Source organism: Paraburkholderia sp. DHOC27 (assembly GCF_003429005.1).
Taxonomy (GTDB): Bacteria; Pseudomonadota; Gammaproteobacteria; order Burkholderiales; family Burkholderiaceae; genus Paraburkholderia.
Genome location: NZ_QVQV01000010.1, coordinates 115,343 through 172,394 on the forward strand (window position 1 = coordinate 115,343; position 57,052 = coordinate 172,394).

A 57,052-nucleotide genomic window follows, 5' to 3' on the forward strand; every position below is an offset into this window, starting at 1 on the left:
GACTGTTTTCCTATCGATTTCCTTCTCTATGGGCGCCTGGAGCGCGGCAGCTCGCAGCTCCTTGACTTTCATATTTTCCCGCGCGGGTCTCTGGTTCCGGGAGCGTATGCGGTCATTCACCGCTACGGTCACTCTCATTTCGAGGCCTACCGGCATCCGGATCTGTCTTTCCTGCTGGATCTGACCGCAAGCATCCCCCTGGAAGGGTTGGACAGGATGACAAAATCTGGTGACCGTTCGTGACGCGGCGACCGCACCCACCCAACGATTTACCTTCGGCAAGGCATAACCTGCAAGGACAGTGTGTGGAACAAGGTCCAGCAAATCCTCACGCCATCCCCCGCAAGCCGGACGCGCGTGCAACACCAGAGACAACGGCCCGGAGAGTCCTCAAACTCGAGCGTGCGCGACAGCGTATCGCGATCGCTCGTATGAGAGCGGCAACGAATGAATTGATCGCCGCAAAGGCGATGCTGGTTGAACTGCTCTCGGACCCGGGTTTCGTGGCCCTGCTACGAACCCAGGGTTTCACTGCGATGCCGGAACTCGTTCGTCGATTCCTGATGGAGGGACGCTGATGACTCACCCCCGACCGGCAAGGTTCATCCGTCGTTCAAACGGTTCAGAAGCAGAACGCCAGAGACCGGCCGGAATCTGCGAGGAGGCATTCGCACTCGTTGCGGGGCAGAAACTTCCGAAGAGAACTGTCGAGGCGCTCAGAAGAATGGTCCCACAACGTCAGGTCATCGCAGTCAGAGAGATGGTTGAACTGGATAACCTCAGTGGCGACTTCGCCCGTGCACTGCTGGCAGCGATGCCCGCTGCCGGGAGGAGCGACGACGCGCGCGGAAGACAGGCGCACGCGGACTGTGCAGGCCGGCTGGCGAAGATGGAACGGTGCCTCGTCCAGATGCAGAGCGATGCCAGACAACTGAGGCAGAAGCACGAGGCTGATCTGGTTTATCTCACGTTGGTATCCAGTTTCGTACGTACCTGGATATCCAGTGAGGTAGTCAATGCATGGCTTTGCTCTCATCACCCCAGGTTCGCCGTCCATCTGAAAGCCCTGGTGAAAGACGCCGATTTTGCGATATTACCGGCTCGCCCGATGAAGCTTCCGTATCTTCCGGACGCAAGCCCTGTCAAGTCTAGGAACGAAACTCAGCGTACCCGTCGTCGGTCTGCGCAACAGTCATTCAAACCAGCGGGTGCGAACCAGCGAATTTAAGCAATACTGGTAGACCGCTCTCGCTGACTCCGAACGGAAATCGACGCGCAGATTTTCACAAAACAGCGTGGCGAGCCGTTCCGGAGAGAATATCGGCAGTCTCGCTGATTCCACCTCTTTGGCTATCGTCAGCGCACGACTTGAGAGCATGACCCGCTGCATTACACCAGCCCCCGCGCCGTTGGCGTTCAGCCATATGGTTGTGGACTCAACAACATGCGTGGGAGACAGCCAGTCGCCCGTCAGTTGCCTGGCCATCAGGTGTGACGACACGAGGTAGGTCAGCAATTCCGCACGAGCCCTGAGGTCCATGTTGAGCGGGTGGTTCACGCAATGACTCGAACAGAAAATTCTGGGCTGGTGACACAAGAATTCTACGCCCATACAGGCAGTTCCCCCCACCTAAATTGGACCGGCCATCTTTGTTGGAGAAACAGAAATAGCAACGTGCATTGCACTCGATGACAAGCACAAGCTGGATTAATGCGGCGCGCATTTGAAAACTTGTTTTATCGCACTATTCTTTAACCAGCGTTACTTGATAGTACGGATCATTCAACTCTAAAAGAAGCAGGCGACTATGGAACCAGCATTGGGTCTTGCAATAATGCGTGAGTTTGCATCCGACAATGAAACGGATGCGCTTAAGGCCATGATCAAGCTGGCGTGCGTTCTGTCGGACCTGCACAGGAAGATTCCTCTAGAAGACTCGGAGGCAATAGTGGAAGCAGGCGCTGCGCTCTGGAATGCCGCGATGGGTGATTATGATGCCGAGCAACTGACAGTGGATGCATTGCAGCGTGCCCGCAGGGCATAGCGTCTATGCACGACTGATCGTGAAAATAAGCCTCCAACTTCGCTTCAGAGTGGTTTCGATCCGGTCGGCGATGAGCAAACCAGCGCGCAAACTGTCGCGCCGCATGGATCCATACAGCAACGTCAAGTCTGTCCACGATCTTCCTGTCGGTTGCCATTTGTGTCGTTCAATGATCAAACCAGTCAACGCAACCGGCGAGCGCGGGCCCGCCGGTCGCGTCAATCAGACTTCGGTTTGCTCGGCCATCTCGAGCGCATCATCGACTTCGATCCCGAGATACCGCACGGTACTTTCCAGCTTGGTATGACCCAGAAGTAACTGAACCGCACGCAGATTGTTGGTTCTGCGATAAATGAGCGAAACCTTGGTCCGACGCATCGTGTGAGTGCCGTAGGCCGCGTCATCGAGTCCAATCGATGCAACCCAACGATGAACGATGCGAGCGTACTGACGTGTCGACACATGGGGTGAGGCATGCAGCCGGCTTGGAAAGAGATAGTCGGCAGGTTTAAGTCCCCGAAGGCAAATCCAGGCCGAGACACTCTGTCTGGTCTGCTCCGTAATTTCGAACTGCACCGGTCGGTGGGTCTTCTGCTGCATGAACGTTGCCCGAGAGACGACATGGCCTCCGATGCAGATGTCCTGCACCTGAAGCCGCGTCAGATCACAGGCTCGAAGTTTACTGTCGATCGCCATGTTGAACAGCGCAAGTTCACGGACATTGGACGACAACTCGAGTCGCGTTCGAATGGCCCAGATTTCCCGAAGCTTCAAGGGAGGCTTTTGGCCCGTCAGCTTGCCCTTGTTCCACGGCGTCCGCCCGGTGCTGGAAGAAATATGCGTTTCCATTTCAATCTCCTCGTTTAACGAAGGAAGACCAATTTTGCGCCTTTTGGAAATCGCTCTTTCTTAGCAAAGGGCCTTCGATGTCCGCGAGGCGGACGCTTGTTCAGCACTCAACGAGCAACATCACGTTGAAGCGTCAATCCGCAGCGATGGTGCCCGGTTCCGAAATCTTCGCCCGTTGCGTCGTTGCCAGTCGCCAGGTACCCCACTGCACGAACATCGCCAGGACTGAGGCCTCGGCGAAGGCCAGGAGTGGGCGCTGATAAGGCAGAGAGAATGAAAGGAGCAGACAAAATGCCGCAAACGAGAACCTGCCAAGCACCATGCCCCGAAGCAGTGAAATCACGAAGCTGGGTCCATGTGCGCGGTGTGACGAAACCGACAGAACGATTCCGAGCAGGGGGAATACCGCAAGCAGGCCGCTCCATGCCGCGCCAACCCAGCCGGACACGTAAGTGACCGATAGCGTCAGGACTGCGCCGGCAATCATTCTGCCGATAAGCTCGGAACGCGTGAGCGGTGCGCCTGCTCCGCTCGTCGAACTGCGTGGCAAGAACGACTGGCCAAAGCACACAGCAGCGAAAGCGACCGTCGCGGCCCAGAGCGGTGAAGTGGGCAGCATTGACAGGCCGCATGCGGCGATGAACCAGGTGACAAGCGCTATAGCTAGCGCTACCGACCACGCGTGGGAGCGGCAGGTCCATGCATATGCGAAGTTGAATGCCTCCGACGCGAGGATAGCGGAGAGGGACAGTGTGGCAGCTCGCGCGCCGAAGCCCGGACCATGCGTGAGGACGAGAATGAACAGGATCGGACCGGCAACCACCGGCAGACCAGCCAGCCACCCAGCAACTGACGGCCCCCACCATTTACCCGACATCGATACGACAAGCAGGAACAGCGGAACAAGCGTTAGTTTGAGCGCGAGCATGCCGGAATCGAGCATCATACCTTCGTCCGCCATCGCGGCGTATGGCGTCGTCAAATGGTTGCCATGCAGACACCCGGACCGCAACACCTCGCTGCTCAAACAGTCTTATCGCTGGCAGATGATAGCTGGATCAATCTCGTTGTGTGTCAGACCAAATGTCGCCATGCGGGCGCGGTGCTCTGGTGAGCCAAGATAAAAGCGTAGTTGCCGGTTTACTGCCGCGAGCAGATCGCTGTTTCGCTTACTGAACGAGAATGCCCCGAGAGGAATGTTTTGCTGTTTGTGGCTGCTTTCGCTCTCGTGCTGGACGGCTTCAAAAACCGAGATACCACCACGATTCGCAAGCATGCGATTTCCTAGGGCGGTACTTGCGTATGCGTCGATCTCTCCCGAGCGTAACGCCGCGATCGCGTCGTGCTGATGCTCAAAAACTACTATCTGGTCGTCACTGACGCCCGACACTTTCGCCGCATCGTGCTGTACCTGACCAAGGATGATGCCGAGGCGAGCATCCTGGCGTTCCGCAAATGATGCATAGCTCATCAGCCCTTTCGGATTGCCAGCCCGAACGAGGAAGCCGTCTCCGATCGCCCAGACGGGCACACTGAACGCGACCCGGGCCGAGCGTTCCGGCGTGACGAATAGCGGAACGGTCATGTCCCATCGACCACTTTCGACACCTGAAAGCAGTTCACCGAATGTTGTGAGGTGATGCTCTGGTTTGCTCACACCGAGCGCACGAAGCACCGTGTCGGCCAGTTCGATGTCAGCGCCAGTTGCAGCACCATCGACTTCCGTCCAACCGAATGGTGGTTCGTCGATGTACGCAATCGTTACCTTCATCACTGTGCCTCGCGAAATGCGGATGAACGCTACCGGTTAGAGACAATTCCCTACGATTTTACCTGGATGCACGAAGGTTGCCTTTTGGACGCAGGCGACTGACAGCGCGCGACCCATAGCCGTGACCCGTGTAGTAATCCTATCGACGTCGTAACGGATCGTAATATCTTCCCGTCGTTTGCATTACTTTTGCTGTCAAGGACGTTGCGTCGGAAGCCGTTATAAAAGCAAGCATTTAAAAACCATTCACCCCGGGGAAAAGCAGGATGAAAACGACACTGAAACTCACTCTCGCGGCGCTCGCGGGCGCGGCAATGATGTCAGGGTGCGCGACCAACGACCAGGGCGTGCTCGTCATCGACCAGGGCAAGGTAACCGCGGTCATCGCCGCGCTCAACCCGCCGCCGCCCCCGCCGTCGCCGGTGGTTGTGGTCGAAGAGGGCTATCAGCCGGTGCCGACCGACGTCTACGTCGCGACCGTGGTCGACTCCGATGTCGTGATGTACCACGGGGACACGTACATCTGGGTCGTCAAGGATGGCGTGCGGCACCGCCAGTTCTACGCCCACGGCGATCATCGCGAAGACGTGTTCCACCGCCGGGACGAATTGCATCATGTGATGGAAGCGCACGGTGGCCGCTTGCCGGATCACGCGATCATGGCGCAGCATGGCCCCGAGCACCCTGGTGCCGGAATGCCCGGTCACCCTGGCCCGGCTGGCGCTCCGATTGCCCACGCAGCTGTTCCTCCCCGTCCGGCACCGGCTCCTGCTGCAAAGCCAGTGGCGGCCAAGGAAACGAAAAAGTCGTAATACCGCTTTCGCTGCACGTTGCTCGGCGCGCCCAACTCACCGGTTGGGCGCGCCGTTTTCGTTTTTGCGTCGGTAGCCAAAATACTTTAGACCATAGATGTTCTCAGGCAGCCGCAGTTAAATCGCGAACGTCCGTCGTGGCTAATGAAGATGCGAGCCAGACCAAGTGCACCCGATAACTGGCGGCAACGCCAACATACGCAGTTCTCCCGTGTCGATATTGTTGTAAGCGACTGTTCCCCACTGTGTCTCGGCATCCGTTGCCTTGCCAAAAGTCGCGACCGCTATCTGTCGACGATCCATAGGCCGCTGTCGATCGTCCGCAACTGACCGAACCCGCACCCACATCCACGCGCGGAGCTCAAGGACTGCGCATCGGCAGTGGCCGGACCCGTTGAAGACATTCCCTCGCGGCCCCGATTGCAAGTTGTCCAGCAGGCATGCAACGTTCACTAACGAACCTCCTCTGGGCATCCGCGTTCGTCGCCCAGACCGGAGAAGCCGGATAGCCGATCCGAAGTGTCCCGTCTATGCGACCCCGTTCGTATTTCTCCCCTTCCAATCGGCGGACGAAGCGTACGTGCTCAATGACTCTGTCTCGCCGCTCTAGACGTGTCAGCTGTCTGTAGCCCATGGCGTCGGAGGACAATAGAAACCACAAACCACAACTGGTTATTTACCTGCTGCGATAGAGTTGCCACGTAGTTCGTCGTACTGCTATTTCGCATCGCAATTCCCCATCTTTGCATGACGGGATCTTGCATTATCGTTATCAGGTGTCTGAGTTCATCATCCAAGAAACTCGCGTCTTCTATAAAGTGTCTTGTTAGCAGAGCCTGCTCTCCATATCCTGGCTTTATTTCGTTTGAGATAACGTCATTGACGTCAGCGCGGACAGACGTCCACGTGTCTTCCGAAACCCCGGGATTGAACTTTGTTGACGCATCAATCAGATAACCAGCCGTAGTCTTTTCCAAAGTGGCAGGATCTCCGTGTTCGGTCAACGCAACTACTCGATCGATCAAGGCTTCGGTCGCCGCATTAGTTTGTACGGATGCGTCTACGGATCCGCTGAGGAAGACGAGGAGTAGCGAAGCCATAGCTCCCCGCGCTTGCAGAGACATAAAATGATTTTTCATCAAATTCCGACAACACATCCGCCCCGTTCCGGACTGCCTGACTTCGAGTGATCAGTTCGCCAACTTAAACTGGATGACCGGACGTTGGGCGATGTCCCCGATTTTCCATTCATATGCCTTGTTGAAGATACCAGGGGTGCTCGTTGCATTTTGGGAGATCACTTGAGCGCCCGAGGGCAGTGTGATGTCCACGGTGCCGTCAACCCTGATGTCCAACTGGCGCAATTGCTCAATGTCTTTGGCGCCAAGCGGAGCTGAAGTCATGGTGATGACGCCATTCGGCGCTCGGGACGTACGAAAGAGATCCAATGTGTTGCTGGAGGTCATGCCAATTTTCATTTTTTGGCGTATGTCCACGTTGTAGCGGCCGTCGCCGGCATACGTGTACGTCTCACCCGGCTTCGTAGCCTTCACCGCCTCCTCTTTAAGGCTTGCATCATCCCGTGCCGAGAGTGGGCCTTTCTGTTTGATTTGCATCGCTGCTAGCGCAAAGACTGCAGTTCCTTTGTAAGTATAGTTGTATGTCCCGTCGCTCTGAATATCGGCAGTCGCTGAGAACTTCTCAGGAATCAAGCAGGCTGCCAACAGGCAGCACATCGTCGCACCGATACCGGCTTTAATTCTTCCGTTCATGTGTGCCCCGTAGTCGTCTTGGTTTTTTAAGTATTTGAGCGAGCACCCGAAGGGTCATCGCAACTGGCTTTTTCGAATGTCTGACGCAATGCTTCGTCGCCGACGGCTTATCGAGTCGATAGTGATCTCGACCAGAACATACGTTCTCGGTTTTTTGCGCCGACTGTTTGTTATCAGACTTCGAGTTCGAAACTACTACCTTGGCGCGCACTGGTCTTTCTCGTCGTCAAGGTAAAAGTGTCGCTTCGTTTATCGGCGCCGGCCATGTTTTCTTGAGGGTGGCATCTTCACAGTAACGCCACATTCGACTGACTGACAGTCACGTACCGACCCGTATGTGACGTTCAACTTTCTACGAAGCGGACGTTTAGGAACCGAGCATGAGCCGTCAGCACAGTTACTGCGAAATGGCAGGAAGACCTCAATCCTTAAAGAGGCGTAGGACGAATCGCTTCAGAATCATATCGATGAACCTGTCCAAATAACTCGATTTCATTGCCGTCAATGATGATCCCCGAACCGTCGCGACACGCGTAGAGATTTGGGATGGTAGAAGACAATTTCGACTGATCTCGGGTAACGCTTTCAGGCATGAAGTGCGGCCAAAAGTGGAAATCAACGAGGCCGAGTCCTACGTCATCCATCGACTGTTCGTCCCGAACATCGCCGCACAGCAATGCTGAATTCACGCTTGGTGTCATCAAGATAGCGCCCGCGCTTACACCGATCAGCACTCCTCCTTCGGATACGTACCGTGTCAGGAGCGGCAGGACGTTACGTCGCTGAAGCCACGACAGGAATGAGAATGTATTCCCGCCAGAGAGATGAATCGCATCGCACGACAGCAGGGTCGACCATTCTGCTTCTGATGTGTCTTGACTTGGGTCCACGTACACTAACAAATTCGCGCCAATCGCGGCGTAGTAGTCCGCTTTACGCCGGAAGTAAATGCGCTCTGGGTCGCCTGCCGCAGGGATATATCCAATCTTCGGCTGCGGTCGTCCGATCAGCCGTAGAAGACGCGCATCCATTTCTTCATTGGCTGGAAAGTCTTGATCACTATATAACGCTAGTTTTCGATGAGCGGACATGCGACTCTCAAATTCATTTTGAGCTGGTTAGATCTACCGGACACGCGGCGCGCTTACGAGACTGGGAATTGTCGCCCAATCCGACGTCTCAGTCGAACGTCGCTTGATGGCCGGACAGCGTCAGATGGCTGCCCGGCGTTTCCGCTTCACACGTCGGTTTGTTCCGCCATTTCAAGTGCATCGTCGACCTTGATGCCGAGATACCGTACCGTGCTTTCCAGCTTCGTGTGCCCGACACGGAACACGCCGAGCGCGGCCAACATTTATCGCTTCCATGACTGTTCTCCTTTCAACGGAAGGAGAACCAGTCTGTGCCAATCGCCGGCGGGCGATGCTCGACCCACAAGGGGCAATCGCACCGCCCCAAGCCGATTGCGAATTGATCGCTCGCGGTGTGGCGATGCCATATGAGCGGGGCGGCGGTGATAACGGCTGAGTCCGAGGTAGGTTTGCTCAAAGAGGCATCCAGATGTCATGCGCTTGAATCCGGATTCCACTCCCTTGCGAACGCTATCAGCGCGCGCAAGCTGCTCGACCTGTTTCGGCGGTTCGCAAAGTACAGGCTGGGCCTGTTGTAGACAGGCACCCACTTCTCAAGCAATTTCTGCAGTGATTCGTTGGCGATGTCTGCGGCAACGTGCCAGTCATTGACGAACGCAATGCCAATGCCACTGAGAACCGCATCCCGCGCCATATTTCCTGAGTTCACTGTCAAGCGACCCTTTGGTTCGATGCGGATCTTTTTGTTCCGGAATGCGAAGTCCCATGTGTCAATTGTGCCGTCGGTCAGCCTGCAGCGAATGCATTCGTGATGAAGCAGGTCGTCAGGCGTTTTCGGGGCGGAGTGTCGCAGAAGGTATTCGGGCGTTGCTACGACGGCACCCCGTTGAGGGCGCCCAAACGGAACCGCAATCATGTCCTTTGGGACGCTCGCGGGATATCTGATACCCACATCGAAGCCTTCCGACACAATGTCTACGATACGGTCCTCAGCCTTTAGCTCTAGCTCAATGTCGGGATAACGCGCCATAAACGAGAGAAACATCGGCATGGACTGGCGCGCAAACCCGGTGCTCGCACTCACGCGAATTCGCCCGGAAGGCGAATCTCCCTGCGATCCCGCACGCTCGGTCGCGTCTCGAATGACCGAGACCGCTGGTGCGATGGCTTCCACGAACTGCCGCCCGGCGTCGGTCAGAGAGACGCTTCTGGTAGTGCGGTGAAACAGTTGTACTCCGATGCGCGACTCTGATGCGGCGATCATCTGGCTTAACGCCGATGTCGAAATTTCAAGTTCGGCCGCCGAAGACCGAAAGCTACGGTATCGGGCGACCATTAATATCGCCTCCAGATCCGTCAATCCGCTCTTTCTCATCATCCTGTTTTACTTAATGATTCGTCCGCAATTATCCACCTAGTTGAATCCTCGCCGTCACTTTATTCTTCGACTCTTGTCCCGACTGAGGAGGAGCGGTGATTAAACAAGGCGACCGGCCACGCATGGAAGCTCGACGTTCGTCCGGAATCGGTGAGATCGTGACGAAGCATCGGGCGCCCCCTTCTGAAAGCGGTGGCTCTACTGGATCAGCATATCAAGCCGCGTCAAGCAAGATGCTCGCCGCAATCTCACTTGGCTGGCGTCCGTTTCGGATGATAGAGCGCACGGCGAGCATCAATGAAACTTGGGCTTCCCATGAAGACCCCGGTAATACCGAAGCATCTTGGACACAACTTGGCCAATCGCAGAGGATGGGCGCCGATCTGGAAGGACAGCGCATTGTGTGGCGGCTGACGTTTCTATCTCGACCTCGATGGCTGAGTAGATGTGAGCGCAGTGCCGGAGTGGGTTTTCGGAAGCTAGCCGCCCTATTTTTTGTCATCGGTGTTGCGGCAGGATCCTTACTGACGCATCTTGCCGAAAAGCAGCCGGGCAAGCCATCTATAGTCGTCGTGCATGAACCGCTCACCGCTACACCGCAGAAGCGCGGGCTACAGGTTTTGCCACGCTCCGCCGACTCGTATCCGAATATGTGACCGCATTGCCGGGCACCGTAACATGCACATGGCGAGTCCGGGATGTTGATGTGGATACATGCGGATTGCTAACCGTTGCGGCTTGAAGTTGAGGTCTGTTCCTGGCCCACGGTTGCCGGACACTGTGGACCATTACCGAGCTAGGATCGACGTTTGAATGTCTGAGATATCTTGCGCTCGAATGGCAGCTTCTGGCCGATTAGACGCGTTCGTTGCCCGCCCCGGTTCCGCCGTGAACGGTCGGCCGATGACCGCTTCGCATCTGCTCATCTGATCGAGCGACGTGAGTGCTCGCCTTGCTATGGGCGACGGATATCGCAGGCGTCAGTCGCCGCGCGCCGTAGGCGCGTTCGTGGAACATAAGGCAGAGCGGGCAGCCGCGCTTACACCGATCGGTGACCGTGGAGGGAGCCGGCGTCGAAAGAGGAAGGACACGCGCATCTAGTAGCGGGCATCAACGAGCCGACGGAACCGCAGCGAGCTGTAAAGCAAGTGCAAATGACGTTAGAGAAATTGAATATCTGCCTTGCGGCCGGAGCTACCCTGCCGCTCGCCCGTCTTCAACGTCAGGTTCTCGAGACTCATGAACAGGCCACCCGGCTGCTGGGTCGAACCGGGACATTGGGTCCGTGCGGGTCGACCTTGTTATCGTGCTTCGGACTCCTAACTCACCTCGTTGAGCCCACTTGACGTTGTCGCTATGCAGATAGATCGGGCCGTTCGCAATTGATGCATGCCGCAGGTTATTGCGCACTATATTCCGTTCAGCGCCGCGGGCGAGACCATGTGTTGCGTGGTGTGGTGAGTCCCAATCTTAGAACGCAGTCTTTGCAGGCCAGATTGATCGGTTTGTTTGCGCTTGACGATCTCCGTTCAAACAGCTTTCGCTTTAGGGACGATTGCATGGGCGACGAACTGTCGCCCCGCCGGCCGCAGAGCCAGTCGAAGCGCGGCCGGCGAGGCGTCCTGCTGCGTGGACAGCGGACGCGTCATGAAGAACAGCGTGTCGGTGGACTGCGCGTGGAGCGAAAGCCTACGCAGAGAGTCAGCACGAATATGCTACTGCCAGACGATCCGCGCGCCGCACGAGTTGGCTTCTAGGACCTGCTCTGCTGACCAAATCACGTCGAACGAGTTTTCTGGCTCGATTCGCAAAACCTTGTCCGGCGAAATCAGAACGATGGTGCGTTTGCGACGACGAGCGAAACCAAGAGGCCGAATGAGGTATATCCACAGAACGCCTGTACCGCTGCAAAGGGGCCGCGCCTCTGGTGTGGGGAAGTAGTCTCCATATCCAACCGTCGTAAAGGTAATTACGCTGAAGTAGACAGAGGTCCAAAGGTCCCTTTTTGGATATACGCACGAATTAAGCGCGCTCTGTCACAGCCGAAGTTTGCTGTACACGACGGCGATGCAGGCGTTGATGACCGGCGCCACATACGCCAATTCGACCAGTTGCCTGTTCAGCGATCGTCTTCTGGCCGCCCAAATCCCCCACACAACGTAGGGGACGAGTAGAAAAGCAACGCAAGCCGTAAACAGGGAAGTGAGATACCACTCGCTGAACGCCCGAATGGCGGCCGGCAAGGGCGTTGGAGGGTACATCCAATCTCCAACAAGTCAAATATACGTACGCCCCACTCCGAATTACGTAGTGAACGATACGATTGTGGATTGACGGAGACGTGTGGGCGAAAACAAGCGCGCCTGACTGTTTGAGACGCATGCAAAACGCATCTGGACTTTAAATGCGTGAAACATTTCCTGCGGCAAGCACTTAAATGCTTGATTTCAATGCATTCACACTTGCCCCCAAAATCTTAGCAGATGTTTCACGACGATGACGTTTTGCCTGCTCTATCGCGGCTAATCCTATTCATTGACTCGGAACATACAGAAAACTTGGAGACCCATACAAAAACGCGAAGGGCAACCGTCTTCGAACCGCCACTATAGAAACGCAAAGTGGAGGGACCCGTGCAGAAACACATGTTGCTTAAACCGGAGACTGAGCGTTCGGTCGCAAGTGACTGTGCAAGTGACTCTTATTGCGGCAGTATCCTGGTATCGGCGATATCTTTGGCTCAGTCGCAGACCACCATCCTTGCGTAGCCCAAAGATCTAAGCGTTGATCTTCCCGGACTCGTCGAATGGACGAATATCTACAACTCGCACGAACCGCAGGAAGTGCAGTGAACCTCACGCGATGACCGAGGCGCGTGCATGATCAGCTTCAGCGCGGGCATGCACGTGTTGGCAGGTCTATGGCATGAGAAATACGTCGCTTTGGAAGCCAGGCACGACCCCGACCGCAGCCATTTATGCCGCAAAGCAGTACCTCGCCGGACACCGGAGTTCGCTGCCCACATTCACTCGGCTGCGAGCTGCGCTGGGGACAGTGGCGCCTAAAGATCAGCCGCCGTACTACGAGCCAATGCGATGAAGGCTTGGATGGTGTGATTCTCTGCGCCTGCCCCCCGCTCGGGTCTGCGACCGGACCTCGATGTGAGGTCTAACAGCAAGAATGAGGCCGCCTCTCCCCTTCCCTTTCCCGCTGGAAACCTCATCCAGGTTCTAGCTTTTCGCACCAAACCCCCACGCAGCAAGGATTACCCAGGGATAAGTTAACTTGCAGATCGGAAGTTAACCGTATACATTTCGACGGAATTCGCCATTCTACGGATTTCTGCGCGATAAATGGCGACTCCCTCAACGAATAACCAGACAGTCGAACAAGGGGTTCAGATGATTGTTGCCAAACCTATCTTGTCCATCGTCCACGAAGTAAAGCACACGCCCAATCGTGTTGCGCTGGACGACATCGAGCTAATCGCCCAGAACGCCAGTGAGATGCTAGTGAACGTGCGCGAAAGCATGCTTGCGCCGCACCCGGCCAAGCACTCCCCTGTTTTCACCACGTCGCAAATTGCGTCACTGTGCCGGATTGATCGCAAGAAGGTCAACTACTATTGGGAGAGGCCGGAGCTCGGTCTCCCTCAAGGTACTGTGTTGCCGCGCACGCGCGAGTTCACGCTGAGCGAAGCTCGGGAGTGGGTCAAGAAGGTTGGGCCGTTCAACAAGCGTCCGAAGGGGGCTAAAGGCAAGAAAATTGCCATCGGGAATTTCAAAGGTGGCGTGAGCAAAACGACCACGGCGATGACGTTGGCTCAGGGTCTGACATTACTTGGTCGCCGCGTTCTTCTGCTCGATCTTGATCCGCAGGCATCGCTCACTGCTCTGTGTGGAATCCTGGCTGACAGCGAGGTGACCGAAAACCAGACGATCCTGCCGTTGATCTACGGTGAAGAGACATCGCTCCAGTACGCTATTCAACCGTCCTACTGGGACGGGATCGATTTGATTCCCGGCAGCGCCGCGCTGTTCGGTGCTGAGTTCTTCTTGCCCTTCCAGCAGCAAAAGAGCCGCGGATTCCGCTTCTGGGAAGTGCTGAACAACGGCCTGGAACCGCTGCTTGATGATTACGACATGATCATCATTGACACGCCCCCTGCCCTGTCCTATGTGACGATTAACGCGTTTATGGCGGCTGATGGCCTGATCGTTCCGACTCCCCCGAACGCACTGGACTACGCATCGTCCACGCAGTTCTGGTCCCTTTTCACGGACTTCGCGCGGAGCATGAAACAGATTGTGCCGGATCTCGATAAGCACTTCGACTTCATTCACGTGCTGCTCACCAAAGTGGACAGCAGCCAGTCCGCAACGTTCGCAGTTCGCGAGTGGATCAACCGGACGTATGAACATCACGTGCTGCCAATCGAAATTCCGACAACTACCGTCACGTCCAGCGCCTCCGCTGAGTTCGGCACAGTGTACGACATCTCGAAGTATGACGGCAGCAACAAGACGTATTTGCGTGCACGTGAAGCCTACGACCGGTTTGCCGAAATGATCGACCAGGAAATTTATGCGCTCTGGACCTGGAGTGCTGAGGGAGGCGCAGCAGCATGAGCCTAAAAGAGAAAATGGCGGCCAAGACCGCCGCAATTGCGGGCCCGAGCGGCAACCGCCCACCAGCTAGCACAGCCCCTAAAACCGGTCCTGGCCAGTTCCTCGCTGCCATGCCAATTCTTGCAGAGAAGGAAGAGGAACTGGAGCGCGCGAATGCGGCACTGGAGGCATCAGAAGCGACAAGTGCGAGTTTGCGTGAACAGCTTGAACAGGCGCTCTCACAGGGAAATCCGGCAGGCACGGCTGTGATGATTCCGCTCTCCAAGCTGCACGAGGTTCCGGGACGTAGGCGCTACATGTCCCCCGAGAAATACGCGGAACTTCGTGAAAACATCCGGAACAACGACCTGATCAATCCGGTGGTGGTGCTTCCCCGCGAGGACGGTGATTTCGACATCTGGTCTGGCCACCATCGCACGGATGCGCATCGCGATGATGGCCGCGAGACTGTGTGGTGCGTGCTCGGCAAGACTTCAAAGGCGTCAGCCACAGCCGGTGCGTTCTACGCAAACCTGATGCAGTCGGACCTGACTGATTACGAGAAGTACGTCGGCTTTAAAAACATCTTGGCCGAGAACCCAAGACTGACGCAGGCGGAATTGGCTGAGCAGTCGGGTGTGTCGGCTGGCACGGTCTCAAAGCTTATGGCGTTCGAACAATTGCCAGAACTCGTCCTCTCACAGCTTAAAGACCACCCAGCACTGATCGGTTTCAATTCCGGTTACGCGCTGGCCGTGCTCACCAAAGAAGGCAAAGGCGAGCAAGTGATCGCGGCGGTAGGCAGGTTGGCGAAGGGTGAAATCGATCAAGCGCAAGCAGTGAAGCAAGCGAGCGCAACGCCCGTTGTAAAGGCGAAGGCACCGAAGGCGACGGGAGCGAAGATCAAGGTAGGTAAGGACGTGTATTGCGACTTGCGCACGGCTCGAAACGTTGTGCGCTTGCAGTTTCAGAGCGATGAAGAAGCAGCCGCAGTGCAGGGAGAGATTAAAGCCGTGCTGGAAGCCCGTGCGGAGCGTTTGCGGGCAGCACAGGAAAAGTGAAATCCCTTTTAAATCAATGACTTTCTACTAGAAAGACTCAAAGGACACTGATGAACTGATTCTGACGCCGCAAAAACAAAAGCCTTCGGCTGGAAACCGAAGGCTTTTGAGGACTTGACTGGAATATCGATCCGGGCCTCGTCCACTACGCTCACCGACTGGAAATCGGCAAGGACCTCACAAATCCTGAGTGTAGCGGATCGATATCGACAGTCAAGCGAATTCAATCCATTTTTCGAAAAATGGACGCCTGACATGGATATCGCGCAACATTCAGTTGCTCGCGAGGGACAGACACACCCTCACCAACAGAGCAACGCAGCACTCACAGGTCCGAACGACTCAGCTGCCCTCGCCGCCTTTCGCTGCGATTCGGTCAATCTGCCTTGGATCATCTTTCGTGCGGCTTTTCGCGCAAACCACATCGAACAGCTTCCGCAGCGTGCGCGCGCAGTACTCAGCGCCCTTGCCCGGACCGTCGACGCTGGTCGACCCTACGGTGCGATATTCGCGCGGCGCGAGATCCTCACAGGACGCGCCATGCAATCCATGCGGACGTTCTATCGCAGCCTGGACGATCTCGAAGCGGCTGATCTCATTGATCGCCGACCCCAGTCTCGATACGTTGAAATCGGCCGCTTTGGTCGCTCTAACCTGCACCTTACTGAGCGTGCAGCAATCCTCCTTGGCCTCGTCGAGCCCGAACCCGAACCGTCAACGGTAGAGCCCGACGTGACGCAGCCTGCACATCTCGCCTCAAATGCCGACGCTCCTTCATTTGCCAGCCCGATTGCCAAGCTGGCAGACGGTGGTATATATAAGGATCTTAGCCCTTCGTCTTTTCAAAAGAGACAACCGGGTCAAGTGCCATCGGATCTCCAACGTCTGCGGTCCCTGGGTTTTCTTGATTTTCTGATCTTCAAACTCATGCGTGAGGCTCGTGACAACGGCAAGCGATTGTCGGATGTCGTCGAGGTCACGTGGGAGCACCTTAAAGCTGCGAAGCGTCCGATCAACTACCTGCGCGCATTGCTTCAAAACCCGGTCGACTTCGGTCTCCAGTTGCGTCGTCGAGCAGATGCTACGGCTGAGAGCAAGGAGCGCCTTGACCGCGCAGCCTATGCCGAACGCGTGGCAAACGAATGCGCTGGCAAAACCTTCGTCGACGCCCACGGAACCCTGAAGTACGTAGTAGATGCCGACGCTTTGGCGATGAGCGTCTATCGCATCGACGAACGAGTCGCTCGTCAAGCGGCAGGCTGGAAAGAACAATTCGCCGAGGGTCTGCGACGCGGCCGTATTCGAGCAGCCACCCAGGAGGATCTCGAGACATTCGCTCAGAGTCGTCGTCTGCACGAGATGCCCGTTCCCCGGGCAAACGCGGAGCCAGTCAGAACCGAAGTTACGAAAGAGGTTAGGGGTAACGTCGCTGCTCTCTGGAGCCTGCTGCGAGCAAAGGGCTTCGCCACCAGGGGCGCTTGACTGGGCGGCAAAGGAATAATTGCTACGTACTGCTTAATTATTCAGCACCTGAAGGGCGGACGAAAAAACTAGAGGCGAGGGAAAGCCCCGTCACTCGGACGGGGCTTAAGCGGGTAGGGAGGTTGCGGTTACGACATCTCAACTGCTTCGACGCGCCGCTTGACCTTGGCCCAGTAACCACTGATCGTCGACTGTTTGGCGACTTTTCCCCGCCAATCTGCCCGGGTGAAGAGTAGACGCTCTACGTCTGCGTCATCTGTCGCGCTCCCGTACCGGTCTCACCTTCGCGAGTGGCTACGAAAGAGGGGAGGGTGGCCAACTGCAGCACTGCCACCGCGCTCCCCATGCTCCTCTCGCCAAGCTCTATGCGAAACGCACGAAAGGCGCTTGGGTCAGAGACACCCGTGGTGCGACGGGGTATCTCTAGGGCTTCGACCAGCAGCGTATTGCTGAGAATATGAATCAGGACGAGGTTGTCTGCTGCCCGCTCCCGACCCGCCCGATCGACCGGGGACCGGCTCTCTCTTTCTTTTGGATGTTTCAGGTGACGCGCACAAACGCAACTAACCGTCAACCGTTTTTGTTGGCCCGCTGCAGAACGCCCTTCGTAGAACAACGAAAAACGTCTCCAAAAAAGGGCCCGCCACGCATGCCTATGGCTGCCTGGCGTCGACCAACCAGACGCCAGGTTGTGGTGTTTTACACCGTAGCGAGGAGGGGGGCGTGATCGAGTGGGATGGTGCCGGATTACCGCGCCGCGGCACAGAGTGACCGCTGAAATGGCCCTCTGACCGACTTGACCAGCGGCCGACGAGTTTGTACATTAACGTTAACGAATTTTGTATAGGATTTCGCCATGAGCTTCAAGACGCACGATGTGGTGCCAATTAGCGAAGCCCGCTCCCGCCTGACGGAGCTGGCGGAGGATGTGGTCGCCGGTGCCGAAAAGGTGCTGACGAAGAACGGTTCGGCTTATGTGGCAATTGTGGACGCCCGGAAGCTGGACTATTACCATGCCCTCGAGGCCGAGCACGGCCATCTGGTCATGCTGGATGACGCCGAGAAAGGGCTCCGGGACGCGCTGTCTGGGAACGTCCTCTCCGAAGCGGAGTTCCGGGACTCACTGCGCCGGACAAAAACGCATAAATGATTCAGGTTGATTTTGCTCGCCATTTTCGGAATCGGCTGGATGTTCTATACGAGTTCTTGCTGACACAGGACGTGAGCTTGGCGCCGATACGGGCTGAGGAGCTGAATGAGGAGCTGCTGCGGTTCGTCGAGCTCGTCAAGCTGCATCCCAGGATTGGCAGACCCGCCGGCCTGCTTTCAGCCACCTCGCTAGAAGGAAGGACGCGCCTGGATGTGCTGCTACGGCTGGCCAGCGAAGCAGAACTCCCGGAACTGCGCGAGTACGTACTTCGCTCGCATCTAGTGCTTTACGCGCACTCGGATAAACGCATCCTGTTTTTGTCTATACGTCATCAGCGCGAGCTGGGTTATATGCCGGAAGCAGGATAGAACGACGGCTGTACCCCGATCCTGCATTTCCCGGACAATCGAAGCCGGCCTCGCAAAGGTCGGCTTTTTTATCTACCACCCACTGGCAGTGATGCTCACGAGACGTGTGTCCTGCCGGATAACAACGACAGAGATTCAACTGGTAATCAAGGTAAGGCGGAGGGAATTCGAAATCGCCACTCCCAATGGTGAAACCAACTGGTAGACGTTCTGGCCAGCACCAGTCAAGAGCATTGGCTACGCATTCCCGTGAGACGTGCCATGCAAGGCTTTCCAATTGGTGTTCGCTCAATGTTCGATCAAAAACATGATCACTTCGATTGCCATCAAGACGAAAGCGAAGCCCATCAGGATATGGATGGTTTTCCGGGAATATCCGGGGGCAGGATTTGGACTGGGGGCACGCGAGAGCAAAGACGATTCGGACGTAGCGGGCTCTTTGACATACGAACGTGAGCCTATCGTGACGTTCTCATTCGACTCTACGTTGCTGAGCGGCCACTCAGCGGTAATCTGGATGCCGTCGTAGTCGAAGCAGTATTCATCGTTCGCATTGAGTAGAACAATACCGGTTTCGAGTAGTTTCTGGAGATCATCGGTCAACGCCTGGTTGGAGGCTAGGGTCCGTGCCGCAATCTGTTCCACTGGAAGCGGCCCAGATTCGAGCAACAACTGCACGATTTTCATCCGATCCGCTCTCATCAGCCGTAGAAGCTCGACGGGATCATCAAAACTGGTACGGTACCGTTGTTCTCCAACTGCCGGAAGGCGACGGCTGACGTGGTCACCAAGGAACGCGGGCGTCGCGACAACTTCAAGAATTAGTCTCTTTTTCATAGGTGTTGGCTTAGGGTGGCGTGCGAGTGACGGTTGATGTCCGATGCGAGATGCCGGCGAATAACTGGTAATTAAAGATCGAACTTCCCATGAAGCTCGCGCCGCAAGAATTCGATAACGTACGGGAGGACGGCGGCCAGAATGGTGGCCGTCAAAACGATCGTGCGTGCGGCCACCAGCACCAAAAGAAGCGTGACGTCGTTTTCGATCAGGGTGACGTCGGTTGTCCAACGAGGAAACATACCTTTGCGACATCTCCCAGTTGATTCACGCCCCACATACTGAAAAACAAGCCAATCAGAACCGTAGCGAACGAAAGCAACATAGTTAGATATCCAAAAATATGTACTAACAAGGCAAGTCCCTTAGGAATGTTATAGAACGCATCAATGTTCTCAGGTCGTGTTTATTGTCTCGCGTGTCAGCATCACTCTCCTTGTTGTGGCTGCTTTCTGATTAACGAGAAAAAACCGTCGTTTCTGGAACGTTCTCTATCCGGAACCGTACCAGGATAAGGAGTGCGATCCGCAATGCAAATGAACGTCGCCAACTGCGCGATATCGCGCAGTTGCTTGCTGAAAATTCCCTTCTTAGTTCAATCGGCGCGCGTCTCCTTGCTGGAAACGGAACGCAAAAAGGCCGCTGGACGAGCGGCGGGGGAGGGCGGGATCGGGAGTCGGATAGCGGCGAATGCCATGAGGTGGCCTGCCGCCTTCTATTGATAATTCAGGAAACGGGCGTTCGCGTGTAGCCGAAGTATCACGCAAAAAATAAGGAATTGTCAGATCAGCAGACCTGCAGCAGGAAGCGCGGGAACCATGACGTACCTGGGTTTTTTCTAAACCGGTAAGGGAGAGCCTAGAATCTTCCGACCGAGCATGCGCCGTTGGCTGGAAGGGGGCCGCGGCAGTCTGTCCGCTATCGCGTCAGCGATTGCTTGCCCGTATCCCGGCGTATCCATTCAGGTCTTTAATTGTCAGTGTCAAGGGAAATCCTCCTGGCGAAACTGACGTATTTGCATTGCCGCTGCTCATTGTGCAGCGGCGCAATACGAAAGTGTGAAATGAGATCCTAACCTCGATTCGCGCAGGACGCTTCTATGCTGGCTCTTGCGCAAGCCCAAGGACGAGCGCACCCAGCGACGCGATCGTTCAGAGAGGCAATCACGCAAACCGCTCACACAGCCGTGCGGCTCACCCGGGCAAGTTTCGCGCAACCTGAGTCTCACTTTCTAACAGAACGAGAATTTTCTGTATCCGAGGTTTAGGCGTGCGAGCTTTCTGGTGCGGCGATTTACGCGGCGCGTGGTGCCACGTTCGCATCTTTGCTTCGTGTCTGAAAAAATGTTTCGCCCTCCGCCTTGCTGCCTCGCCACATGACGGAGAAAGACTCGCATAGTTTCCGTTGGGAGCGAGGCCCGCCTGTGCGTCATGACTGGATCAAACGGTGGGCCCGTCGTCAAAATCCTTGAGTTCCACGCGGATTGGTCGCAGAAACCTCAATACACGGGAGTGGTCAGTGTGGAAAGCGCTTGACGCACATCGTCAACCGTAATCGTCGTATCACCCGATTCAATATGACGCTCCGCGGCGTCGTCGATCAGTCTTTGCAATGCAGCGTCAGTATCCGCGATCGACGACCCTTCAAGCATGGAGATCACGCAATCCACCGCCTGTCGGGATATCAAAAAGACTCCCTCCGCCTTGACCTTCAACCGTGAGCGGATGTAATCCGCGAGCGAGTCGCGTGATGGCACATCAAAGCGGATCTTCTGCGAAAGGCGGCCGCCGCGCAGCACTGCAGGATCCAGCGCCTCCGGATGGTTGGTGGCGGCAATTATCAGCACATCGGGCACCCGACCGTCGGCGCCATCGATCGAGGCAAGGATCCGGTTGGTCACAGATACCGCAGGCGACATGGCACGATTCCGGAAAACATCATCTGCTTCGTCCACGAATACGATGCACGGCCGCAGGTTTTTCGCCTGGCCGTATAGCTGGGGCCACGCGGAATGACTGGAGAGCAGATCTGCGCCGGTCGTTTTGAGAATCGCCCAACCGCTGGCCTTTGCGATGGCCATCGCCGCCTGCGTCTTGCCCGTACCGGGTGGACCATAGAACAGAATGCCACGGGGGAGAGTGCCGCCGAGTTGCTCCATGCGGTGAACATGGCGTAGCCGCAGTGCGAGCTTTTTCAGCTCATCACGCGCACCATCGGGCATGATGATCTCCTCGACCGTCTTTACCTTCTCCGGCAGATGTCCCTTTGATCCCTGGATACGACGCATGGCCTGTATGGCCAGATCGAACGACACCACGCCACTTCCGATAAGACCTTCGCGGCGCATGTCAGCAAGCTGCGGACCAATCGCCATCAAACGCGCCGCACTGAACCCCTCCCAACGAGTAGCGAGACTCGTCAGCACGGACTCGCCAAACGCATTTGGCCCGAGCGCCTTAAAGACTGAGCGGGAAAGCAATGCTTCTCGTGCCTGCGCGTCCGGCGGCGGTACCTCAACCTTGAAATCGAAGCGTCCTTCGCGTACGGCGGCTCCGTCCAGCCAGTCGAGATTGTTGGTGGCCGCGATCAATACGACACGGGTTCCGCGAAGACGGACGACCTCGGTGAGGATGGTGTTGGTCAAATCACGGGCCATATGGTGCGAGTCTTGCCTCGTCTGGATAAAGCTGTCCGCCTCATCAATCAGCAAAACAGCCTGACCGAGCCGCGTCGCCTGCGCAAAGGCTGCCTTTACCCGCTCGGGCGTCTCGTTAACCCATTTCGAGGCGACGTCTTGAAAGGAAAGCGAAATAAACGGGACGTTCAATTCGCCAGCCAGTGCTTCAGCAAACATTGTTTTGCCGTTACCAGGTTCACCGGAAAGCAAGATGCCGTTTCTCGCATCAGGGTTGACGAGGATGTCACGCGCTGCATTGAGCAACCGGTTCTTTGTCTCAGCCATCCCCGTAATGGCGTCAAAACCAAAACGGGCGCGCAGCACCCGATCGTCCAGTGAGTACACCTGCTGGGGCAGTGGTTGAGCGGCTGCCTTCTGCGTTCCCGAGCGAGAAGATACCTGTCGCGCAGGTCGTACGTCGGATTGTCGGGCCTGACGGTACCGGTAGCCGGCACGCATTGCCAGGAACAGCACGATTCCGGCGCCGAGCAGGAACGCACCCATGACTGAAGTCTTGCCAAACGAAAGCACCAGTATCCCGAGGGTGCCGGTTGCCATCAACCAGCGGACGACACGAACGTAGCGGTGCAGTACGAGCGCCACGCCGACGCAGGCAAGCATTGCGAGCAGCCGATGCATGTCACTGAGATGAAGAACTGAGCCGACGGCCGCGCCCGCGAGGACTCCGGTCACAATAGGAGGGAACAGGCGGGCCGTGAACAGGATGGCATCCTTCATGGAAGTTTTCCTTATAAGCAAACGTGATTGCCGAAGCGATTTCATCTGTACTCTGAGGTAAACAGGGCGTCTAGCGATACCGCGGCATGATCTCTTCCTCAATCAGGTCGTACAGATCGTCGCGGACAAACTGCGCGAACTCCTCACGTTCGTAGATAGCGACCGTGACGAAAAGACTCGTGAAGCCGATGGCGATACCCTTGACCGCAACAATCACCCCAAGTGCGATACCCTGCGCCAGTGCGGGGAAGGTCCCCTGCAGACTGGCGAGTCCCAGCACAACTCCAAGACACGAAGTGCAAGCCATGATTACTGGGCTGAAGAACAAAAGGACAGCTGCGGTGTTCCAGAACACTTTGACCGAGCGAGGCAGGCACGCGTGGTCTGGATGAAGGAAGCTGAAATATGGCGTTTGCTGTTGATCGTTGTGCATTTGGAACTCCGATTTCGGGTGGTGAACTCAATCTGTTGGGTCTATCGTTTCAGACGTTTTCGTGAGGCAGAACCAGGTTCTCAGGCTTTGGCGGCAACGCAAGTCCGATCCGTCATCGGAGGACGATGAGCGGTCGTCCGCGGCTAGGCAGCCACTGGTGTGGGCTCGGCCCCCAACGGCGCGAACGCTTGCGCATCGGCTTGGTGCGCCGCTTGTTCTGCCGCAACTGGCGACGCGAATGTGCGATCGGACGCTTCAGATCGGCACTCAGGCGCCGGTATAAGGCTTCAATTGCTCCGGGCGGGATGTCGGCGTCGATATATCCAGTGGCACCTGAATCGGTGACGACCTTGATGACCTCGCGGCCATTGGCAGCGGTGAAGCGTGTGGTTTTCATCTGGGACCTCAGTATCTGTCTGTCTTATCGTTCACTTGCGGAGATGCCGTCGTAGCCACCGTGCTACTACGATGAGTGGCATGAAATAGTCGACGAGACACTGACGGCACTCATCGACGAATACCTGCCAGAGGTTTTTGCTGGAATTGCTCACAGGCTGGTCCTTTTAAAATTGGGTCCGCTGGAATAGCTTGAGGTTTCGGAAAACAGATGCTCATTCAGAATCGCACGAAGGTGCGTCGATGCAAGCCCGGTCAGTCAACGCCGGCATTTCCGACGGACGCGTGGGCACTGAATTGAGATCGGTTTGCGCATCAGAGAGCAGCGAGTGGGACAGCGGCCGCCGCCCCGTCTGAAGAGGCAAGAGCGAGTGTTGTCGCAGGAAAGCAGTCTGGCGGGGCGGAAGTCTTTTTGACGAATGGTCACTGAGCCGTTGCCGGTTCTGGCAGACGGCGAGCCGTGGAAGTCTGGTGGAGGATGCATTGCTGTGTACACGGATATCGCGTGCTGCCCCCGGAATGCAATGAAAAAAGCATCCACGTTCGCGACTTGAGCTGCGATCCGTAATCAATGAAAACCAAGGGATGAAGGAGATGTAAAGAGACTTAGGACTCCTTTTGCAGATGCAAGGCAGGGAAAATCCCGTGCTCTCCGACAGGAGATGCCCGTCTTGTGTGACGATGTTGATTTGCACGGAATCCTGACCCACCCTACGCAGTAATTTGCATCGAATATTGACCCACGTAGAACACTGACCTGCTCGGCAACGGGCAGGGGAACGGAGTGATCGACGTGGCTATATTGAGCATCATCCGACGCTGGCACTTTCGCGATCATGTCTCGTTGCGCGAGATTGCCAAACGGCTGGGCGTGTCCAGAAACACGGTCAGGCGTTACATACGGGCCGACACAGTGCTGCCGGCCTATCCCGAGCGCCACAGCCCCAGCAAGCTCGACGGGTTCGCTGCGAAGCTCGCAGGCTGGCCCAAGACCGAAGCGAGCCGGCCCCGCAAGCAGCGCAGAACCCTCAAACAGATTCACGCGGACCTCTGCGCGCTAGGCTTCACCGGTTCGTATGACCGTGTCGCGGCGTTTGCCCGGCGCTGGCGACAGGAACAGCACGAGCAGGCAAAGACGACCGGACGCGGCACGTTTGTTCCACTGCGCTTCGCCGCAGGCGAAGCGTTCCAGTTCGACTGGAGCGAAGACTGGGCCGTCATCAATGGCGAGCGTGCCAAGCTGCAGGTTGCACAGCTCAAGCTCAGCCACAGCCGTGCCTTCTTCCTGCGGGCATATCTCCTGCAGACACACGAGATGCTGTTCGACGCGCATCATCACGCGTTCGTCGCGTGGGGCGGCATTCCACGCCGCGGCATCTATGGCAACATGAAGACCGCTGTCGACAGGGTGCATCCCGGCAAGGTGCGTGAGGTCAACGCACGCTTCAGCGCGATGGTGAGTCATTACCTGTTTGACGCCGAGTTCTGCAACGTCGCTTCTGGCTGGGAGAAGGGGCAGATCGAGAAGAACGTCCAGGACAGCCGTCATCGGCTCTGGCAGAAGGTGCCGACGTTCGGTTCGCTCGCCGCACTCAACGACTGGCTGGCCGACCAGTGTGTGCTGCTCTGGCAGCAAACGCGACACCCGGTGCAGGATACGACGGTCTGGGATGCGTGGTCAGCCGAGCGACCACACCTGATGCCGGTAGGCCAACCGTTCGACGGCTTCGTCGAACACACCAAGCGCGTTTCCCCAACCTGTCTGGTGAACTTCGAACGCAACCGCTACAGCGTACCGGCGTCGTTCGCCAACCGGCCCATCAGCCTGCGCGTCTATGCCGCAAAGCTCGTCTTCGCCGCCGAAGGTCAGGTGATTGCCGAGCACGATCGGCGCATCAACCGCAGTCACGACCACGGCGAAACCATTTACGACTGGCGTCACTACCTGGCAGTCCTGCAGCGCAAACCGGGCGCGCTTCGCAATGGAGCACCCTTCGCCGAGTTTCCGGCTGGCTTCCGCAAGCTGCAGGGCGTGCTGCTGAAGCGTCCTGGGGGTGACCGGGAGATGGTCGAGATTCTGGCGCTGGTCCTGCTGCACGACGAACAGATGGTGCTCGCTGCAGTTGAGCTGGCGTTCGAAGCTGGCGCGCCGAACAAGCAGACGGTGCTGAATATTTTGAGCAGGCTACTCGACAGCCCGCCTGTGCCGCCGCTGCAGACACCGCAGGCCTTCGCACTGACCGTCGAGCCACAAGCCAACGTCAGCCGCTACGATCGACTAAGGGGCCGGGAGGATAACCATGCAGCCTGACGTCATGATGCAGATGCTCAAGTCGCTCAAGCTGCACGGGATGGCACAGGCGTTGGGCGAGCTCGCAGCGCAGGACTCGCCGGCCTACAAGTCGGCTTCGCTAGTGCTTGCCGGGCTGCTTAAGGCCGAACTGGCAGAACGCGAAGTACGTTCAATCGCGTACCAGATGAAGGTGGCGCGCTTCCCGGCGTATCGCCATATCGGTGGATTCGACTTCAGTTGCAGCGATGCAAACGAAGCGCTGGTGCGGCAGCTGTACCAGTGCAAGTTCATCGACTCGGCGCACAACATCGTTCTGGTGGGCGGACCCGGCACTGGAAAGACCCATCTGGCAACCGCTATCGGTGTGCAGGCTCTCGAACATCATCGCCGTCGCGTGCGCTTCTTCTCCACCATCGAGCTGGTCAATGCACTCGAGCAGGAGAAGCTGGTGGGCAAGCCGGGGCAGCTCGCAACACGGCTCGTGTATGCCGATCTCGTGGTGCTGGACGAACTCGGCTACCTGCCGTTCAGCCAGACCGGCGGTGCGCTGCTGTTCCACCTGCTCAGCAAGCTCTACGAACGAACCAGCATCATCATCACCACCAATCTGAGCTTCGCTGAATGGACCAGTGTGTTTAGCGATGCAAAGATGACGACGGCGCTGCTCGACCGGCTCACGCACCACTGCCACATTGTAGAAACAGGCAACGATAGCTATCGTTTCAGAAACAGCACGACGCAGCCAAAGAAGGAGAGAAAGAAGACCCAGACACCCATTGCATAACCCACAAAGCTGGTCCAACGGGTGGGTCAGAATTCAATGCAAATCGTGGGTCAGGATTCCATGCAAATCAACAGCTAGACCAAGGACGTGTTCGACGTCCGGTTCTTTAACCTGGAACTATGCGGGTAAATGCAGTCAGTACCGGGGGTACATGGCACCTCGAAGGGGCCGCTCTCGAGAGACACAAGCGGCTGTAACGGGTCGAGCCATGCCAGTTGCATGAGGCGTGTGCCGGCGGCGACAATCGCGCCGTTTCGTGGGACGCAGTGCGGCCACAAGGCGACGGTCACTTGCCTTTCTGTTTGGCCGTCGCAGTGGCGGTTGCAGCTCATTAACGGTCATTGATAATCCTGCCTGGTAAGGTCTGTAGGCTATCGATCCGCGCTGGATGTTGGCTCGAAATGCGGAGACTTGGCTATTCCTTTAAATCCCAACGGTTTTCCGGTTAACAGCAGTCGTATGCGAAGCTAATTTGGCCGAGCGCATAAGTAATATTTGCCCTCCCCGATGTTTTTTAGTACGGGGGGGACTGTTGATACCCTATTAACCATGTCGGACCGGCACCATTCTCGCTTTACCACATCTGTCGAAGATATTGGATTACCGACGCAGCCTAAGTTCGGCCATATTTGGCCCAAGTGATCGATGTCAATTGAAGGGCCACGCACCACCGCTACCTGCCCGCTATTGACAAATCCTATCGAAATGCGGGAATCGAATGCGGAGTGTAAAGTCTTGGACAAGTCGCTCAAAGCCTCATGCCTAGCCGTCGTCGATTCACCGCCTGTAAAGAAACAGATCGGAAAGCTCTTAACTACTGGTTCAGCATCATTTAAGTGCGGCGAAACACACGCTGACAGCGTTCGACACAGTAGCAAAAGAGCTAATAAGTGGCCGAGTTTCACTTCAGCGTAAAACTAATGAGTTTGCTTGGATTCTTCTTGAGCTCTTCCACGTAAGCCTCCACCGCCGCTGAGCGATACGGCTCAAGCAGTTCGAGGGGCGAGGCGCCTCCGTCATCGATGACTTGCTGCACACGGAATCCAACAACACGGCACTGCAAGGGCGTATCTCCAAACGTAATGGTGGAGTCTTGACGGTTCCGGCCCTGCTCGGTAGCCGAATCTCCGTGCCCTACGCCTAAGCCTATAGGTATCCCGAAGATACTCCCTCCTCCGCTTCCGGAATGCTGGGTGAACGTGTCCCAATCGTCTGAATTTTCAAAATGAACAGTTATAGCGATGCCTCTGACAACAATTGCCGATAGAACTAAGTAGGTTAGCGGCGCCTTTAGCCCCTTAGGATTTTTTTTCAATGCTGACAGCACTGCCGGATGACTAAAAGCCCCTATCGAAAACCACTGTCCGCGTATTGCAAAGATCTCTTCAATATTTTGAAAGCCAATTTCTAATTTACCGACTCTTTTGATAACTTCGGTAACCTTAGTCGCAGCGCCTTCATGCACGTTTAACTGAAAAAAATCAAAGCTGCCGCCCAGTGAACCGCGCCACTCACTCTCGTGGGTTAGGGACGCAGTGCGGGAAGCACTTAACTCAATTCCATGATAAGTTCCTCTGCTAAGGAAAGCGGGGAGAGATATACTAGGTAGGATATCTTGTCCCATTTCAAAAGCCACGGTCCCGTACACGAGTGGATTGTCAATTGTCGCTGCATTTAGTTGAGGGATTTTCCTCTCTATATCGGGGGTTTTTGGCCGGATCATCTTGTATTCATCGAATTCGCAGTATTGATGGATTGCTATTAAGTTACGATCATCTGCACTAAGTTGTTTCGCCCGCAGTTTATCTATATCCTCAAGATACCCGCCGATTGCTGTTCGGTATTGAGTTATCTTTGAATATTCCAGTTCCGTTGAATAAAATCCGGTCTGCGCTACAGCATAATCGACGGAAGTGGGGTCCGTAAGTCCCTCCGCTGCTGCGACCTTATTCCAGGCAGTGCGCACACGATCTAACTCGGCTTCGAGTTTTTGTTGTTGAACGGTGATGTCCTGCATTTTCGTCTCAATTTGAGCACGAACTTCGGCGGACAGTTCGCTGTCAATCGCAAGCGTCGCCTGCAATAACATTTCCTGATAAGTTGTTGAGTATCTTGACATAAAACTCGGTGACCCGGGGTCGGTCGGAGAGTTAATTATGCTCCGATCCACCCACGATCTGAATATAAATTGATCGTATAACTCGGTGTCCGGTATGAGTTCGAAAGTCGAAATCATGCCCAGAAGGGCAAGTTTATGGGGATTCTGAATCCCCGCGAGGACCGTTATGGCCTCGAACCATTGATTTAACGCGTCTTTAATTCCAGAGTCGTCTACATTTAATGAAACATGTGTAAGGTCGGGCATGACAATCCTCAATTTCAAGGGGTGTTCATAATCGTGGTCCGTTTTATTTCCCGGGCGAGGTCAAGCCACAAATATTTTCACTTTTGAGAGGGGCGAACTGCACGAGCAGAGCCGGCAAGAACAGAAAAAATTACAATATCGGCTCGAACCGAAATTTCGCTCCTGCCTCAACTCGGTAGGAGCGTGGAAATTAAATCGCAGGATTCGAATCGAGGGCGAGAATGCAATAAATTCGATTTACCATCAGTCAAGCCGTCCGATCGAGATCTATTGCAGAAGGATAGGCGTTGTGGACAAGAACACACTAAGGATTACGCTAATCTAATTCTAAAGTCGTGCGTGCGATTGCGAACAGACTAAAACTATTCCGAAGATCAGAAAAGTGATCCGATGTGCGGACAGGACGGGGGCGTTGACGCCGGTGCTTACTCGAGAGCCGGACTGACCGAGCGAAGGGCAGGAGTATCTTGAATGCCGCCCTTGAGGTCCCGACAGGTCGAAGGACTGGAGGGGGTCGATCTGGGTCAATGCGTCGGGCAGAGGTCAGCCATAAAGGGACAGTATCCCTATTCCGCAAATTGGACCTTTAGGAAGCGGACGTTATTTCTCGCCGACCCAACGCACGATGGGATTCGACCGCAGATCAGGGGGCGGCGCTTCGCTAGCCGGCAACGTGCGTTCCGACAGGGCATCGCGTGGAGACCCGCGAACACAGCGGAGAAAATCTAGAAACTTTGCTCAGCGGGAACAAACACCATTGCGAAACGGCGCAGAGGGGACACGGTGTCTACACGCGGATACACTTCAGTCCACGGCAATCATGCCCATGTCTGTCCACGGCAACCCCCTCCCGACGTCAATCAAAATGCTCCGTATCGGCCTTGTTCTCTCCCCTGGTTTTGGCGTCATGAGCCTCTGCACGATGTCCGTCTTCGACATCGCGAATATTGAACTCGGTCAGAAGTTTTATGACGTGCATCTGATCTCCGAATATGGAGGGCCAATGCGCAGTTCGATGGGGGCGGTCGTCGAGACGGAGCAATACGACGATTCAACCTTCGATACGCTGATCACCTGCGGGACTGGAAACATGCCGTGCAGCCCGGCGTTTTGTACCTATCTGCGCGCGACAGCGGCTCGTACGAGGCGCATCGGTGCGACGTGCAGAGGGGCATTTGCGCTGGCCGAAGCGGGGGTTCTCAACGGTGTGCGCGTCACGACGCACTGGTCTTATGCCGCCGATTTCCGGCGTCGCTTTCCGCAAATCAACCTAGACGAGAACCGGCTTTATATAGCAGACGGTTCGATCTGGACGTCGGCGGGCATGACCGCGAGTATCGATCAGTCGCTCGCGATGGTCGAAAAAGATCTCGGATTCGATCTCGCAAAAGCGGTCGCGAAGACTCTGAATCTTGCCTACCGTCGATCAGGCGCTCAACCGCAAGCTTCCGCGCTGCTCGACATCGGGCCGAGGAACGACCGCATGCAATGCGCGATCGCCTATGCACGAGCTAACCTCCACAAGAGCCTCTCAGTGGAGGAACTCGCGCGAGTCGCGCATCTTAGCCCGCGGCAGTTTGCACGCGTGTTCAGGACCGATACAGGCATGTCGCCAGCAAAAGCGATTGAGAAAATGCGGATAGAAGCCGCCCGATTGCTGGTGCAGGATGGGCGGCACTCAATCGAACATATCGCAAGACAAACTGGCTTTGGGAAGACGGAACGCATGCGACGCGCGTTTATTCGTGTATGTGGAACGCCGCCGCAGGGTGTCCGGCGCGACGCACGGGTCGATAGAGAAGAGTACGACTGCGACCGGTTGCTGACCAGTCTGATCGACTGAACAACTGCAGACACGCTGAAGATGGCGACAGGCGAAACTGTCGCCATTCACTCAATTATTGACCATCGGCGGCCGCTTCAATGACCTTCGCCACCGCACGCGGCTGCGAAATATAGACCGCGTGACTGGCCTTGATCTCCGTTGTGGTGGAGTGCGAGCGGCGAAACATTTCGCGCTCCAGATCCGGATTGATCGCATGGTCGTCTGTCGCGACAATGGCATAACTCGGCTTGGAGCGCCAAGCTGGCGAAGCGATGACTGCGGAAATGGCCTTCACCGAAGGAAACACTTGCGAGACCGCCATGATGTCCGTTTCCGAACGGGGCACATCTGCCGCAAAGTCGTCGTGAAAGCGCGCGGGTGAAATAAACAGGAATCCATCTTTCGTCGACGCAATGTCGTTAGAGATGGCGGGTTTGCTCGCGAGAAGCTGCCCAGCGCTTTCGCCGGCGTCCGGTTGCAAGGCGGCCACGTAAACAAGCCGTTCGACATGGGGGTTGTTACCTGCTTCGGTGATGATTGCACCGCCGTAGCTATGTCCTACGAGCACGGCCGGTCCGTCCTGTTGATCCAGGACATGATTGGTTGCAGCAACATCGTCATCAAGCGATGTTTCAGGCGGCTGGACGATGCTTACGATGTAACCATGTTTTCGCAGAATATCGGCAACAGATTTCCATCCGGATCCGTCAACGAAGGCACCGTGGACAAGAACGATGTTCTTGACCGGTCCCGTGGACGCAGCCTGGACTTGTGCTGCGCCCAAGAACAGGGTCATGGACAAGGCTGCAATCACGGTGAGACGCTTAGTCATGAAACTATTCCTTTTCTGTGTTGCTGGGGTGAGAGGTATTTGAAGAACGCAGGAAACCGAATAGAAGAACTATCGGTACGTTCACACGGATGCAGAATGCAGTGGCAACGTATACTTACAGATAGCCCACATTGCGCTTGCCCCGTGGTGCCGTGAATCTTATCGACGACCGTGCGGTGAGCTCGGTCGAAAACCCCTCTTTTAGAGTCGTATCAAAGGGGCGTTGGGGCAGCGGAGAGCCAGTGAGTCTGGCCGTGTGAGGGAGTGTCTCCCTATTGCCTTGCGTGCTTGCGAAACTCGCGGGGTGTCTTGCCAAATGCCGATTTGAATGACTGGCTGAAATGCGCCAGGTTATTGAAGCCCCACGAGAACGCGATCTCACCAATTGAACGGGCGGTTTGCTGCCTGTCTTTCAGGTCTCGCGCACATTTCGTGAGTCTGCGCTCCCAGATGTAGCGCTCTACCGACTGCCCGTCACTGGCGAAAATTGAACTCAGATAGCGCTTCGAAATGCCAAGATGCTCCGCGACACCCAGCGGCGCCAATGAATGACTCCGCAAGTTTGCTTCGATGAAGGCCCTGCCTCGATAGGCGAGCACGGATCGGGTCGCGGTATTCTCACGGAGTGAAGCAGGCGTTTCATCCGCGCTGGACATAAGCGTCATCACGGCCATATCCATTGCCTGTTCGGTCAAACGTTGTGCCACACCGTAACCCAAACCTTCGAAGTTCTGAGCCAGCGATTCGAGGAAGCTCTTCGTCATCGCGCCCATCGCCGTGTCCGTGCCTGCGACCGTCGCGGTGAGCCTTTCAAACGCACCGATTTGCCTGCGCACGAGCGCGCGTGGAATCTCCAGGACTAGCTGCGACATGGCATACGGGAATTCGGCGCTAAAAGTCTTCGAGGTGTCCAGTAACGTCATGTCACCCGCTCGCAGGATGCTCAGTCGATTGTTCTGTTCGACGGTTGCTTCACCCGAGAGCTGCAGGCAAACATATATCTGCTCCTCGCCTTTATGCGAGGTTTTCGGCTCGACACGTGCTATAGCATGGGAAGCCGCGCTAATTTCTATCAGATTCGTCGGACTCGAAAGATGCGCGGTTATCGAGCCAGAAAATCCTTCACCCGCACTACTTGAACACTCCATGTGCGTCAAAAGATTCGCAACCTGAGTCTGCCAGAACGACAGCCTGGCTTTGGGTGGAATCCGGTCAGTGGAAATGAAAACGGGGGCTCGAGTCATAGCCTTGGCATCCGGCTGCTCTTTGCAGCGAATGCATTTGTTGGGCTGCGCGCATTGACCGGAAACGAGGGATTTTCGACTCGATTGCGGGTCGTCGTCTTTGTACGATATCTTCACTTGAATGCCGCTCAACGGGATTGAGCGGCATTCATTCACGACGGTAGCTACTTTTCAAGCACCGCTTTGAGCGTCGTGCCACGCGTGCTGAATGTGCTGATCACAAGCAGGCCAAGCGCGGCCAGCACGCTGCCGAAGCGCATCGTCGAGGCAATGCTGAGGTGATCGACGACGGCCCCGCCGCCTAGAGAGCCGAGCGCAATGGCGATCTGCACGGTGCTGACGAACATCGACGAACCTGCTTCCGGACGGTCGGGTGACGTCAATTGCATCCACACGCTAAGACAGAGCGGGATAGCGCCGTAGACGATGCCCCATACCATGACCGTCGCGATGACCGCGACGTGCGACGCTTGCAGCAAGGGCAAGACAAACAACGCAACCATGACGAGTGCACCCAAGACGAGCAGCGACATCTTCAGATGACGCGTCACGAAAGCCGAAACTGCGAAGTTGGAAGCGAAGCCGACGATTCCGAAACCGAGCAGCACAGCCGTAATCCAGTGCCCACCGAGGCCGGCATTGCGCTCGAGGAACGGCGCAATATACGTGTAGGCTGCGAAGTGAGCGCCGAACAGGAGCCCGACCATCAACATGCTACGCCTCACGCTCGATCGCGCGAGCATCGCGCCGAAGTCGCCGGTCCGCATGGCGGCTTTGGGCGCGATGGTTGGCAACAGCAGCGCTTGTGCAACAAGGGCCAATGCCGCGAGGACCGCAGTGGCGAAAAACGACATCCGCCAGGAGGACAGATCGGCGATCAAGGTGCCGAGCGGCACGCCGATCACGGTAGCGAGCGTAATACCCATGAAAATCGTCGCACTCGCTCGAGCGGCCTGTTCTTCCCGGACCAGTTGTCCCGATGCACCCAGCGCCACGGTCCAGAACCCGCCAAGGCTCGCACCGAGCAATGCGCGACCGATCAGCATCACGGCGAAACTCGGTGCAATCGCCGAGATGAGGTTGGAGGCCAGCAAGAATACGGCGAGAATCAGCAGAATCAGGCGCCGGTTGATCCGCCCGGCGGCAAGCAGCAGCACGGGGGCGGAGATCGCCGCAATGATGCCGGGTGTCGTGGTCATCAGTCCGGCTGTACCGGGCGTAACGCCGAGTTCTCGCGCGATTTGCGGCAGTATGCCTACGGGCATGTATTCGGTTGCGACGAAAGCAAATGACCCAACCGCAACGGACAAAACGGCTAGCCACGATTGACGCGCAGAATGGCCCTCGATTGGCGCATGGAGCGTGTCATTGCCGACGGGAGGTGGACTGGCTGGCGAACTGGCAAGTTGATTGGCATCCATGGACAGACTCCGATTCAGGTAGATTGAGCGTTGACAGACGTTTGCGATGGCTTCGCGTGCCCGTCGATCAGAATTGCTTCCTGTGCAGAGAGTAGGCGGGTTAATGGGGAATGTGCGTCCCCATTGAGGCGATGCGCGATCACTGCTCGTTGCCTGTCTGCGAATCTCCCGGCAGTCATGCGCACATGCACCGTCAGGCGAGTCCCCGCTGTTTCGGGAAAGGAATGTGCGTGCGGCGCCCACCCACTTTCGAGGTATCCCCTTGGCACTCGGCAATGTGAACGACATCGCGACTTTCGTCGCTGTGGTGAAGGCTGGAAGCTTCACATTGGCGGCAAACCAGCTCGGTGTGACGCGTTCAGCGGTCGGCAAGATCATTGCCCGACTCGAGGCGCGTCTACAGGTGCGACTGATTCAACGTACGCCGAGGAGCCTGGGGCTCACGGATGATGGAGCGGCTTTCTTTGCCCGTTGCACGCAAATCCTTGAGGATCTCGAAGAAACAGAGGCCGCCAAGGCTGCCCGAAGTGCGACGCCGACCGGGTCGCTGCGAATCAGTGTGCCAGTTGCACTGGGGCATCGACAGGTGCAGCCCGTGATCGAGTCTTTTCTGGCAAATTGCCCGGCGGTGATTGCTGAGGTCAGCTTTACCGATCGATTCGTCGATCTGGTGGACGAGGGTATCGATATTGCGATCCGGATTGGCGAGCCGAAACCGGATTCGCGACTCATTGCCCGCGTCGTGGCAGAGCAAAGACTCGCGATCTGCGCCGCGCCTCGCTACCTTGAGGCGCGTGGTGTGCCTTTAACGCCGGCTGATCTCGTCGCCCATGAATGCCTCCAGTTCGTGAGCGCTGGCCGTCCTTCGCCGTGGGCGTTTGCGGACCAGCAGAAGATAGCGCTGGAAACGACGGGCCGTTTGCGAATGGACAGTGCCGAAGCGCTCGTCGCCGCTGCGGTGAGCGGTGCGGGGATTATCAACCTGCCTACTTACCTCGTGGCCACGGAGATTCGACAAGGCAGGTTGCTGCCACTGTTGCAAAGCTTCGCTGTGGAGGGGATCCCCATTCGGGCGATGTACCCGACCCGCAAGCATCTGACACCCAAGGTTCGCCTCTTTATTGACCAGCTCATTGCAGCGTGGCAACCCGTCCCGCCCTGGGACCGAGAGATTTCATGAGCAGGTGCGGGCAATAACGCGGCCGTCTCCCTCAGTCCCCGTTTCGCGTTGTCACGAAAAGGGGGATTTGTGACGTCCAGTGTGCAGCGCGCCCAGTTAAATTACTCACGTCTGCGCGCGAGGAGGTCTGCTCACTCGCCTGTCTTATGGAGTCCGTGACAACGGAGCCACCATGCGCGGCTCGCAGAGCCTATGCTTCATCTGGCGATACCCGACGTAGCAACCATCACGGTGCACGGGGATCGCTTGAATACCTTCAGGAGCACGCTGTGAATGATCTATTGGATTTTGCGATTTCCGCGCACGGCGGGATCGATCGCTGGAACGAATTCGCGGAGCTACAGGCGCCCGTTTCCATTGATGGCGCAATCTGGCATCTCAAACAACAACCGGGCCTGCTCAGTGACAAGGTCTTCAGCATCAAGACGCACACAGAGAAGCTGACCATTACCCCGTTCAGCGCGTCTGACCGGCGCAGTGTGTTCACGCCGGGCCGCCTCAGTCTGGAAACGCTCGACGGCAACGTCGTGGAGATGCGTGATAGCCCTGAATCTGCCTATGCGGGTCACAGCGTCGAGACGCCGTGGGACAAGTTTCACGTGGCCTATTTCGCCAGCGAGGCATTGTGGACGTATCTGACCTCGCCGTTCCTGTACACCTATCCGGGGTTTGAAACTGAGGAGATCGAACCGTGGTATGAGAACGACGAAAAGTGGCGCCGGCTGAAGATCACGTTTCCCGATCACGTTGCCAGCCACACGAAGACACAGATTACGCATTTCGGCCCGGAGGGACTGATGCGACGTCACGACTACACGGTCGACATTCTCGGTGGCGCGACCGGCGCGAACTACCCGTCGAACTATCGTGAGTTTCAAGGCATAAAAATGCCGACGACGCGGCGTATCTACGCTTACGACGAGCATTTGCAAAAGGTCCCCGAGCCGCTCCTCGTCACGCTGGATTTCGGTGAACTCAGGTTTAGCTGACATTTCGACCCTGACGGATAGCGGGAATGCATCCAGTTTCGTCAGGGCATATCTCTCAGGGAGTTGACGCGGTATGGATGAGCACTGTGCATGGGAGCGGATTCTCATGTCGCTGGCTGTCGCCTCGGGACATGCCGCCATGACGTTCGAGATGTCGACGTTGGCGGCAGGGCGTCGCATCGAACGCTCATCTCGTGGCGTGCCGTATGTCACTAGCTGGACCCGGCATCGCACCTCCGTGCGAGCCATAGAACCGCAAGGCGAGCGAGCGTTGCTGGTTTGCTGGTGCGATCCCACGTGCTGTCAATACATCGATCAGCGGTGGACCAACGTGACGGCCCGCAAAAATGGGCGCTGTGCGCTGACGGGGCGGCCAATCCGTCGAGGCGATTCGGTGTTCAGACCTCAGTCACGCGGCTTGCGAGCGCCCGGCAACCGGCACGAAATGATCCTCTCTGCCGCCGTGACGACGCAAATGCAGCAAGGCGGCGTGTGCGGGCCTGGCACCACGGCGATCCGGCAGCCGCTTTCTCGTTAGCGTTTTTTATACGTTTTTTAATCGCTGCTGTGAGTCGGACAGTGCAATCGAAGGCGATACAACTCACGCAATCGCTGATTTATAAAGGATACCTATTCAATGGAAATTTCAGGAACAACCAACGCGTCAACGAGCGGAATCGCCAGCCAAGGTGAGAAGGCATCCTCGAGCAACAACGACGTGCCTTCATTCCAGTCTTTACTCGGCGAACTGGGTGGCTTTGCCAAGGGGACACCGGCGCAACGTATGTGGACGACGATCCTGGCGCAACTCGGCATTACCCCCGAGCAACTGCAAAAGATGACGCCGGCCGAGCAAAAGAAAGTCGAAGATCAGGTCAAGGAGATCATCAAAAAGAATACACAGGCCGAACAACAGGCAGTGCAAAGTCCGCAGCCCGCTTCGGGCGTCAAAACCGGTACCGCGGCGAAGAAGCATGTCTCGATCGACATCGAAGTCTAGTGGCTCCATGAAGAACGCTTCCGCCTCGCGTGCGTCGTTTGCCCCGCTGTACTGGATGGCGCTCGGTGCATTCGCCATTGGCACTGAGGGTTTCATGATCGCGGGCATTTTGCCCGCTGTGGCTAGGGAACTCTCCGTTTCCGCGGCCGCTGCGGGTCAGCTCGTGACGATTTTCGCGTTGGCCTACGCCATCAGTTCACCATTGTTAACCGCGATAAGCAGTCGACACGATCGTCGCAAGCTGTTGCTGTGTTCTATGAGCGCGTTTGCGCTTGGTAACGTGCTTGCTGCGCTTTCGCATAGCTACTGGATGCTGGTTGGCGCGCGAGTGATCCTGGCGCTGGCCGCAGGCGTGTACATGCCCGCTGCCATCGCTCTCGCCAGTGCGATGGTCGAACCGGCGCGCCGTGGTCATGCCCTCGCAATCGTCAGCGCGGGGACCACGGTGGCGATAGCGCTCGGTGTCCCGCTTGGCGCATTGGTAGGCAATGCATATGGGTGGCACGCGACATTTGCGTCGGTAGCGAGTCTTGCCTCGCTTGCGACCCTTGGACTGATGGCGGGCCTCGGGCCACAGTCTGGTCCAACAGCACGCGTCGCGGGACTTCAGGAGCGTTTCGCACTGGTTCGGCGCCCGGTCGTGCTCAGGGCGTTGTCGATGACCACCCTCTGGTCGTCGGGAACGTATGCCGTGTACACCTATCTGGCGTCGCTGCTCTCATCGGCCACCATGCTGCAGCCCATTCACTTCGGCATAGCGTTCTTTCTCTGGGGGACGGCTGCGGCGGCCGGGGTATTCGCCGGCGGCCTCGGCACAGACCGTTTTGGCGCAAGGACTGTCATCGCGGTCGGACTTCCGGTACTAACTGCGGCGCTGCTCGCACTGTCCACGACCGGGCACTTTGTCGCTCCCCGGGTCGCGTTGTTTCCCGTCCTTGCGATCATCGTCGTATGGGGCGCCAGCGCCTGGGCGATCCACCCGGCGCAACAGGCTCGTTTGATACAGGTGGCCGGCAGTGAAGTCGCACCCGTGGCGCTTTCGTTGAACGCGTCGTTTCTGTATTCCGGTTTTGCGCTTGGCGCATCCATAGGCGCTTTTACACTGACGCATGGCGGAATCGGCGACCTGGGGTGGGTGGGCGCACTGTGCGAGAGCGCGGCGTTTCTATTGTTGCTGAGCAGCGGTGATGAAACGAGACCTGCCAGCACCGTGACACAAAGCCAGCCTGGGCAGGTCGCGCATGGTCTGAGCGACTGACCTTGCGTTGCTTGCAGACCGGTTCCCGTCGCTTCGAACAACCAATCTGTTTCTGAATCTCCCCAATTACACGGAAATCAACATGTCAATCGAGAACCTTTTCGCTCCCTTGTCTCTTGGCGCGCTCGAGCTGCCTAATCGCATCGTGATGCCTCCGTTGACCCGCATGCGTGCGGGTGCAGGCGGCGTACCGACGCCGCTAAGTGCGAAATACTACGCACAACGCGCAACTGCGGGCCTGATCATTACCGAGGCCACCGCAATATCGCTGCAAGCGCATGGCTACCCCAACATGCCCGGTATTTACAGCCGTGAGCAGATTGCGGGTTGGAGCGAAGTAACGCGAGCCGTTCACGAGAACGGTGGGCGTATCGCGTTACAGATTGTGCATAGTGGACGCGCGTCCCACTCCTCGTATAACGCCGACGGATCGTTGCCGGTGGGGCCATCGGCGATTGCCCCGTCTACCGGCCAGGCATTTACCCCTACCTTCACGTTAGTCGACTTCGAAACCCCACGGCCTCTCGAGATTGCCGAACTGTCCGCCATTGTCGAGGACTTCCTCCAGGCGGCGCAAAAAGCCATTGAAGCGGGATTCGATGCTGTCGAGCTTCACGCCGCCAATGGCTACCTGCTCGATGAGTTCTTGCAGGACGGCAGCAACCAGCGCACGGATCGTTACGGCGGTTCGATAGCAGGACGCTCGCTGCTTTTGATTGAAACGGTGGCGGCAGTGTCAAACGCAATCGGCGCTGAGCGGGTTGGGGTGAGGCTGTCGCCGCACGGTAACTTCAACGACATGCACGACAGTGATCCGCAAGCACTGTTCGGTCACGTAATCGAGCAGCTGAACGGTTTTCATCTGGCTTATCTCCATCTGATCGAGCCGCGTTCGTCGTCGATTGGCGCAGGTGAAGGTCTGAGCGTCGATAGCGCGAACAACGCGGCACTGTTCGGGCGCGCGTACCGTGGGCCGGTGATCTCGGCCGGCGGCTACGATGCCTGGAGTGGCAGTGCCGCGCTCGCCAATGGACATGCGGACGCGATTGGATTTGGCCGGATGTTCATCGCGAACCCCGATCTGGTTCAGCGGATAAAAGTGCTGGCACCCCTGAACGACTACGATCGCAATACATTTTATGGTGGGGCAGAGCGCGGTTACACCGATTATCCCCGTATCGAAACAGTGTGACGGGACAAGGGCGCGATCTGATCGTCGATCGCTTTCGCGTCATCATGTCGGAGGTACCGCGTTTCCCCGAACCTGGCGAGTATCTTTTCGAATGCGGCAAGATGCCGTTCCTTCATCGAATCCATCTGGTTTTCGATGAAGAAATCAAGCTTGGGACACTAATCGTCGCTGATGTTCCGACTGCCGCCAGTCAGTTTCTCGGTATGGTTAACGATGCCATTTTTTGGCCACGTTTTTTCCTCATGAGCATGACCGTCAGTGATGAGCGCGTAAGTCAGGTCATTGACGAAGCAGTCATTACCATGCTGCAACGATACGGCGCACCGAAAAAGCACGAAAGCAAACGTGCGTTGACCTGAAGCACCAGTCAATTCTGGTTAGGAAGAGGGGGCGGCGACGGACAAGTTGTGGAGAAACAAGTTCTGCTTGATGAGTGATGAGAACCGGTGGCCGTGCAACATGCCTTCAGCTCAACGCCTCTTCCCATTGCTTTCCTTCGTATTTGCGGCTTCGTCAAACGCCGCATCGATGCCAACGGTGGCGATGCGTTGCACCAGCCCAGCCTCTTTTGCCAGTTCACGCGCCTCGAGGCGCGTGGCAAGCAAATCGAGAAATACCGTGATGTCGGCCATTCCATGCCGGATCTTAAAATCCTCAAGTATCTCGGTCATGGCTGCTTGAAAAGACGCGAGACCCCGCGTGCTGGCTATGTGCGAGCCACCACGTGCCAATTCAACGCTATACATGCTTTCAACCTCAGCGAGCCTGCGAACTCGCGCGGCGTTTGTTCCTTTTCTCATTTTTTGTTTGTTTCTATCGACATGCTCTTGAGCTTCTCTTGGCAGTTTAATAGATATGAATCGCCATCCGACACCATCGGATTTAAGCCACCTGTTGGTGCGACCACGATCTAGTGAATTAGCCGCGCAGGGTCGACGCACTGAAGAGACAGTGGATTTGTACAGGGGCGCGTTTCGAGCTGTGATGCTGTACACGACATCTGTGCAGTATCCTAAATAATTCCGCGCAGCCTTCCGTCTGAGCGATTTGCCAAGATGTATTGCAATTTATCCAACGAGAGCGGTTTTGTCAGGTGGTAATCAAAGCCGGCGGCCAAGGCCCGCGATTTATCTGATTCGGACGCGTATCCAGACAGCGCCACGAGGAGTATGCCGTTGAGTTCAGGCTTTTCGCGAATCGCTCGCGCAACGTCAAAGCCGTCCATATCTGGCATCCCTAAATCGACGATAGCGACCTCGGGTGGTCGTTCGGACATCACGGATACTGCTTCACGTCCACTATCAGCCGTGCTCACCTCATGACCGTCGAGTCCAAGGAGAACTCCCAAGGCCTGGAGGGCATCTGGATTGTCGTCGACCAGGAGCACGTGCGCCGGACCCGCAGGTCCGACGACCAGAGTCGGACGTGGCGCATCCAAACCAGCTGAACTCCGCAGTATCGGCAGTCTGAGTATCACCTCAGTCCCGCGGCCTTGACCTTCGCTTCGAAGTGCGATTGTGCCTCCGTGAAGTTCAACCATGCGCTTCGCCACAGCCAGTCCAATTCCCAGTCCCCCTGCAGCGTGGTCTTTACCACGCGCAGACTGCGCGAACAATTCGAAGAGGCGAGGCTGGACCTCATAATCGATTCCGATGCCGTTGTCTTTGACGCGAATCAGCACGACGTCTGGTACATCGCCGCGGATTTCACTGCTCTCAATGCTCACGTCCAGCTCGATTGTGCCGCCGACAGGTGTGTACTTCGCGGCATTTGAAAGGAGGTTGCCCAGCACCTGGCTAAGGCGAACGTGGTCGGCGCGGACGTGGACCGGTGCGTCGAGTCCCGTGATTCTCAGGGTATGTCTGCGAGCCTTGACGTGGTGTGTAACTGCCGTCACCGCGTCGAAAGCAATGCTATTCAACGATGTATCGCTTTGCCGGACGGCCAGCTTTCCGTGCTTGAGACGGGCGGCATCAAGCAGATCATCCACCAACGTTCGAAGATGCCTCATTTGCCGTTCGGCGATGGTTAACACCTCGACAGCGCGTTCGTTGTCGGCACAGAGACGTTTCGCAGCAGTTATGGCGCCGTCGATGGGCGTCATCGGGTTTCGGAGTTCATGTCCCAGCATCGCGATAAATTCACCATGCCGGCGCTCGCTTTCCTCGCTGTCGTCCCGTGCATTGACAATAGTCAACGCAGACCCTGCGAAGGCCGCGAGATTCGAAAGCAGCCGAACGTCCTCGTCGTCAAACGGGCAGTCGTGGGCGTGCGCCATAACCCAGATTGCGCCGAGCTGCGCCCCGCCTGCCGGTATCGGGACCACAATCCCCTCGGTGACAAGGACGCCGGGAAAGCGAAGGCACGGAAAATGGTCCTGCGGCCGAATGAAGTACTGCGGGGCGCCTGCCTGCAGTGTCAGACCGCATGGGCACTCGTCCCACGCTGTTGTCTTGCCTTGCAAGGCTGCACAAATCCCCGAAACGGCGAGCCATCGGAAGTGTCGATTTTCGCCATTTCCTTCAACAAGACTGATACCGGCACTCCCAGCCTTGCAAAGCAGGAGTGCCTCATCTGCAATTGCCTGTAACAGTTTGGCCTTGGGCCCCGTCTGAGCCCGGGCGAGCCGAACAAGCGAGCTGTTTTCGGACGCGTGGTCTGGCTGCCTCGCAGTCCGCGAAGCAAGATGCGAATTACCGGTTGGCACGCGACTACGTTCCATGGAATCCGAATCAGTTTAAGAGAATACGCGGAACGAGGAGCTCGCTCGGCTGCTCGGGGAATTGAAGCGACCCCGACGTTCGCGCAGAGCCCGGAGACGATTCCGCGAAAAAACGCCGGTTACACCCAGGTTCAGCTTCCAGATGGTCTATCGGCGCTTTTCAAGCCACCCATTTTATTGTACCCCTCGATACGAGCACAAAGTGGACAGAAGTTTCCGTGACGGCGCCTGTTTTCGAGTCAGTATGTCTCACTACTAGAGTTGGCGACGGCACGTTTATTGCGCGTGTCGGTTCACTCTTCTGTGAAACCGCCCCGATGAAAAATCCTTCCGCTAATCCAGCTTCGACTGACGAACTCAATACCATTCCAGACACTTCGAGCCCGGCATATGCCAGCGAGCACCCGATTACGCAGCTGTTCGATAAATTTGCCAGTCTCGTAACGCGATGGGCGGGGTCTCCCCTCGCTTTCTGTCTGGCGGTAGCGACCGTAGCGGCATGGGTGGTTACCGGGCCAATTTTTCATTACTCAGATGGGTGGCAACTCATCATCAACACAGGAACAACGATTGTTACGTTTTTGATGGTATTTCTAATTCAACAGAGTCAGAACAAGGACAGCGTTGCATTACACATGAAACTGAATGAGTTACTCGCATCTCACCGGACGGCCGACAACAACCTCATCGGAATCGAGGATGCGTCGGAAGAAGAGCTGAGGCGACTGGCTGCCGCATACTTGCGGCTATCGACGAAGAGTCCGAGTGAAGATGACCTCCGTCAGAAGACGGCCGACCTGCGAGCTTGCCAGCAGCCGGAAAAGGAAGCGAGGTAGAAGTTTCGCGGACTTGTCTGTTTCTGTAGTCGACCCTCTAGAGGGTCGACGATATACCATTGCGCATAAAAGCGATCAGCTGCCGGCCGGGGCCATCGTATCGGAGGCACTCTTGGCTTTTCGAGCATGGTGGCTACTGCTTTTTGGCATCGGCGCGGTTGAACTTTTCGACGTCATTGCTGCTCCGGGTGCCCCGGTGTTGTCCGGAGTGCTTCCCCCTCCGCCGTGACCACCGTTGCCGGCGCCGCCTGCCCCTGCACCACCTGTTCCGCCGCCTGCCCCGGCGCCACCGTTACCACTCCCGCCGCCGTTGCCACCGGCTGCGAATGTGGAGCCTGCGAATGCCATGAGCATGGCGAGGCACGCTACCGATTTCTTCATTGATTTCATGACTGTCTCCCTGTAACCGTTGAATTCGGGTCGAGCCGAAGTGACTGCTTGACCCAGCACTGAATTGACTACATGTTCGTCATCTGTGTGCCCACCGGGTCGATGGCGGGAGCCCAATACGGGTCGCGATTGTAATAACGATGGAGTTCCGAACCCCAGTTGACGTCTGCCATCGAGGGCCAATGATCCTTGTCAAAGCCAGGCTCATCCTTGATCTTTTGTGCGCTTATATCGACTCGGAAGCATTTCTCGTCAGTGTCGAGCGTCAAGGCGTTCCATGGGATTGCGTGGAGGGTGGTGCCCATTCCCAAGAAACCGCCCTCTGACAACACGGCATACCCAATCCTTCCGCTGCGAACGTCCAGCATGATGTCGGATATCTTGCCGACGTGTTCGCCGTCTGAAGACATCACCTTCGTTCCGTCGAGCGTAGCCGCCGTCATCACTTCGGGACCCGGGCCTTCGCCTGCTCCGCTGCCGACTATCTGGGCGCCGCCGGCCGTGTGTCCCTGCGGGTTGAGTGTAGACATGATGTCCTCCTTCGAATGTGTGTAGACCGAATCGCCGCAACGGCCGTGCCCACAAGCTCGCTGCACCTACTGGCAGCGAATCGGCACGCTCAAGTAGCATGCACTGTTGCTCGGCATCGCGGAGATGATGAAGTCAAGGAGGCTGGAGGTGGCGCAAAACTTCGAGCAGCGTAGTTGCCGAAAACGGCTTGCGAAGAAATGTATGAATGGGTAGCTCTGGTCGTGAAGAGGCGGCAGATGTCATCACAACCGGTATGCTCGATAGCACAGGAATTGCCAATAGCAGGCGAACAAAAGTTTCGCCGTCCATCGTCGGCATCGTAACGTCAGAAACGATAATGTCGGGCCTTTCACGTTCGACCTCAGCCAGCGCTTCCTCACCATTGGTCGCCGCATGTACCTTGTAGCCATCACCGCTTATGAGCGCCTCTAGCGCCTGGCGCAAATTTTGGTCGTCCTCAACAAGCAGTATTAGCGTCATGTTCCGTCTCCGTTGCTATCACTGGTCGCAACGGGTATTCCCACCACATGTGGGTGAGTTTTATGCATCTTGCGATGGCACCGAAAAATTCGACTGCCGAAGTACCGCTCGACGTCAATGGTCATCCGAACGCGTTGCGCGACGCCGTCAGCGAATTCATCGCCACGTAAGGCGGTAAATGGGAGGTACGCGTGCAATTCGCCACGGACATCGAAAAGATGCCGGTTGAGGATGCATCAGTGGAGTGGCCCGAAGAAGGCAGCGCTTACCTGACGGTCGCGCGCACTCGCGTGGCGCCTCAGCCGGCATGGACCGAAGCGCGCGTGGCTGCCATAGACGACGGCATGACGTTTAGTCCATGGCATGGGCTGGCTGCGCATCGACCCATAGGGGGCGTTATGCCAGCACGCAAGCCTGCTTATGAGATGTCGTCGGAATTCCGGGGGCGCGTCAACGGCTGCCCGGTGCGCGGATAGCACCGCGTATGGGTCCGTTTGTTGCGGGTCCGGTGATCGTCACGCCATGTGACTCGACCTCGAGCCTTGGGCGCGTCAATCGCGCGAGGAGCAAATGGCATGAGTACGGACACCGCAATCAAGGAATATCGCAATCCGGCCGGAGGCTGGGGCTCAGTGAAAGCGGTTGCAGGAATCCTGATTCAGGAACACGTCGCGCTGCATGGCAGCGCGATCCTCTCACACCAGAACAAGCCTGACGGTTTCGCTTGCGTAAGTTGTTCGTGGGCCAAACCGGCTGATCCGCATCTGTTCGAGTTTTGCGAAAACGGCGCGAAGGCCACGGCGTGGGAAATTACCAGCAAGCATATCGATCCGGAATTTTTTGCCCGACATACGCTGGCTGAACTCGAGTCATGGAGCGGTCTGGAGCTCGAATCATCGGGACGCCTCACCGCGCCGATGCGCTGGGATGCCGTCTCGGACCGTTACGTGCAAACAAGCTGGGATGAGGCGTTTGCCGGCATTGCGAAGGAATTACGCGCCATGGACCTTGACCAGGCCATCTTTTATGCGTCCGGTCGAGCCTCACTCGAGACCTCCTACATGTATCAGCTGCTTGCCCGCATGTACGGTACGAACAATCTGCCGGATAGCTCGAACATGTGCCATGAGAGCACGTCGGTTGCGTTGCCAAAAACGATTGGGTCGCCAGTCGGCACGGTGACCCTGGAGGATTTCGAACTCACGGACTGCATGTTCTTCTTCGGTCACAACACCGGTACGAATGCCCCGAGGATGCTCCATCAGTTGCAGGAAGCGCGCAAACGTGGCGTTCAGATCATTACGTTCAATCCGATCAAGGAACGAGGGCTGGTCAGTTTTGCTAATCCACAGTCGCCGCTTGAAATGCTGACGCCGGGCGAGACCCGCATCAGTACGCAATATCATCAGGTGAAGATTGGCGGCGACGAGGCAGCGGTGTCGGGTCTTTGCAAGCTTCTGATCGAATGGGACGACGCAGCGCAGCGTGACGGAGCCGCGCGGGTGCTCGATGCAGCGTTTATCGCCGAGCACACGGAAGGTTTCGAACGGTTCGCTGCCGCGATGCGGGTCATGACGTGGACCGAGATCGAGATGCGCTCGCAGCTCACGCGTGAAGCGCTGACTGCCGCTGCCACTGAATATGCAAAAGCGCGATCAGTGATGGTGCTGTACGGCATGGGCATCACACAGCATCGGAACGGCGTGCAGAACGTGCAGATGCTGTCCAACCTGCTACTCCTGCGCGGAAACATCGGCAAGCCTGGCGCAGGTATCTGCCCGATTCGCGGCCACTCGAACGTACAGGGCCAGCGGACGGTTGGCATTACCGAGAAACCCGAACTCGCGCCGCTCGACACACTAAAGAAGCTCTATGGGTTCGAACCTCCCCGGAACAAAGGCATGAGCACCGTGGAAGCCTGCCAGGGTGTGCTCGATGGCAAGGTGAAAGCGTTCATCGGACTGGGCGGCAATTTTCAGGTGGCCATCCCGGACCACCATGTGATGGACGATGCGTGGCGTTCGCTGCGGCTGACGGTGCAGATTGCCACGAAACTCAACCGCAGCCATCTGCTGCATGGCGAAGTGGCGTACCTGTTGCCTTGCCTTGGGCGCATCGAAGTCGACGAGCAGGCAAGCGGCGAACAATGGGTGAGCGTCGAGGACAGCACGGCCTGCGTGCACGGTTCGCATGGTTACGCCGATCCCGCGAGCGAGCAGCTATTGTCTGAGCCGGCCATCGTGGCGGGTATCGCCAATGCATTGCTGCCGCACAACCCGCATGTGAACTGGAATGAATGGGTCGGCGACTACGCGAAGGTTCGTGACGCGATCGAACAGACGTATCCGGAGCAGTTCGTCGATTTCAACAAGCGATTTTGCGATCCCGGCGGATTTCACCGGCCGATACCGGCTGCGGAACGTAAGTGGAAAACTCCGAACGGCAAGGCGAATTTCGTTGTGCCCGACACGCTCGACGAAGATGCGGACATGCCATCAGGCGGCCCGGACGTGCTGCGGCTGATGACCACGCGCGGCGATAGTCAGTTCAACACCACCGTCTACACGCTGGATGACCGCTTCCGCGGTGTGCGCGGCACACGGGATATTCTGCTGATGCATCGCGATGACATGGCGATGCTCGAACTCGCGGAAGGGGACGAAGTGTGCGTGTCGACGGCATCTAATGACGACGTGGTACGTGAAGTGGACGGCATGCACGTGCACGCCTTCGACATTCCGACTGGCTGCATCATGGGCTATTACCCAGAGTGCAACCGGCTGATCCCGTTGTGGCATCACGCGAAGGACAGTCTGGTGCCTGCCTCGAAATCCGTTCCAGTGCGGTTGCGCAAGTCGGCGCCCGTAGATGTGCGGAAAGGTTCGGCTAACTCAAGAGGAAACACATGATAGATGGGACGAGCGCACCGCGTGCCGAGCGGCGGCGCCTGGGCGGCTGGCTTCCGCAGAGCGAAGCGCATATGGCACGTTACCGCACGGAGCTAGCGATCAAGGCGCGCGAGCGCGCCGCTCACTCGCCCCGTACGAGCCCAGTGGAGGAACTGGCGACGCTGATTCAAGGCGACCCGGTGCTACGCATGGATCTGACCAGAGCCATCACGCAGGCGCAGGAGGCGGGCTACGTCCTCGGCTATTCGTCTATCGACGAACTGATGGTCATCGTGGACTTTTTGATGACCTACGCGCCACCGTTCAGCGAGACCAGCCTGATCCATTGTCCGCTAAACGCTGTGCTCGACTGGCCGATGTGCATGCCGTCCGGATACGCATTGTTTCGTGATCGTGCGCTCAATGCGCAACTCAAGCGCGTGCTGAACTCCTGGTGTGGATTCCTGAGCGGACCCCACTCACGCGAACATCTGAGCACGTCCGCGCCCAACGGCTGGTTTAGCCCGGAGGCCGACAAAAGGATCGGGATGGGGCAGTTTCTCTGCGAGCCCGACAAGCCGCATTGGGGATTCGCCTCCTGGAACGACTTTTTTACGCGCCAGTTTCGCGCCGGCGCGAGACCCGTCGATGATCCGGGCAATCACAAGGTCATCGTCAGTCCGTGCGAAGCTGCACCGTACAACCTTCGTCACGACGTCCGACAGCACGATACGTTCTGGATCAAGTCCCAGCCGTATTCGCTACAGAATATGTTTGCGGCGGGGCAAACCGGACTGGCGAGCGCGTTCGTGGGTGGTTCTGTGTATCAGGCATTCCTGAGCGCCTTCAACTATCACCGCTGGCACGCGCCAGTAAGTGGTGTCATTTCAAAGGCGTACGCCGTCGACGGAAGTTATTACTCGGACGCGGAGGCCGAAGGTGAAGATCCCGGCGGCCTGAATGATTCACAGGGCTATATCACAGCAGTCGCCGCTCGAGCGGTAATTGTCATTGAGTGCGACGATACCTCAATCGGGCAGGTCGCCTGCTTGTTCGTTGGCATGGCGGACGTGTCGTCCTGCATGATTGAAGCGTTGCCCGGCCAGCATGTGAACAAGGGTGAGGAGCTGGGCTTCTTCCAGTATGGCGGATCGACGTGCTGCCTGGTTTTCCAGCCGGGCGTAGTCCGCGATTTCATTCCACGGCCGCCTTTTGACGACAAAGCTTCGCCCGTCAAGGTAAATCAGCGTATCGCCATAGCCCGTTGATCGCCCGTGGCAGCAGATCCTGCAACCTGCGACTCCTGCCGTTGCTCGATCTGCAAACTGCCTGAGTCAGCCAAAGGCCGCCGCACAATCAGCTGCGACGGCCTTTTAGCCGTCAGGCCGCAGGTTTCAGCACGACCTTGGTCCAGCCTTCTTCCCTCTCGTCGAAATGCTTATAGCCTTCAGCGGCTTTTTCCAGCGGCAGCTCGTGCGAGATGATCTGTGAAGGCCTGGCCTTGCCAGCAGCGATCAGGTCACGTAGTTTCCGGTTATATGCCTTGACGTTCGCCTGACCCGTTGCAATGTGCTGACCTTTCATCCATAGCTGCCCGAAATCAAGGGCAAGCTGTCCTTTCTTCGCGAGCGCGTCCTCGCTTTTCGGATCTTCGGCCACGAACACGCCCACCACGCCGATGCCACCGGTCGGACGCACGGCCTTGATGAGATTGTTCATGGTGAGGTTCGGTACTTCGTGGCCCTTGCAACTACATTGATAGCCTACGCATTCGCAGCCACGATCCGCGCCTTCACCGCCGGTCATTTCGAGTATCTGATCGGCCGATGAGCCATCGCTGTCGTCCACGGGAATCGCGCCCAGTTTCTCTGCGAGCTTGAGTCTGTCAGGATGACTGTCCACCACCATCACCTTGCTCGCACCCTTGATCGACGCGGATAACGCCGCCATCAAGCCGACCGGACCCGCACCGTAAATCACGACGCTATCGCCCGGTTCGACACCGGCCAGCACGGTCGCGTGGTAGCCGGTGGGAAAAATATCGGACAGCATCACGTAGTCGTTCTCTTTTTCTTCCGCGTCGGGCGGCAATACAAGGCAATTGAAGTCGCCAAACGGCACGCGGAGATACTCGGCCTGGCCGCCGCTATACGGACCCATGCCGGCGAATCCATAGGCTGCGCCAGCCATGCCCGGGTTTGCCGTCAGGCAGAAGCCAGTCAGACCGCGTTCGCAGTTCTGGCAGAATCCGCAGCCGATATTGAAGGGCAAGCACACGCGATCGCCTTTCTTGATGCGCTCCACGCCACCGCCCACTTCGACCACCACACCAAGATTCTCGTGACCCAGTATGCGGCCCGTCTCCATGTCGGTACGGCCTTCATACATGTGCAGGTCCGAGCCGCAGATGTTCGTGGTGGTGATCTTGACAAGAACATCAGTGGGGCGTTCGATCTTCGCGTCCGGCATTTCCTTGACGATGACTTTGCGTGGACCTTCATAAACCAGTGCTTTCATGCTGACCTCCTGGGTTTGCGGCGGGGGTGGAGCGATCCGTTGGGGCAACGGTCGTGCAGGAGATCGAGCAGCAGCCATGCCCGGTAGACGGGATATGGAAGGCACGTCGCTTGCGGCATCGAGAGGCGAGTTTCAGTCGCACGGCACCGCCCAATTAGACCTTGGAATCCCAGACCGCCTGAGTAATTCAGGCAGATGCTTACCCGTTAGATACGGAGTCGATGACATGCCTTCCACGCACAATCAGTTCACCATGCAGGATCCCACCACGCAGTATCCTCAACCCGACTTCGAGCGGCAGCCGCAACCCGCACCTGGACTCGCCAGTCAGATGACGCCTGAACCCGACCACGGCGAAACGAGCTACAAGGGATTCGGCCGGCTCGCCGGGCGGCGCGCGCTGATCACCGGCGCGGACAGCGGGATTGGACGTGCGGTAGCCATTGCTTTCGCGAGAGAAGGCGCTGACATTGCGCTGAACTATCTGCCAGGCGAGGAGACCGACACGCGGGCAGTCGTGAAGCTCATCGAAGAGGCAGGGCGTAAAGCGGTCGCCATTCCGGGTGACATTGGAGACGAGGCGTTTTGCCAGAAGCTGGTGGCTGAATCGGTCGAGCGGCTCGGTGGACTCGATATCCTCGTGAACGTTGCGGGCAAACAGACGTTCGTTGAGCATATTGCCGATCTGTCCACCGAACAACTGGAAGCGACGTTTCGAACCAACGTGTTTGCCATGTTCTGGCTATGCAAGGCGGCGCTGCCGCACCTGCCGCCAGGTGCCACCATCATCAACACGACGTCGATCCAGAGCTATCAACCAAGCCCTGGGCTGCTCGACTATGCGTCGACCAAGGCCGCGATCACCGCGTTCACGCATGCGTTTGCAAAACAGGTGATTGGCAAGGGCGTTCGTGTGAACGCCGTTGCGCCGGGTCCGGTGTGGACGCCGCTACAGCCGAGCGGCGGACAACCACAAGACAAGGTCGAAAAGTTCGGATCGGAGGCGCCGATGAAGCGGCCAGGCCAGCCTGCCGAACTCGCACCCATCTATGTTCTGCTTGCGTCGCAAGAATCCAGTTTTGTGACGGGCGAGGTGTATGGGGTGACGGGCGGCAACCATCTGCCGTGATGGCAACTTGCAGGAGCAGGCGGAGTACGGTCGTTGAAGTCGGGAACGTCGAGCGGTGGTTGTCTCGCGTCGTCAAACGATTCCACGGAGTCCGGCGTTCGTGCGGTTGCGGATGATGTGATGAAGTTTATCGAGCGACATCGGTTTGGTCAGGTGGTAGTCAAAACCGGCGGTCAGAGCCCGCGATTTATCGGACTCGGCTGCATATCCCGTCAACGCTACAAGTAAAACGTCGTCCAGACCCCTGTTGAGACGGACTGCATTCGCCACTTCAAATCCGTCGACGTCAGGCATACCGACATCAATGATTGCGACTTCCGGCCGTGTTTCGGTGATCAGGCGGATGGCGTCACGGCCATTGTCGATTGTGTTGACGCTATGCCCTTCAAGCTCCAGCAGAATGCCCAAGGCCATCAGCGCGTCCCGGTTGTCATCGACTAAAAGCAGACGAACAGAATCGGGCAACGCCTCTTTATTTGCAAACTGCGGTACATCTGACGTGGGGCTTTCCTTCAGAATCGGAAGCTTCAGCGTCACCTCCGTTCCAGTGCCCGGCCCGTCGCTGTGCAAGGAAATGGAGCCGCCATGCAGTTCCACCATGCGCCGGGCAACAGCGAGGCCAATACCCAGCCCACCTTCGGCTCTCCCCTTGTTACGGACGGATTGGGCAAAAAGTTCGAAGACATGGGGTTGCGCCGCCTGATCTATCCCTATTCCGTCATCTTTTACGCGAACTGTCACGACGCCGTGTTGGCGGGACTCCGGATCGGCTCCCACTTCCACGGTCATTTCTATGGTGCCACCCACTGGCGTATATTTCGCTGCGTTTGACAAAACGTTGCCCAAGACCTGACTCAAGCGGACATGATCGGCAAAGACACGAATGGGGGCATCCAGCCCCACAACCTTCAGCGTGTGGCGTCGTGAATCAAAATGATGTTTAACCGTCGTCACTGCGTCAAATGCGATGTCGTTGAGCGACGTGTCACTGTGCCGGATAGCAAGCTTGCCGTGCTTCAGGCGGGCGGCATCGAGGAGGTCATCCACCAGGGCGCGCAGATGCCGTACCTGTCGCTGCGCGACAGTCAGGACTTCGACGGCGGTGCTGTTCTCGGCACATAGTTTTTTCGCTGCACCGATGGCGCTATCGATGGGTGCCATCGGATTACGAAGTTCGTGGCCGAGCATGGCGATGAACTCACCATGCCGCTGGTCGCTGGCAATCCCGTTATCCCGATCGTTGACGATGGTCAACGCTGAACCTGCGAACACGGCCAGATTTGAAAGCATGCGAACATCTTCGCGATCAAACCGGCGCTCTGGCGTGTGGGACATGACCCATATCGCCCCCAGTTGCCTATCGTCATTCGTTATCGGAACCACCAGCCCTTCCGGGACATCGATACCCGGAAAGCGCAGGCATGGAAACTGGTCCTGCGGTTCGATAAACAGCCTTGGCTCGCCAGCTTGCAACGTGATGCTGCAGGGGCACGCGTCCCATGCGGTCACGTGGTCACGCAAGTCCGAGCAGAGTCCTGCTACGGCGAGCCATCTGAACTGACGGCTGTCTCCCACACTTTCGATGAGGCTGATCCCCGCGCTGCCAGCTTGGCAAATCAACAGTGCGGTTTGCGCAATTTCATCGAGCAGATTCGCCCGCGGACCCGTCTGGGCTCTGGCAAGCCGTACAAGCGCCGCGTTTTCCAACGCGTAGTCGGGCTCTCTCATCGCGCGAGATGAGAGCACGTCACTATCGTAGGGTGCGCGATTGCGTTCCATGACGGATGAACCAATACGTAGTCGAAACACCTGATCGCGCCTATCGGCCGACGGGGGCTAGCCGAGCAGTGCATTGGCTATCGACCAGAAGGGAGGTCGCTGAAACAGAAGGCTTAATCTCGGTATTTTGCCACGTTCAGCACGCCGAAACCGAACGCTTGTGCGCCCGTGTTGAAGTCTGGGTACTTTTTTCCGGCCGCGTCCGGAGCACTGCCGATTAGCGTCAGTGTTACCTATCGCTTCCCTGACATCAAGGCAAACAATAAGGGGCATTGGGAACTGCGCTTGCTACAACGGGTATGACAAGGAGATCGAATGAAACCCGAGAATAGTAGCGTGCCCGCCAGTGATACCGCAGAAGCGCATTTCACAACTTTTGCGACACCGTTGATTGAGGTGGCGGTCGCTCACGCCGCAGCGCTTCAGGAAAATGCGGACGCCGAGGTACTTCACAAACTTCGGGTCGCGCTTCGCCGCCTGAGATCACTTCTCTGGGCATATCGACCCTTGCTGGATAAGGCACTCGACGACCGTCAACGAAATCTGTTGAAGGGACTCGCGCAAGCGGCGGGGCAGACGCGCGATTGGGACATACTCATCGGCCTGCTTTGTGAGCTTGGAGACGACAAGGCTCCTCTAGATAAACTCCGCGCCGCGCGCGTCGAAGCCTCGAACAAGAGCCGGGCAATACTGTCGCACGCCGCTATCGGTTCGCAACTGGACGATGCGCTGAGAAGTGCTCAAGCTACGCTGGATATTTCGCGCCGAAACACATCGCTGAAGCAGTTCGCGAAGAAGCGTTTGCGTTCAGCTGAAAAGTCCCTGCGAAAACGCATGCGGCGCGCGTCCCATGGTTCGCGCTCCAATTACGAGGCATATCACGAAGTCCGGAAAGCCGGTAAGAAAATGCGATATCTGCTGGATTTCTTCGAGCCGATGCTGGCCCGCAAGCACCATAAGTCAGTGAAAAAACTGAAAAGAATCCAGAAACGATTTGGAGCGCTCAATGATGTCGTGGCCAGTGAAGGACTGCTCGCGGAAAATCGATCGTTGTTCGACAGGGAACGCGACGCCCGACAAGCGTTGAAGGCGTTGGAAAAGGAGCGTCGGCACAGGGTTCAAGCCGCTGCCAAGTTGCTTTAATGACATGATGGGCTCATCAATCTGCGGCCCGCTATAACGATTTCAATCTGCCGCGGCCGGATTGACTATGTCATGGCGACGGCAGGTCCGGTGGGCGTGTCGTAAAGATGTGACTTACGGCCGCTTCTTGCCCCGTGTGCTGCTGGTATTACTGCGCGCCGCGTCACCGGCCCTTCGCAAAGCGTCTACGATGTCCGCGTAGACGCGCTCTCTCGTGCTGGCATCGCGCGCACGCAATCCATACGAAGGATGCCAGGTCGCTATCACGACACGTCCATCCCGCTCAAATGTCTTGCCGAGCGCATCACTCAAACGAAGATTCTTGTCTGCGAGTAGCGCTTTCAATGCCGTTGCGCCCAGCGCGACCAGCACACGCGGCTGGACTTCGGCCAGTTCCCGCGCTAGCCAGTAATGGCATGCGTCTATCTCGCGCTGCGCAGGCGTCTTGTGCATGCGTCGTTTGCCGCGCGGCGTCCATTTGAAATGCTTGACTGCATTGGTGACATACACATCCTCTCGAGCGACATCGGCCTCCTCGAGTGCTGTGTCGAGCATCCGCCCAGCAGGGCCGACGAAAGGCTTGCCTTGCAAGTCCTCCTGATCGCCGGGTTGCTCGCCGACCATCATGATTGGGGCGTGTTTCGGTCCCAGGCCGCCTACTGGTTGCGTGGCATCATGCCAGAGGCTGCAGCGGCGACACGCTTCGAGCGTCACCGGTTCTTGAAGCGGAATGACTGTGGGCTTTTCGTCGCTGTCGCTTTCGGGAGGATCATGCTTGCGTGGTGACATATGGGTTCCTCGCGATCTCTTCGAAGCAACGGAGCAATAAGGCTAACAACCAACGGCGGTAGCCATATGAGGCGCGCTTGCACCACGCTTCGCATGCAGCTTGGCGCCGGCATCCCGGAGCGCGGTGCGCAGACCTTCTTCGACAACAGGATGATAGAAGGGCAACGCCAGCACTTCGTCGACGCAAAGGCTCAATTGCACGGCCCATGCCAGTAGATGGCCAAGGTGCTCGGCTTGTGGTCCGCATAGCTGAGCGCCAATCAGGCGGCCCGTGGATACCTCGGCGTACAGGCGCAACGCGCCGTGTGCCTGGCCCTCAATCCGGCTGCGACCCTGGTCTTCGAAGGAAACGAAGCCGGTCACGATGTCTTTTTCGTCCAAAGCACTGATAGGTGGCCCGATTGTCGCCACCTGCGGCTGACAAAACACCACGGAAAACGGCACTTTTCTTTTCACCCGTTCGACGTCGGGGAATCGCGCGGCGTTAGCGCCGGCGAGCTGTCCCTCATCGCTCGCGTCCTGTAGCCAGGGTCGCGAGCCGTCACAGTCACCAGCCACGAAGATGCTGCTGCTGCCGCATTGCATCGAGGCGGGATCGAAACATGGCGTGCCGTGATCGTCCATTTCGACGCCGGCGTGCTCCAGCAATAGCGGTTTCAGGGCCGGGCGCCGGCCAGTTGCGACGAGCACAGCATCGAACTGCTCGCGGCGGGTGAGGCCGTCGGTGGCGAGAAACCTGATGGTAGGGATACCGTCTTCAACCAACATATCCTGGATGGTGGTGTCCGGGTCGAAATAGAACTCGCTGGCCAGGCTTTTTTTCAGCGCATCACGAACGCTCTTATCGGTGATGCCTGCCACTTCTCCGTCTCGGCCAAATACTCGCACGTCGACGCCTAGGCGTGACAGCCCTTGCGCAAGTTCGAGCGCGAGTGGTCCTGCACCGAACACGGCGAGTCTGCGAGGCAGCGTTTCAATTTCGAAGATCGTGTCGCTCGTGAACAGACGCTCACCGAACACCTTGAACTCTGGAGGTACGTGAGGGGTAGCGCCTGTTGCGATCACGACGCTGCGGGCTTCGATCTGCCACGCGTCATCGATCATCAGACGATGGCTTTCACTCGCGCTCGCCGCGAAACGCGCGCGCCCGCGAAGCAGACATTCCTGCGGAAGTGAGGCGATTTCCTTCAGTACGCTGGCGACGAAGTGATCGCGTTCGCGCCGCACGAATTGCATGGCGAGCTGGCCGTCGACCTGCAGCCCAGCGGTTCCGTCTACACCTCGTGAACGTAGTTGCCGCGCGTCATAAACGCCGTTCGCCACGGCCAGCAGCAGTTTCGATGGCATACAGCCAACACGTGCGCAGGTCGTGCCGAACGCGCCTGCTTCAATCAATACCGCGCTTGCGCCGGCTTGTGTGGCGGTGTGCCACGCGGCCATGCCTGCGGTTCCCGCGCCGATCACGGCGACATCCACATGCTGTGTTCTCATTGTTCACTCCACGCGTTCGCGTCGCGCGCCACGCCCGGTTGATGCCGCAAAGAATGTGCCCGGCAGCAAACGGGTGGTCGTGAATCTCGTAGCTAGCGGGTAAGTTCCTTCGGCGTCAGTCGCCTGGTCTGCGATTTGCTGGACGACGTAGATAGAATCAATCCGCGGTTAACGTGAACATGATCGCAATGCTGTTCGGCGAGGGAAGGGACCTGAGCATCCTGCAGATGGGTATGCGCGCGTTGGTCGTGTTTATGATCGCCCTGGCGCTGATCCGCATCGCTGGTCGACGTTCGCTTGGTCAGCGTTCGGCTTTCGACTACGTCGTCGCAATCCTGTTAGGTGCGACGCTTAGCAGGGCGATCGTTGGCGCTTCCCCATTTCTGGCGACCGTCGTGGCATCGACTGTAATAGTTATGCTTCACCGACTGCTGGCTTGGCTTTGCATGTACAGCCGTGCGCTGGAAGAACTGCTGGTGGGGGTTGAGAGAGAGGTCTTTAGCAACG

The 57,052-nt window shown here is 57.2% G+C and carries 51 protein-coding genes and 3 pseudogenes (2 of these 54 cut by a window edge); 27 read left to right on the top strand and 27 right to left on the bottom strand.

Going from position 1 to position 57,052, the window contains the following annotated elements; genetic code table 11:
* From D0B32_RS27990 to D0B32_RS33235, 3 genes are all read left to right on the top strand, one after another.
* Positions 1-243: the final stretch of a recombinase family protein gene (locus D0B32_RS27990; protein WP_117337576.1), read on the top strand. The gene continues 1,347 nt to the left of window position 1, outside the view; 243 of the gene's 1,590 nt are visible here — the last part of the coding sequence; its start codon lies off the left edge, out of view; the stop codon is at positions 241-243.
* A 188-nt stretch (positions 244-431) separates the two neighbouring features.
* A complete protein-coding gene (locus tag D0B32_RS32705; RefSeq protein WP_181969932.1) occupies positions 432-578 on the top strand; it encodes a hypothetical protein in 147 nt (48 codons plus the stop codon).
* Positions 578-1,228 (top strand): plasmid partitioning protein RepB C-terminal domain-containing protein, encoded by a 651-nt coding sequence (locus D0B32_RS33235; RefSeq protein ID WP_117337577.1) that lies wholly within the window; start codon positions 578-580, stop codon positions 1,226-1,228. Before D0B32_RS32705 ends, D0B32_RS33235 begins: the two co-directional genes overlap by 1 nt.
* On the opposite strand, the gene D0B32_RS32375 is transcribed toward D0B32_RS33235, so the two are convergent.
* The gene (locus D0B32_RS32375; RefSeq protein WP_147329576.1) at positions 1,193-1,558 is read right to left on the bottom strand and encodes a hypothetical protein; all 366 of its coding nucleotides are present in this window, start codon (positions 1,556-1,558) and stop codon (positions 1,193-1,195) included. The genes D0B32_RS33235 and D0B32_RS32375 overlap by 36 nt on opposite strands.
* Positions 1,559-1,808: 250 nt before the next feature.
* Here D0B32_RS32375 and D0B32_RS28000 point away from each other — a divergent pair, with 250 nt between their 5' ends.
* Entirely contained in the window at positions 1,809-2,045 is a 237-nt protein-coding gene (locus D0B32_RS28000) for a hypothetical protein (RefSeq protein ID WP_147329577.1), read from the top strand.
* Between the two features lie 222 nt (positions 2,046-2,267).
* Here the strand turns inward: D0B32_RS28000 and D0B32_RS28005 are convergent, their stop codons facing one another.
* The 3 genes from D0B32_RS28005 to D0B32_RS28015 form a co-directional block, all read right to left on the bottom strand.
* Positions 2,268-2,894: a tyrosine-type recombinase/integrase gene (locus D0B32_RS28005; RefSeq protein ID WP_117337579.1), complete on the bottom strand. Its 627-nt coding sequence runs from the start codon at positions 2,892-2,894 to the stop codon at positions 2,268-2,270.
* Between the two features lie 133 nt (positions 2,895-3,027).
* The gene (locus D0B32_RS28010; protein WP_117337671.1) at positions 3,028-3,822 is read right to left on the bottom strand and encodes a hypothetical protein; all 795 of its coding nucleotides are present in this window, start codon (positions 3,820-3,822) and stop codon (positions 3,028-3,030) included.
* Between the two features lie 105 nt (positions 3,823-3,927).
* Positions 3,928-4,665, bottom strand: coding sequence for a transporter substrate-binding domain-containing protein (locus D0B32_RS28015; protein ID WP_117337580.1), 738 nt, complete (start codon positions 4,663-4,665; stop codon positions 3,928-3,930).
* 266 nt (positions 4,666-4,931) lie between these two features.
* On the opposite strand from D0B32_RS28015, the gene D0B32_RS28020 reads away from it, so the two are divergent.
* Positions 4,932-5,477: a hypothetical protein gene (locus tag D0B32_RS28020; RefSeq protein ID WP_117337581.1), complete on the top strand. Its 546-nt coding sequence runs from the start codon at positions 4,932-4,934 to the stop codon at positions 5,475-5,477.
* Positions 5,478-6,667: 1,190 nt separating this feature from the next.
* Here D0B32_RS28020 and D0B32_RS28030 read toward each other — a convergent pair.
* The 4 genes and pseudogenes from D0B32_RS28030 to D0B32_RS28045 all read right to left on the bottom strand — a co-directional run bounded on the left by D0B32_RS28030 (position 6,668) and on the right by D0B32_RS28045 (position 9,718).
* Positions 6,668-7,249, bottom strand: coding sequence for a hypothetical protein (locus tag D0B32_RS28030; protein WP_147329578.1), 582 nt, complete (start codon positions 7,247-7,249; stop codon positions 6,668-6,670).
* A 428-nt stretch (positions 7,250-7,677) separates the two neighbouring features.
* Positions 7,678-8,340, bottom strand: coding sequence for a Type 1 glutamine amidotransferase-like domain-containing protein (locus tag D0B32_RS28035; RefSeq protein WP_117337584.1), 663 nt, complete (start codon positions 8,338-8,340; stop codon positions 7,678-7,680).
* Positions 8,341-8,486: 146 nt separating this feature from the next.
* Positions 8,487-8,576: pseudogene (locus D0B32_RS28040) on the bottom strand (integrase); the annotation flags it as partial.
* A gap of 236 nt (positions 8,577-8,812) precedes the next feature.
* Positions 8,813-9,718: a LysR family transcriptional regulator gene (locus D0B32_RS28045; RefSeq protein WP_259295190.1), complete on the bottom strand. Its 906-nt coding sequence runs from the start codon at positions 9,716-9,718 to the stop codon at positions 8,813-8,815.
* A 95-nt stretch (positions 9,719-9,813) separates the two neighbouring features.
* On the opposite strand from D0B32_RS28045, the gene D0B32_RS32380 reads away from it, so the two are divergent.
* Positions 9,814-10,374 carry a hypothetical protein gene (locus D0B32_RS32380; RefSeq protein WP_147329579.1) on the top strand — a complete coding sequence of 187 codons (561 nt, stop codon included), beginning with the start codon at positions 9,814-9,816 and terminating at the stop codon, positions 10,372-10,374.
* Positions 10,375-11,047: 673 nt separating this feature from the next.
* On the opposite strand, the pseudogene D0B32_RS33240 reads toward D0B32_RS32380, so the two are convergent.
* Positions 11,048-11,179, bottom strand: a pseudogene (locus tag D0B32_RS33240) (site-specific integrase); the annotation flags it as partial.
* Between the two features lie 254 nt (positions 11,180-11,433).
* Positions 11,434-11,712, bottom strand: a pseudogene (locus tag D0B32_RS33245) (ion channel); the annotation flags it as partial.
* A 1,407-nt stretch (positions 11,713-13,119) separates the two neighbouring features.
* Between D0B32_RS33245 and D0B32_RS28060 the strand changes: the two are divergent.
* The 5 genes from D0B32_RS28060 to D0B32_RS28080 all read left to right on the top strand — a co-directional run bounded on the left by D0B32_RS28060 (position 13,120) and on the right by D0B32_RS28080 (position 18,386).
* Positions 13,120-14,346 carry a ParA family protein gene (locus D0B32_RS28060; RefSeq protein ID WP_117337586.1) on the top strand — a complete coding sequence of 409 codons (1,227 nt, stop codon included), beginning with the start codon at positions 13,120-13,122 and terminating at the stop codon, positions 14,344-14,346.
* Entirely contained in the window at positions 14,343-15,386 is a 1,044-nt protein-coding gene (locus D0B32_RS28065) for a ParB/RepB/Spo0J family partition protein (protein WP_117337587.1), read from the top strand. The genes D0B32_RS28060 and D0B32_RS28065 overlap by 4 nt, the downstream gene beginning before the upstream one ends.
* 255 nt (positions 15,387-15,641) lie before the next feature.
* Complete coding sequence (locus D0B32_RS28070; RefSeq protein ID WP_117337588.1) at positions 15,642-16,868, top strand: Replication protein O; 1,227 nt, start codon at positions 15,642-15,644, stop codon at positions 16,866-16,868.
* 856 nt (positions 16,869-17,724) lie between these two features.
* A complete protein-coding gene (locus tag D0B32_RS28075; RefSeq protein ID WP_117337589.1) occupies positions 17,725-18,018 on the top strand; it encodes a type II toxin-antitoxin system Phd/YefM family antitoxin in 294 nt (97 codons plus the stop codon).
* On the top strand, positions 18,015-18,386 hold the full coding sequence (locus D0B32_RS28080) for a type II toxin-antitoxin system RelE/ParE family toxin (RefSeq protein ID WP_117337590.1): 372 nt from the start codon (positions 18,015-18,017) through the stop codon (positions 18,384-18,386). The genes D0B32_RS28075 and D0B32_RS28080 overlap by 4 nt, the downstream gene beginning before the upstream one ends.
* Before the next feature lie 288 nt (positions 18,387-18,674).
* Here D0B32_RS28080 and D0B32_RS28085 read toward each other — a convergent pair whose 3' ends face one another.
* From D0B32_RS28085 to D0B32_RS28105, 5 genes are all read right to left on the bottom strand, one after another.
* The gene (locus D0B32_RS28085; RefSeq protein ID WP_117337591.1) at positions 18,675-19,223 is read right to left on the bottom strand and encodes a helix-turn-helix domain-containing protein; all 549 of its coding nucleotides are present in this window, start codon (positions 19,221-19,223) and stop codon (positions 18,675-18,677) included.
* Between the two features lie 71 nt (positions 19,224-19,294).
* Positions 19,295-19,465: a hypothetical protein gene (locus D0B32_RS32710; RefSeq protein WP_181969933.1), complete on the bottom strand. Its 171-nt coding sequence runs from the start codon at positions 19,463-19,465 to the stop codon at positions 19,295-19,297.
* Positions 19,466-20,721: 1,256 nt separating this feature from the next.
* Complete coding sequence (locus tag D0B32_RS28095) at positions 20,722-22,638, bottom strand: AAA family ATPase (RefSeq protein ID WP_117337593.1); 1,917 nt, start codon at positions 22,636-22,638, stop codon at positions 20,722-20,724.
* Positions 22,639-22,708: 70 nt separating this feature from the next.
* Positions 22,709-23,071, bottom strand: coding sequence for a hypothetical protein (locus D0B32_RS28100; protein WP_117337594.1), 363 nt, complete (start codon positions 23,069-23,071; stop codon positions 22,709-22,711).
* 112 nt (positions 23,072-23,183) lie between these two features.
* Positions 23,184-23,468, bottom strand: a complete 285-nt coding sequence (locus tag D0B32_RS28105; RefSeq protein WP_117337595.1) for a hypothetical protein — start codon at positions 23,466-23,468, stop codon at positions 23,184-23,186.
* A gap of 783 nt (positions 23,469-24,251) precedes the next feature.
* On the opposite strand from D0B32_RS28105, the gene istA reads away from it, so the two are divergent.
* Together istA and istB are read left to right on the top strand one after the other, a co-directional pair.
* The gene (gene istA / locus D0B32_RS28110; protein ID WP_117337596.1) at positions 24,252-25,778 is read left to right on the top strand and encodes an IS21 family transposase; all 1,527 of its coding nucleotides are present in this window, start codon (positions 24,252-24,254) and stop codon (positions 25,776-25,778) included.
* A complete protein-coding gene (gene istB, locus D0B32_RS28115; protein WP_117337597.1) occupies positions 25,768-26,544 on the top strand; it encodes an IS21-like element helper ATPase IstB in 777 nt (258 codons plus the stop codon). The genes istA and istB overlap by 11 nt, the downstream gene beginning before the upstream one ends.
* Before the next feature lie 901 nt (positions 26,545-27,445).
* On the opposite strand, the gene D0B32_RS28120 is transcribed toward istB, so the two are convergent.
* A complete protein-coding gene (locus tag D0B32_RS28120) occupies positions 27,446-28,909 on the bottom strand; it encodes an OmpH family outer membrane protein (protein WP_117337598.1) in 1,464 nt (487 codons plus the stop codon).
* 865 nt (positions 28,910-29,774) lie between these two features.
* On the opposite strand from D0B32_RS28120, the gene D0B32_RS28130 reads away from it, so the two are divergent.
* Positions 29,775-30,752 (top strand): GlxA family transcriptional regulator, encoded by a 978-nt coding sequence (locus tag D0B32_RS28130; RefSeq protein ID WP_117337673.1) that lies wholly within the window; start codon positions 29,775-29,777, stop codon positions 30,750-30,752.
* A gap of 55 nt (positions 30,753-30,807) precedes the next feature.
* Here D0B32_RS28130 and D0B32_RS28135 read toward each other — a convergent pair whose 3' ends face one another.
* From D0B32_RS28135 to D0B32_RS28145, 3 genes are all read right to left on the bottom strand, one after another.
* Positions 30,808-31,566: an alpha/beta fold hydrolase gene (locus D0B32_RS28135; RefSeq protein WP_117337600.1), complete on the bottom strand. Its 759-nt coding sequence runs from the start codon at positions 31,564-31,566 to the stop codon at positions 30,808-30,810.
* 272 nt (positions 31,567-31,838) lie between these two features.
* Positions 31,839-32,966: a helix-turn-helix domain-containing protein gene (locus tag D0B32_RS28140; protein ID WP_147329580.1), complete on the bottom strand. Its 1,128-nt coding sequence runs from the start codon at positions 32,964-32,966 to the stop codon at positions 31,839-31,841.
* 8 nt (positions 32,967-32,974) lie between these two features.
* Positions 32,975-34,231 (bottom strand): MFS transporter, encoded by a 1,257-nt coding sequence (locus D0B32_RS28145; protein WP_117337602.1) that lies wholly within the window; start codon positions 34,229-34,231, stop codon positions 32,975-32,977.
* Positions 34,232-34,493: 262 nt separating this feature from the next.
* On the opposite strand from D0B32_RS28145, the gene D0B32_RS28150 reads away from it, so the two are divergent.
* The 7 genes from D0B32_RS28150 to D0B32_RS28180 all read left to right on the top strand — a co-directional run bounded on the left by D0B32_RS28150 (position 34,494) and on the right by D0B32_RS28180 (position 40,209).
* Positions 34,494-35,411: a LysR family transcriptional regulator gene (locus D0B32_RS28150; protein ID WP_117337674.1), complete on the top strand. Its 918-nt coding sequence runs from the start codon at positions 34,494-34,496 to the stop codon at positions 35,409-35,411.
* A 269-nt stretch (positions 35,412-35,680) separates the two neighbouring features.
* Positions 35,681-36,400 (top strand): hypothetical protein, encoded by a 720-nt coding sequence (locus D0B32_RS28155; protein WP_117337603.1) that lies wholly within the window; start codon positions 35,681-35,683, stop codon positions 36,398-36,400.
* Positions 36,401-36,551: 151 nt separating this feature from the next.
* The gene (locus tag D0B32_RS33250) at positions 36,552-36,938 is read left to right on the top strand and encodes a DUF3331 domain-containing protein (RefSeq protein ID WP_404935611.1); all 387 of its coding nucleotides are present in this window, start codon (positions 36,552-36,554) and stop codon (positions 36,936-36,938) included.
* A gap of 99 nt (positions 36,939-37,037) precedes the next feature.
* Positions 37,038-37,400, top strand: coding sequence for a hypothetical protein (locus D0B32_RS28165; RefSeq protein ID WP_117337605.1), 363 nt, complete (start codon positions 37,038-37,040; stop codon positions 37,398-37,400).
* Between the two features lie 7 nt (positions 37,401-37,407).
* A complete protein-coding gene (locus D0B32_RS28170) occupies positions 37,408-38,658 on the top strand; it encodes an MFS transporter (protein WP_117337606.1) in 1,251 nt (416 codons plus the stop codon).
* A gap of 7 nt (positions 38,659-38,665) precedes the next feature.
* Complete coding sequence (locus tag D0B32_RS28175; RefSeq protein ID WP_310591212.1) at positions 38,666-39,850, top strand: alkene reductase; 1,185 nt, start codon at positions 38,666-38,668, stop codon at positions 39,848-39,850.
* Positions 39,847-40,209 (top strand): TetR/AcrR family transcriptional regulator C-terminal domain-containing protein, encoded by a 363-nt coding sequence (locus D0B32_RS28180; protein WP_117337607.1) that lies wholly within the window; start codon positions 39,847-39,849, stop codon positions 40,207-40,209. Before D0B32_RS28175 ends, D0B32_RS28180 begins: the two co-directional genes overlap by 4 nt.
* Before the next feature lie 111 nt (positions 40,210-40,320).
* Here the strand turns inward: D0B32_RS28180 and D0B32_RS28185 are convergent, their stop codons facing one another.
* Both D0B32_RS28185 and D0B32_RS28190 read right to left on the bottom strand, forming a co-directional pair.
* Positions 40,321-40,596 carry a hypothetical protein gene (locus tag D0B32_RS28185; RefSeq protein ID WP_117337608.1) on the bottom strand — a complete coding sequence of 92 codons (276 nt, stop codon included), beginning with the start codon at positions 40,594-40,596 and terminating at the stop codon, positions 40,321-40,323.
* A gap of 266 nt (positions 40,597-40,862) precedes the next feature.
* Complete coding sequence (locus tag D0B32_RS28190; RefSeq protein ID WP_117337609.1) at positions 40,863-42,572, bottom strand: ATP-binding protein; 1,710 nt, start codon at positions 42,570-42,572, stop codon at positions 40,863-40,865.
* Positions 42,573-42,889: 317 nt separating this feature from the next.
* On the opposite strand from D0B32_RS28190, the gene D0B32_RS28195 reads away from it, so the two are divergent.
* Positions 42,890-43,408, top strand: a complete 519-nt coding sequence (locus D0B32_RS28195) for a low affinity iron permease family protein (protein ID WP_117337610.1) — start codon at positions 42,890-42,892, stop codon at positions 43,406-43,408.
* A 458-nt stretch (positions 43,409-43,866) separates the two neighbouring features.
* On the opposite strand, the gene D0B32_RS28200 is transcribed toward D0B32_RS28195, so the two are convergent.
* Entirely contained in the window at positions 43,867-44,328 is a 462-nt protein-coding gene (locus tag D0B32_RS28200) for a PRC-barrel domain-containing protein (RefSeq protein ID WP_117337611.1), read from the bottom strand.
* A gap of 133 nt (positions 44,329-44,461) precedes the next feature.
* A complete protein-coding gene (locus tag D0B32_RS28205; RefSeq protein ID WP_117337612.1) occupies positions 44,462-44,809 on the bottom strand; it encodes a response regulator in 348 nt (115 codons plus the stop codon).
* Positions 44,810-45,384: 575 nt separating this feature from the next.
* On the opposite strand from D0B32_RS28205, the gene D0B32_RS28210 reads away from it, so the two are divergent.
* On the top strand, positions 45,385-47,718 hold the full coding sequence (locus D0B32_RS28210; protein WP_117337613.1) for an FdhF/YdeP family oxidoreductase: 2,334 nt from the start codon (positions 45,385-45,387) through the stop codon (positions 47,716-47,718).
* Positions 47,715-48,965, top strand: coding sequence for a phosphatidylserine decarboxylase family protein (locus D0B32_RS28215; protein ID WP_117337614.1), 1,251 nt, complete (start codon positions 47,715-47,717; stop codon positions 48,963-48,965). The genes D0B32_RS28210 and D0B32_RS28215 overlap by 4 nt, the downstream gene beginning before the upstream one ends.
* Positions 48,966-49,077: 112 nt before the next feature.
* On the opposite strand, the gene D0B32_RS28220 is transcribed toward D0B32_RS28215, so the two are convergent.
* Complete coding sequence (locus D0B32_RS28220) at positions 49,078-50,214, bottom strand: glutathione-independent formaldehyde dehydrogenase (RefSeq protein ID WP_117337615.1); 1,137 nt, start codon at positions 50,212-50,214, stop codon at positions 49,078-49,080.
* Positions 50,215-50,440: 226 nt separating this feature from the next.
* On the opposite strand from D0B32_RS28220, the gene D0B32_RS28225 reads away from it, so the two are divergent.
* Positions 50,441-51,343 carry an SDR family oxidoreductase gene (locus tag D0B32_RS28225; protein WP_117337616.1) on the top strand — a complete coding sequence of 301 codons (903 nt, stop codon included), beginning with the start codon at positions 50,441-50,443 and terminating at the stop codon, positions 51,341-51,343.
* A 72-nt stretch (positions 51,344-51,415) separates the two neighbouring features.
* Here the strand turns inward: D0B32_RS28225 and D0B32_RS28230 are convergent, their stop codons facing one another.
* Positions 51,416-53,152: an ATP-binding protein gene (locus tag D0B32_RS28230; RefSeq protein WP_259295191.1), complete on the bottom strand. Its 1,737-nt coding sequence runs from the start codon at positions 53,150-53,152 to the stop codon at positions 51,416-51,418.
* A gap of 285 nt (positions 53,153-53,437) precedes the next feature.
* Here D0B32_RS28230 and D0B32_RS28235 point away from each other — a divergent pair, with 285 nt between their 5' ends.
* Positions 53,438-54,265 (top strand): CHAD domain-containing protein, encoded by an 828-nt coding sequence (locus tag D0B32_RS28235; protein ID WP_117337618.1) that lies wholly within the window; start codon positions 53,438-53,440, stop codon positions 54,263-54,265.
* Positions 54,266-54,379: 114 nt separating this feature from the next.
* Here D0B32_RS28235 and D0B32_RS28240 read toward each other — a convergent pair whose 3' ends face one another.
* Both D0B32_RS28240 and D0B32_RS28245 read right to left on the bottom strand, forming a co-directional pair.
* A complete protein-coding gene (locus tag D0B32_RS28240) occupies positions 54,380-55,054 on the bottom strand; it encodes a UdgX family uracil-DNA binding protein (RefSeq protein WP_117337619.1) in 675 nt (224 codons plus the stop codon).
* A 42-nt stretch (positions 55,055-55,096) separates the two neighbouring features.
* Entirely contained in the window at positions 55,097-56,545 is a 1,449-nt protein-coding gene (locus D0B32_RS28245) for a dihydrolipoyl dehydrogenase (protein WP_117337620.1), read from the bottom strand.
* Positions 56,546-56,724: 179 nt separating this feature from the next.
* Here D0B32_RS28245 and D0B32_RS28250 point away from each other — a divergent pair, with 179 nt between their 5' ends.
* Positions 56,725-57,052, top strand: partial view of a DUF421 domain-containing protein gene (locus D0B32_RS28250; protein ID WP_117337621.1) — the 5' portion only. Its footprint extends 167 nt past the window's final position; only the first 328 of its 495 coding nucleotides appear in the window; the start codon lies at positions 56,725-56,727; its stop codon lies beyond the right edge, outside the window.

What these genes read in the sequence shown, in the direction of transcription:
- D0B32_RS28165 (WP_117337605.1), top strand. Translation starts at nt 37,038, where the DNA reads ATGGAAATTTCAGGAACAACCAACGCGTCAACGAGCGGAATCGCCAGC.
- D0B32_RS28070 (WP_117337588.1), top strand. Translation starts at nt 15,642, where the DNA reads ATGGATATCGCGCAACATTCAGTTGCTCGCGAGGGACAGACACACCCT.
- D0B32_RS28205 (WP_117337612.1), bottom strand. Translation starts at nt 44,809, where the DNA reads ATGACGCTAATACTGCTTGTTGAGGACGACCAAAATTTGCGCCAGGCG.
- D0B32_RS28225 (WP_117337616.1), top strand. Translation starts at nt 50,441, where the DNA reads ATGCCTTCCACGCACAATCAGTTCACCATGCAGGATCCCACCACGCAG.
- D0B32_RS28195 (WP_117337610.1), top strand. Translation starts at nt 42,890, where the DNA reads ATGAAAAATCCTTCCGCTAATCCAGCTTCGACTGACGAACTCAATACC.
- istB (WP_117337597.1), top strand. Translation starts at nt 25,768, where the DNA reads ATGCAGCCTGACGTCATGATGCAGATGCTCAAGTCGCTCAAGCTGCAC.
- D0B32_RS28095 (WP_117337593.1), bottom strand. Translation starts at nt 22,638, where the DNA reads ATGAAGGATGCCATCCTGTTCACGGCCCGCCTGTTCCCTCCTATTGTG.
- D0B32_RS28030 (WP_147329578.1), bottom strand. Translation starts at nt 7,249, where the DNA reads ATGAACGGAAGAATTAAAGCCGGTATCGGTGCGACGATGTGCTGCCTG.
- D0B32_RS28035 (WP_117337584.1), bottom strand. Translation starts at nt 8,340, where the DNA reads ATGTCCGCTCATCGAAAACTAGCGTTATATAGTGATCAAGACTTTCCA.
- D0B32_RS28065 (WP_117337587.1), top strand. Translation starts at nt 14,343, where the DNA reads ATGAGCCTAAAAGAGAAAATGGCGGCCAAGACCGCCGCAATTGCGGGC.
- D0B32_RS28010 (WP_117337671.1), bottom strand. Translation starts at nt 3,822, where the DNA reads ATGCTCGCGCTCAAACTAACGCTTGTTCCGCTGTTCCTGCTTGTCGTA.
- D0B32_RS28145 (WP_117337602.1), bottom strand. Translation starts at nt 34,231, where the DNA reads ATGGATGCCAATCAACTTGCCAGTTCGCCAGCCAGTCCACCTCCCGTC.
- D0B32_RS28240 (WP_117337619.1), bottom strand. Translation starts at nt 55,054, where the DNA reads ATGTCACCACGCAAGCATGATCCTCCCGAAAGCGACAGCGACGAAAAG.
- D0B32_RS28170 (WP_117337606.1), top strand. Translation starts at nt 37,408, where the DNA reads ATGAAGAACGCTTCCGCCTCGCGTGCGTCGTTTGCCCCGCTGTACTGG.
- D0B32_RS28130 (WP_117337673.1), top strand. Translation starts at nt 29,775, where the DNA reads ATGCTCCGTATCGGCCTTGTTCTCTCCCCTGGTTTTGGCGTCATGAGC.
- D0B32_RS28085 (WP_117337591.1), bottom strand. Translation starts at nt 19,223, where the DNA reads ATGAAAAAGAGACTAATTCTTGAAGTTGTCGCGACGCCCGCGTTCCTT.
- D0B32_RS28075 (WP_117337589.1), top strand. Translation starts at nt 17,725, where the DNA reads ATGAGCTTCAAGACGCACGATGTGGTGCCAATTAGCGAAGCCCGCTCC.
- D0B32_RS28215 (WP_117337614.1), top strand. Translation starts at nt 47,715, where the DNA reads ATGATAGATGGGACGAGCGCACCGCGTGCCGAGCGGCGGCGCCTGGGC.
- D0B32_RS28005 (WP_117337579.1), bottom strand. Translation starts at nt 2,894, where the DNA reads ATGGAAACGCATATTTCTTCCAGCACCGGGCGGACGCCGTGGAACAAG.
- D0B32_RS28000 (WP_147329577.1), top strand. Translation starts at nt 1,809, where the DNA reads ATGGAACCAGCATTGGGTCTTGCAATAATGCGTGAGTTTGCATCCGAC.
- D0B32_RS33235 (WP_117337577.1), top strand. Translation starts at nt 578, where the DNA reads ATGACTCACCCCCGACCGGCAAGGTTCATCCGTCGTTCAAACGGTTCA.
- D0B32_RS28045 (WP_259295190.1), bottom strand. Translation starts at nt 9,718, where the DNA reads ATGATGAGAAAGAGCGGATTGACGGATCTGGAGGCGATATTAATGGTC.
- D0B32_RS28190 (WP_117337609.1), bottom strand. Translation starts at nt 42,572, where the DNA reads ATGGAACGTAGTCGCGTGCCAACCGGTAATTCGCATCTTGCTTCGCGG.
- D0B32_RS28185 (WP_117337608.1), bottom strand. Translation starts at nt 40,596, where the DNA reads ATGTATAGCGTTGAATTGGCACGTGGTGGCTCGCACATAGCCAGCACG.
- D0B32_RS28220 (WP_117337615.1), bottom strand. Translation starts at nt 50,214, where the DNA reads ATGAAAGCACTGGTTTATGAAGGTCCACGCAAAGTCATCGTCAAGGAA.
- D0B32_RS28020 (WP_117337581.1), top strand. Translation starts at nt 4,932, where the DNA reads ATGAAAACGACACTGAAACTCACTCTCGCGGCGCTCGCGGGCGCGGCA.
- D0B32_RS28135 (WP_117337600.1), bottom strand. Translation starts at nt 31,566, where the DNA reads ATGACTAAGCGTCTCACCGTGATTGCAGCCTTGTCCATGACCCTGTTC.
- D0B32_RS32705 (WP_181969932.1), top strand. Translation starts at nt 432, where the DNA reads ATGAGAGCGGCAACGAATGAATTGATCGCCGCAAAGGCGATGCTGGTT.
- D0B32_RS33250 (WP_404935611.1), top strand. Translation starts at nt 36,552, where the DNA reads ATGTCGACGTTGGCGGCAGGGCGTCGCATCGAACGCTCATCTCGTGGC.
- D0B32_RS28100 (WP_117337594.1), bottom strand. Translation starts at nt 23,071, where the DNA reads ATGCACAACGATCAACAGCAAACGCCATATTTCAGCTTCCTTCATCCA.
- D0B32_RS28060 (WP_117337586.1), top strand. Translation starts at nt 13,120, where the DNA reads ATGATTGTTGCCAAACCTATCTTGTCCATCGTCCACGAAGTAAAGCAC.
- D0B32_RS28105 (WP_117337595.1), bottom strand. Translation starts at nt 23,468, where the DNA reads ATGAAAACCACACGCTTCACCGCTGCCAATGGCCGCGAGGTCATCAAG.
- D0B32_RS28120 (WP_117337598.1), bottom strand. Translation starts at nt 28,909, where the DNA reads ATGCCCGACCTTACACATGTTTCATTAAATGTAGACGACTCTGGAATT.
- D0B32_RS28200 (WP_117337611.1), bottom strand. Translation starts at nt 44,328, where the DNA reads ATGTCTACACTCAACCCGCAGGGACACACGGCCGGCGGCGCCCAGATA.
- D0B32_RS32710 (WP_181969933.1), bottom strand. Translation starts at nt 19,465, where the DNA reads ATGTTTCCTCGTTGGACAACCGACGTCACCCTGATCGAAAACGACGTC.
- D0B32_RS28245 (WP_117337620.1), bottom strand. Translation starts at nt 56,545, where the DNA reads ATGAGAACACAGCATGTGGATGTCGCCGTGATCGGCGCGGGAACCGCA.
- D0B32_RS28235 (WP_117337618.1), top strand. Translation starts at nt 53,438, where the DNA reads ATGAAACCCGAGAATAGTAGCGTGCCCGCCAGTGATACCGCAGAAGCG.
- D0B32_RS28015 (WP_117337580.1), bottom strand. Translation starts at nt 4,665, where the DNA reads ATGAAGGTAACGATTGCGTACATCGACGAACCACCATTCGGTTGGACG.
- D0B32_RS28210 (WP_117337613.1), top strand. Translation starts at nt 45,385, where the DNA reads ATGAGTACGGACACCGCAATCAAGGAATATCGCAATCCGGCCGGAGGC.
- D0B32_RS28080 (WP_117337590.1), top strand. Translation starts at nt 18,015, where the DNA reads ATGATTCAGGTTGATTTTGCTCGCCATTTTCGGAATCGGCTGGATGTT.